The organism is Candidatus Endomicrobiellum cubanum (assembly GCF_031278955.1).
Taxonomy (GTDB): domain Bacteria; phylum Elusimicrobiota; class Endomicrobiia; order Endomicrobiales; family Endomicrobiaceae; genus Endomicrobiellum; species Endomicrobiellum cubanum.
This window is the reverse complement of record NZ_JAITJM010000048.1, coordinates 1-57,671: the sequence shown is the minus strand read 5'-3', so window position 1 is coordinate 57,671 and position 57,671 is coordinate 1. Positions and strand designations below refer to the sequence as shown.

The 57,671-nt window shown below is 31.8% G+C and carries 62 protein-coding genes and 1 pseudogene (1 of these 63 running past the window's edge); all 63 read right to left on the bottom strand.

Features of this window, described 5'->3' with window-relative positions; translation table 11 throughout:
- Positions 1 to 854, bottom strand: partial view of a helix-turn-helix domain-containing protein gene (locus LBD57_RS04525; protein WP_373470142.1) — the 5' end (the start) only. It extends 1,885 nt beyond the left edge of the window; 854 of the gene's 2,739 nt are visible here — the first part of the coding sequence; its start codon is at positions 852 to 854; its stop codon lies beyond the left edge, outside the window.
- Positions 855 to 862: 8 nt separating this feature from the next.
- Positions 863 to 1,435, bottom strand: coding sequence for a DUF2800 domain-containing protein (locus LBD57_RS04520; RefSeq protein WP_373470141.1), 573 nt, complete (start codon positions 1,433 to 1,435; stop codon positions 863 to 865).
- An 89-nt stretch (positions 1,436 to 1,524) separates the two neighbouring features.
- Positions 1,525 to 1,752, bottom strand: a complete 228-nt coding sequence (locus LBD57_RS04515) for a hypothetical protein (protein WP_373470140.1) — start codon at positions 1,750 to 1,752, stop codon at positions 1,525 to 1,527.
- 229 nt (positions 1,753 to 1,981) lie between these two features.
- Entirely contained in the window at positions 1,982 to 2,275 is a 294-nt protein-coding gene (locus LBD57_RS04510; RefSeq protein ID WP_373470139.1) for a hypothetical protein, read from the bottom strand.
- A gap of 450 nt (positions 2,276 to 2,725) precedes the next feature.
- On the bottom strand, positions 2,726 to 3,910 hold the full coding sequence (locus LBD57_RS04505; protein WP_373470138.1) for a hypothetical protein: 1,185 nt from the start codon (positions 3,908 to 3,910) through the stop codon (positions 2,726 to 2,728).
- Between the two features lie 153 nt (positions 3,911 to 4,063).
- The gene (locus LBD57_RS04500; RefSeq protein WP_373470137.1) at positions 4,064 to 4,402 is read right to left on the bottom strand and encodes a hypothetical protein; all 339 of its coding nucleotides are present in this window, start codon (positions 4,400 to 4,402) and stop codon (positions 4,064 to 4,066) included.
- Positions 4,403 to 4,474: 72 nt separating this feature from the next.
- The gene (locus LBD57_RS04495) at positions 4,475 to 4,912 is read right to left on the bottom strand and encodes a hypothetical protein (RefSeq protein WP_373470136.1); all 438 of its coding nucleotides are present in this window, start codon (positions 4,910 to 4,912) and stop codon (positions 4,475 to 4,477) included.
- A gap of 51 nt (positions 4,913 to 4,963) precedes the next feature.
- Complete coding sequence (locus LBD57_RS04490; RefSeq protein ID WP_373470135.1) at positions 4,964 to 5,509, bottom strand: hypothetical protein; 546 nt, start codon at positions 5,507 to 5,509, stop codon at positions 4,964 to 4,966.
- 273 nt (positions 5,510 to 5,782) lie between these two features.
- Positions 5,783 to 9,595 (bottom strand): DUF5906 domain-containing protein, encoded by a 3,813-nt coding sequence (locus LBD57_RS04485; RefSeq protein WP_373470134.1) that lies wholly within the window; start codon positions 9,593 to 9,595, stop codon positions 5,783 to 5,785.
- 501 nt (positions 9,596 to 10,096) lie between these two features.
- Positions 10,097 to 10,768: a hypothetical protein gene (locus LBD57_RS04480; protein WP_373470133.1), complete on the bottom strand. Its 672-nt coding sequence runs from the start codon at positions 10,766 to 10,768 to the stop codon at positions 10,097 to 10,099.
- 200 nt (positions 10,769 to 10,968) lie between these two features.
- Positions 10,969 to 12,516 (bottom strand): hypothetical protein, encoded by a 1,548-nt coding sequence (locus LBD57_RS04475; RefSeq protein ID WP_373470132.1) that lies wholly within the window; start codon positions 12,514 to 12,516, stop codon positions 10,969 to 10,971.
- 117 nt (positions 12,517 to 12,633) lie between these two features.
- Positions 12,634 to 12,930: a hypothetical protein gene (locus LBD57_RS04470; RefSeq protein ID WP_373470131.1), complete on the bottom strand. Its 297-nt coding sequence runs from the start codon at positions 12,928 to 12,930 to the stop codon at positions 12,634 to 12,636.
- Positions 12,920 to 14,107, bottom strand: a complete 1,188-nt coding sequence (locus tag LBD57_RS04465) for a hypothetical protein (protein ID WP_373470130.1) — start codon at positions 14,105 to 14,107, stop codon at positions 12,920 to 12,922. Before LBD57_RS04465 ends, LBD57_RS04470 begins: the two co-directional genes overlap by 11 nt.
- 287 nt (positions 14,108 to 14,394) lie before the next feature.
- Positions 14,395 to 14,667: a hypothetical protein gene (locus LBD57_RS04460; protein ID WP_373470129.1), complete on the bottom strand. Its 273-nt coding sequence runs from the start codon at positions 14,665 to 14,667 to the stop codon at positions 14,395 to 14,397.
- Between the two features lie 20 nt (positions 14,668 to 14,687).
- Positions 14,688 to 15,620 (bottom strand): DUF6353 family protein, encoded by a 933-nt coding sequence (locus LBD57_RS04455; protein ID WP_373470128.1) that lies wholly within the window; start codon positions 15,618 to 15,620, stop codon positions 14,688 to 14,690.
- Positions 15,613 to 15,924 (bottom strand): hypothetical protein, encoded by a 312-nt coding sequence (locus LBD57_RS04450; protein ID WP_373470127.1) that lies wholly within the window; start codon positions 15,922 to 15,924, stop codon positions 15,613 to 15,615. The genes LBD57_RS04455 and LBD57_RS04450 overlap by 8 nt, the downstream gene beginning before the upstream one ends.
- A gap of 15 nt (positions 15,925 to 15,939) precedes the next feature.
- Positions 15,940 to 16,320, bottom strand: coding sequence for a hypothetical protein (locus LBD57_RS04445; protein WP_373470126.1), 381 nt, complete (start codon positions 16,318 to 16,320; stop codon positions 15,940 to 15,942).
- A 14-nt stretch (positions 16,321 to 16,334) separates the two neighbouring features.
- Complete coding sequence (locus LBD57_RS04440; RefSeq protein ID WP_373470125.1) at positions 16,335 to 16,793, bottom strand: hypothetical protein; 459 nt, start codon at positions 16,791 to 16,793, stop codon at positions 16,335 to 16,337.
- Between the two features lie 13 nt (positions 16,794 to 16,806).
- Positions 16,807 to 17,526 (bottom strand): hypothetical protein, encoded by a 720-nt coding sequence (locus tag LBD57_RS04435; protein WP_373470124.1) that lies wholly within the window; start codon positions 17,524 to 17,526, stop codon positions 16,807 to 16,809.
- 13 nt (positions 17,527 to 17,539) lie between these two features.
- Complete coding sequence (locus tag LBD57_RS04430; RefSeq protein ID WP_373470123.1) at positions 17,540 to 17,677, bottom strand: hypothetical protein; 138 nt, start codon at positions 17,675 to 17,677, stop codon at positions 17,540 to 17,542.
- Positions 17,678 to 18,009: 332 nt separating this feature from the next.
- A complete protein-coding gene (locus LBD57_RS04425) occupies positions 18,010 to 18,237 on the bottom strand; it encodes a hypothetical protein (protein WP_373470122.1) in 228 nt (75 codons plus the stop codon).
- 11 nt (positions 18,238 to 18,248) lie between these two features.
- The gene (locus LBD57_RS04420; RefSeq protein ID WP_373470121.1) at positions 18,249 to 18,908 is read right to left on the bottom strand and encodes a hypothetical protein; all 660 of its coding nucleotides are present in this window, start codon (positions 18,906 to 18,908) and stop codon (positions 18,249 to 18,251) included.
- 20 nt (positions 18,909 to 18,928) lie between these two features.
- Positions 18,929 to 19,777, bottom strand: coding sequence for a hypothetical protein (locus LBD57_RS04415; protein WP_373470120.1), 849 nt, complete (start codon positions 19,775 to 19,777; stop codon positions 18,929 to 18,931).
- A gap of 76 nt (positions 19,778 to 19,853) precedes the next feature.
- Complete coding sequence (locus LBD57_RS04410) at positions 19,854 to 20,285, bottom strand: hypothetical protein (protein ID WP_373470119.1); 432 nt, start codon at positions 20,283 to 20,285, stop codon at positions 19,854 to 19,856.
- 17 nt (positions 20,286 to 20,302) lie between these two features.
- Positions 20,303 to 20,800, bottom strand: a complete 498-nt coding sequence (locus LBD57_RS04405) for a hypothetical protein (RefSeq protein ID WP_373470118.1) — start codon at positions 20,798 to 20,800, stop codon at positions 20,303 to 20,305.
- Positions 20,784 to 21,227, bottom strand: a complete 444-nt coding sequence (locus LBD57_RS04400; protein WP_373470117.1) for a dATP/dGTP diphosphohydrolase domain-containing protein — start codon at positions 21,225 to 21,227, stop codon at positions 20,784 to 20,786. Before LBD57_RS04400 ends, LBD57_RS04405 begins: the two co-directional genes overlap by 17 nt.
- Before the next feature lie 92 nt (positions 21,228 to 21,319).
- On the bottom strand, positions 21,320 to 22,267 hold the full coding sequence (locus LBD57_RS04395) for a hypothetical protein (RefSeq protein ID WP_373470116.1): 948 nt from the start codon (positions 22,265 to 22,267) through the stop codon (positions 21,320 to 21,322).
- 74 nt (positions 22,268 to 22,341) lie between these two features.
- Positions 22,342 to 22,524 carry a hypothetical protein gene (locus tag LBD57_RS04390; RefSeq protein ID WP_373470115.1) on the bottom strand — a complete coding sequence of 61 codons (183 nt, stop codon included), beginning with the start codon at positions 22,522 to 22,524 and terminating at the stop codon, positions 22,342 to 22,344.
- A 136-nt stretch (positions 22,525 to 22,660) separates the two neighbouring features.
- Complete coding sequence (locus tag LBD57_RS04385; RefSeq protein WP_373470114.1) at positions 22,661 to 22,837, bottom strand: hypothetical protein; 177 nt, start codon at positions 22,835 to 22,837, stop codon at positions 22,661 to 22,663.
- 101 nt (positions 22,838 to 22,938) lie between these two features.
- Positions 22,939 to 23,226: a hypothetical protein gene (locus LBD57_RS04380; RefSeq protein WP_373470113.1), complete on the bottom strand. Its 288-nt coding sequence runs from the start codon at positions 23,224 to 23,226 to the stop codon at positions 22,939 to 22,941.
- Positions 23,227 to 23,279: 53 nt separating this feature from the next.
- Positions 23,280 to 24,191: an FAD-dependent thymidylate synthase gene (gene thyX / locus LBD57_RS04375; protein ID WP_373470112.1), complete on the bottom strand. Its 912-nt coding sequence runs from the start codon at positions 24,189 to 24,191 to the stop codon at positions 23,280 to 23,282.
- A 13-nt stretch (positions 24,192 to 24,204) separates the two neighbouring features.
- Positions 24,205 to 24,966, bottom strand: a complete 762-nt coding sequence (locus tag LBD57_RS04370) for a DUF6353 family protein (protein WP_373470111.1) — start codon at positions 24,964 to 24,966, stop codon at positions 24,205 to 24,207.
- A 1-nt stretch (position 24,967) separates the two neighbouring features.
- Positions 24,968 to 25,186, bottom strand: a complete 219-nt coding sequence (locus tag LBD57_RS04365) for a hypothetical protein (protein ID WP_373470110.1) — start codon at positions 25,184 to 25,186, stop codon at positions 24,968 to 24,970.
- Positions 25,187 to 25,287: 101 nt separating this feature from the next.
- Positions 25,288 to 25,509, bottom strand: a complete 222-nt coding sequence (locus tag LBD57_RS04360; RefSeq protein WP_373470109.1) for a hypothetical protein — start codon at positions 25,507 to 25,509, stop codon at positions 25,288 to 25,290.
- A gap of 129 nt (positions 25,510 to 25,638) precedes the next feature.
- Positions 25,639 to 25,851 (bottom strand): hypothetical protein, encoded by a 213-nt coding sequence (locus LBD57_RS04355; protein ID WP_373470108.1) that lies wholly within the window; start codon positions 25,849 to 25,851, stop codon positions 25,639 to 25,641.
- Between the two features lie 125 nt (positions 25,852 to 25,976).
- Positions 25,977 to 26,177 (bottom strand): hypothetical protein, encoded by a 201-nt coding sequence (locus tag LBD57_RS04350; RefSeq protein WP_373470107.1) that lies wholly within the window; start codon positions 26,175 to 26,177, stop codon positions 25,977 to 25,979.
- A 49-nt stretch (positions 26,178 to 26,226) separates the two neighbouring features.
- A complete protein-coding gene (locus LBD57_RS04345; protein WP_373470106.1) occupies positions 26,227 to 26,469 on the bottom strand; it encodes a hypothetical protein in 243 nt (80 codons plus the stop codon).
- An 81-nt stretch (positions 26,470 to 26,550) separates the two neighbouring features.
- The gene (locus LBD57_RS04340; RefSeq protein WP_373470105.1) at positions 26,551 to 26,718 is read right to left on the bottom strand and encodes a hypothetical protein; all 168 of its coding nucleotides are present in this window, start codon (positions 26,716 to 26,718) and stop codon (positions 26,551 to 26,553) included.
- 114 nt (positions 26,719 to 26,832) lie between these two features.
- On the bottom strand, positions 26,833 to 27,045 hold the full coding sequence (locus tag LBD57_RS04335; RefSeq protein WP_373470104.1) for a hypothetical protein: 213 nt from the start codon (positions 27,043 to 27,045) through the stop codon (positions 26,833 to 26,835).
- 166 nt (positions 27,046 to 27,211) lie between these two features.
- The gene (locus LBD57_RS04330) at positions 27,212 to 27,484 is read right to left on the bottom strand and encodes a hypothetical protein (protein WP_373470103.1); all 273 of its coding nucleotides are present in this window, start codon (positions 27,482 to 27,484) and stop codon (positions 27,212 to 27,214) included.
- Positions 27,477 to 30,341 carry a hypothetical protein gene (locus tag LBD57_RS04325; RefSeq protein ID WP_373470102.1) on the bottom strand — a complete coding sequence of 955 codons (2,865 nt, stop codon included), beginning with the start codon at positions 30,339 to 30,341 and terminating at the stop codon, positions 27,477 to 27,479. Before LBD57_RS04325 ends, LBD57_RS04330 begins: the two co-directional genes overlap by 8 nt.
- A 23-nt stretch (positions 30,342 to 30,364) precedes the next feature.
- On the bottom strand, positions 30,365 to 31,000 hold the full coding sequence (locus LBD57_RS04320) for a hypothetical protein (protein ID WP_373470101.1): 636 nt from the start codon (positions 30,998 to 31,000) through the stop codon (positions 30,365 to 30,367).
- A 65-nt stretch (positions 31,001 to 31,065) separates the two neighbouring features.
- On the bottom strand, positions 31,066 to 39,504 hold the full coding sequence (locus tag LBD57_RS04315; RefSeq protein WP_373470100.1) for a tape measure protein: 8,439 nt from the start codon (positions 39,502 to 39,504) through the stop codon (positions 31,066 to 31,068).
- A 20-nt stretch (positions 39,505 to 39,524) separates the two neighbouring features.
- Complete coding sequence (locus LBD57_RS04310; RefSeq protein ID WP_373470099.1) at positions 39,525 to 39,890, bottom strand: HK97 gp10 family phage protein; 366 nt, start codon at positions 39,888 to 39,890, stop codon at positions 39,525 to 39,527.
- Between the two features lie 44 nt (positions 39,891 to 39,934).
- A complete protein-coding gene (locus LBD57_RS04305) occupies positions 39,935 to 40,087 on the bottom strand; it encodes a hypothetical protein (protein WP_373470098.1) in 153 nt (50 codons plus the stop codon).
- A gap of 21 nt (positions 40,088 to 40,108) precedes the next feature.
- The gene (locus LBD57_RS04300; RefSeq protein ID WP_373470097.1) at positions 40,109 to 40,651 is read right to left on the bottom strand and encodes a hypothetical protein; all 543 of its coding nucleotides are present in this window, start codon (positions 40,649 to 40,651) and stop codon (positions 40,109 to 40,111) included.
- A gap of 20 nt (positions 40,652 to 40,671) precedes the next feature.
- Entirely contained in the window at positions 40,672 to 41,088 is a 417-nt protein-coding gene (locus LBD57_RS04295; RefSeq protein WP_373470096.1) for a hypothetical protein, read from the bottom strand.
- Between the two features lie 124 nt (positions 41,089 to 41,212).
- Complete coding sequence (locus tag LBD57_RS04290) at positions 41,213 to 41,869, bottom strand: hypothetical protein (RefSeq protein ID WP_373470095.1); 657 nt, start codon at positions 41,867 to 41,869, stop codon at positions 41,213 to 41,215.
- Positions 41,870 to 42,173: 304 nt separating this feature from the next.
- Positions 42,174 to 42,500, bottom strand: a complete 327-nt coding sequence (locus tag LBD57_RS04285) for a hypothetical protein (RefSeq protein WP_373470094.1) — start codon at positions 42,498 to 42,500, stop codon at positions 42,174 to 42,176.
- A 24-nt stretch (positions 42,501 to 42,524) separates the two neighbouring features.
- Complete coding sequence (locus tag LBD57_RS04280; protein ID WP_373470093.1) at positions 42,525 to 44,600, bottom strand: phage major capsid protein; 2,076 nt, start codon at positions 44,598 to 44,600, stop codon at positions 42,525 to 42,527.
- Between the two features lie 123 nt (positions 44,601 to 44,723).
- The gene (locus tag LBD57_RS04275) at positions 44,724 to 46,088 is read right to left on the bottom strand and encodes a phage portal protein (protein ID WP_373470092.1); all 1,365 of its coding nucleotides are present in this window, start codon (positions 46,086 to 46,088) and stop codon (positions 44,724 to 44,726) included.
- 117 nt (positions 46,089 to 46,205) lie between these two features.
- Complete coding sequence (locus LBD57_RS04270; protein ID WP_373470091.1) at positions 46,206 to 46,649, bottom strand: hypothetical protein; 444 nt, start codon at positions 46,647 to 46,649, stop codon at positions 46,206 to 46,208.
- Between the two features lie 28 nt (positions 46,650 to 46,677).
- A complete protein-coding gene (locus LBD57_RS04265; protein ID WP_373470090.1) occupies positions 46,678 to 48,411 on the bottom strand; it encodes a terminase TerL endonuclease subunit in 1,734 nt (577 codons plus the stop codon).
- Positions 48,412 to 48,430: 19 nt separating this feature from the next.
- On the bottom strand, positions 48,431 to 48,850 hold the full coding sequence (locus LBD57_RS04260; RefSeq protein WP_373470089.1) for a hypothetical protein: 420 nt from the start codon (positions 48,848 to 48,850) through the stop codon (positions 48,431 to 48,433).
- A gap of 10 nt (positions 48,851 to 48,860) precedes the next feature.
- A complete protein-coding gene (locus LBD57_RS04255) occupies positions 48,861 to 49,196 on the bottom strand; it encodes a hypothetical protein (RefSeq protein WP_373470088.1) in 336 nt (111 codons plus the stop codon).
- 20 nt (positions 49,197 to 49,216) lie between these two features.
- Complete coding sequence (locus LBD57_RS04250; protein WP_373470087.1) at positions 49,217 to 52,102, bottom strand: hypothetical protein; 2,886 nt, start codon at positions 52,100 to 52,102, stop codon at positions 49,217 to 49,219.
- Positions 52,103 to 52,108: 6 nt separating this feature from the next.
- Positions 52,109 to 52,453 carry a hypothetical protein gene (locus LBD57_RS04245; protein WP_373470086.1) on the bottom strand — a complete coding sequence of 115 codons (345 nt, stop codon included), beginning with the start codon at positions 52,451 to 52,453 and terminating at the stop codon, positions 52,109 to 52,111.
- A gap of 117 nt (positions 52,454 to 52,570) precedes the next feature.
- Entirely contained in the window at positions 52,571 to 53,785 is a 1,215-nt protein-coding gene (locus LBD57_RS04240; RefSeq protein ID WP_373470085.1) for a leucine-rich repeat protein, read from the bottom strand.
- A gap of 18 nt (positions 53,786 to 53,803) precedes the next feature.
- Complete coding sequence (locus LBD57_RS04235) at positions 53,804 to 54,913, bottom strand: hypothetical protein (RefSeq protein WP_373470084.1); 1,110 nt, start codon at positions 54,911 to 54,913, stop codon at positions 53,804 to 53,806.
- 5 nt (positions 54,914 to 54,918) lie between these two features.
- Positions 54,919 to 55,329, bottom strand: coding sequence for a hypothetical protein (locus LBD57_RS04230; protein ID WP_373470083.1), 411 nt, complete (start codon positions 55,327 to 55,329; stop codon positions 54,919 to 54,921).
- Between the two features lies 1 nt (position 55,330).
- Positions 55,331 to 56,119: a hypothetical protein gene (locus LBD57_RS04225; protein WP_373470082.1), complete on the bottom strand. Its 789-nt coding sequence runs from the start codon at positions 56,117 to 56,119 to the stop codon at positions 55,331 to 55,333.
- Entirely contained in the window at positions 56,085 to 56,240 is a 156-nt protein-coding gene (locus tag LBD57_RS04220) for a hypothetical protein (protein ID WP_373470081.1), read from the bottom strand. Before LBD57_RS04220 ends, LBD57_RS04225 begins: the two co-directional genes overlap by 35 nt.
- A 12-nt stretch (positions 56,241 to 56,252) precedes the next feature.
- Positions 56,253 to 57,671, bottom strand: a pseudogene (locus LBD57_RS04215) (hypothetical protein); the annotation flags it as partial.

Below are 57,671 nucleotides of genomic sequence, written 5' to 3'. Positions count from 1 at the left end.
AGATCATTAGCATACATTGCCATTCCTTTTAAATACTTATCACCTTCAACAGCTATACGAACTTGAGCTTGTATCTTATTACCAAGATCTAAATCAGGAACACCGCGACGAAGTTCTATAACACCATCTTTATTTGTTCCACCATCTTCTTTATAGTTGACGGCTATTCGATCAGGATTAACAAGCTCAACATCTCTAAGATAGCTCCAAGTTTCTCCACCATCGCTGGTATGTATTTCTATAATTGGTTTTATCTCAGCACGATTATTATAAATTTCTTTGTATGTTGTTCCTGGTTTTGCAAGAACTAAAATTGGTGTTTGTTTACCAGGATTACCGAGTTGATCTTCATATATTGGTCTAACAACATAACCTTCTTGTTTGAGCTGTTCTAAATAATGTTTCATTTTAGTGCGTGATACACCAATTTGTTGTTCTGAACCAGTACCAACATCGGTCATACCTCGATTATCAACAACACTTTTTAAAACATCAAGAGCAGCAGTTGAAGCTTTAAGTTTAACTAATGTTTCTGGTTTCAAATAATTATTAACAGTCTTTTCAGACAATCGTAATCTATTAGCAATTGCTTTATCAGAGTAACCTTTATCTTTAAGTTTTTGAACTTGTGCTATTGTATCAAGCTTTATTATCGTATTTTCAGAAGATAGTCGAGCTCTATATGTACTTGTTGTCAGACCTAAAGCTCTTGCTATATCTGTTTCTGTCATTCCTTTTTCTCTAAGTTTATTAACATATGTTTTAAAATTTTTACTTCTTTGTGGATTATCTCCTGAACCCCAAGGATAACGACCGGAATGACGTTTAGTACCATAATGTATTAAATATGTCATTAGTCATCTCACAACTCCTCACACTTGATTTCATCAATACGCTTATCAAATAAAATAATTTTTTCCATAACAGTTTCAATAGTTTCAGGAAGTTCAGGATCAATTTCGTAATTATTTACAATAATATTATTTGATTGATAGAGACGCAATTCTGTTTTTATATCTTTTGGTTTATAATGATACTCTAAACAAAATAAAGCTGCATAAATCTCAAGTTGTGTAATAGAAGCCGTTGTATTACCTGTTTTAAGATCATGAATTCTTAATAAATCTTTACGAAAATCAATAGCATCTGCCGTGCCAAAACAGTTTTCCGAATAATAGAGCACTTGCTCCGTCTTCATTCTAAAACCAATTGCGTCGTTGACATATTGGTTTAAAGTTTGTTTAGTATTTGGTAATTTAATACCTAAACGGATAGCAGTACAGGCAAATTCATGAAGTCTAATACCTCGTATCTGTGACTGCCATTTACCAAACACTAAATCTAGCTTTTCAATATCATAATTTACCCAATGATATTTGCTAGGACTTAGAAACGCGTGTTGATTATCAAGATTTGTATGCTGTTTAAATTGCATATAATCAACTCCTATTATTTTGTATAAACACAATTTAAGTCAAAACTTAATAGACCATGTTTTGGCCTATTAAGCAATCTATTGCTAGTTTATAGAAATTTAGAAATATTCATCGATTCTCTTATCACAGTTCCTAAACATCCATGATCAAAGTTCCAAACCACCGTGCCATCTTTACCTAATTCCAACACTGCTTCTAATTCAAGCGTGTAGTTGTAAATAGGTTCTTCTGGCTTTGTTTTGTTTGCGTATTTTCGTATCATTTCCGCTTCAATTGCATCTTTGAGCTTATTAAATAAATCTTTTATTTCATCCATACAAACCACTCCTTTTAAATAGATTTCTCTATAATAAGAAGTGTTTTATACAATCATAAAACCTAAGGATATGTGTTATACACATACCCCTAGGTTAAAATACATTTTAATCAGCTCCTTACTATAAGATACGTGAAATTGTTCACGTTAAATAAAATTCATTAAAAATTTACATATCTCATAGTACTCACCACCTTTCAAATAGATTTCTCTATAATAAGATGTGTTTTTATGTCTTGAACTTTTTATGAATTTCTTCCAAAATCTCTTCTTTGTTTTCAGGATAAATAAATGCAGCATAAGACATCTTATTTAATTGATTAACGTAATGCTGTTGATTCGGCTGACGATGCTCTTTCTCTGAACGTTTACATTCTAAAGCAATCCATTTATTTTTATATAATACAATTAAATCAGGAATTCCTTGAAAATGACTAGAATCATTCTTTAAAACAACACAACCTTTAAATTTTTGTCGAAGATCTCTTTTAACCTCTTTTTGAAACTCAGCTTCAGAATGCACAAAATTCACCTCTTTTTGAAACTCAGCTTCAGAATGTACAAAATTCACCTCTTTTATAAAAAAATTGAAAAAATATTTTTTAAGATCAAAAAATGAGAGAAAGTGTTCTAATTTTTAAAAAAATCAGCTCGTCAATTTATGACGATCCTCTCCCTCTATTAGATAGTGTGTTTTTTTTACTGTTTATCGATGCTGTAAACGCTGTAATACCAAGGTTTTAAAAGATCATTTAAAAATTACTTCCAAAACTATAAAAACACACAAAAATAGAGAAGCTCTGGTTTCGTTTTGCTCGCGCATTTACTATGCCCTGTAAACATCGTTTAGCTTGTCCTACGGGAGTATCCACCAAATACAAATTTATATAATTTTATAAACTAGTTTATAAAAATATACTCTTTTTACTTCTCTATTATATTATATGTTTTTTATATGTTTAATATTTCTTTATTAAAACCTGAAATACTTTTGTTCATTAAAATTTTTCTTTAATGAAAGAGCTTTTGTTATTGCTAAATCTATTAGTGAATGTGATATAAGATGATAATAATACAAATCATTAAATGGAGTATTTAACCTATCTATTCTACCAGCCGCTTGTACCATTGTTTTATAAGAATAATTTTGAGAATAAAACACCATAGCATTCGTTTCAATACAATTCCAACCTTCACCTCCAGCCGCATATTGTATTAAATACATCCAACGTATTTCTTTTGGAATTAATTCGTGGCGATGACCATTCCATTGAGCATATGGAATTTTATGTTCTTCACAAAATTTAACCAATAAATCTAACTCATAATTAAAATTGTAAAATATTATTAATCTTGTATTTCTATTATAAATATCTAATAATGCCTCCAATCTGCTTGGATCAGTATTTGCTAAACGGCGAAGTGTAAAACATAATTCACTAATATCAGTAATTGGCCGATTTTCATATATATTCCATCTTCTTTTCAAAATTATATCTTGCTGAATCTTATCAAAATTAACCAATATCTTTTGCCGATGAGATTTTGTTTGTCTAATAAAATGCATTATAACTAAAATCTCATTTTTTAATCTTAACAATCTACTTAATTCAATATATTTTTCAACTTTTGGATATCTTGAATAATTACTATAAACCACATGTCGTTGAATAAACTCTGTTCGATTTTTATAAAAACCATTTGCTATAAACACAGGAATATAATCTAACCAAGTATCTCCCGGTGTTGCTGTAAGTAAAATCCATCGATTATTTTGTGTTATTCTTAAAAAACTCTTAACCCAAACTCCGCTACCAATAACGCGCTGCTCATCAAAAATAAAAAACGCATCTTTTACTGCTCGATACTTATTTATATTATTCCACGAATCAATTATAACACTACTTGGTCGAATAGCGATATTAGAACATTCTTTTTCCCATTCTAATGTATCCCTTTTACGAGCTGTTGTTATAATGTAAAGCGGCACATAATCTTGCATTAAAATAGGATTTTTAGAAATCTTACCGCCACACTCCTTTTCAAAATAATAGAAAAGCGCTGTTATAGATTTGCCAGATCCAACATCACCACAAAGTATTGAACCATTCTTTAATTTATTTACTGCTTCTCGTTGATATTTCTTTAACCTTATCACAAAAATCACCCCTATCAATTAAATATAAACTATAACTATTATACCCCTGAGACGCGCGTAGAAGGCCCTAGGAGCGTCGACTTTAGTTTAAGGCATGAACTATGCCTAGTTTTTTTGAAAAAATACTTAAAATATCTTCTACACGTGTAAAAATTAAAGATTTCCTATTAAAACATCATCTTCTAAATATTCCTTACAAATATCATATATAATCCTATATCTGAAAAATGCCTTCCAATTTTTACCAAAATATACAACACACGGCGCGTTATTAAATATACTTTCTAATTCTTCTATTATTTTACTCAAACTAAACGAATTATTTTTAACTTTTTTATTATTAAATAGATCATGAATTATTATATCATTACCAAACATTGAAATAATACTAGATTTTAACTTTTTAATTTCCTTTTTTATATCACTTTCCGTTTTATCTTCTCTTGGTATAACAAGCACTATATTCAATTTATTAGAATCCAACGTAGTCATTTTCTTAACCTCCAAATTATATTTATGCTTTCTAAGATAAATATTATTAAATATCTTAGAAAGCATACATACTCATTTTATTGGAATATCACCGTATTTAGAATCAAACTCATCTTCAACAAGTGTTATATACATTGATCTAACATATGCTTTAATGCCACTTCTTCCAGCAGCTTCATAATTATAAGGTCTTATTATAAGATCTACATTCTCAAACTCAGCCCAATCTAACATATTTACCATATTCTCATCGACAGGTGTTTTACCATTACTAGATATAAGAAATATCTTTGGTGGATAGTAATTATAACTCACCGATACTTGTAAGTATGGTGTTGGAAGATCATCTTCTTCCCTTGGTTGAAGAAACTTAATGTTCCAACCATCGTTTTTTAATATATCCACCATTTCATCATTAATTACAACACAAAAATTACGTCTTCCAGCAGGATTAAACTTTGATTCAACCCCACTAAAATTTCTAAATAATATTCTCGCATGTTCAATCACAACATTATTTGCCATAATTTATAACCTCGCTTTATTTGATAGAATAAAATGCTAGTCAATAGCAACGCCATCTATAAATTTTTCTTTAATAGGTTCTATTTCATCATTGTCATTAATTACTGGTTTTTTATCAGCATCGGTTACAACAGTTCCAATATTAGAATTTGCTGAAATAAATAAATCCCTAATTTCAAGCGACTTTAAATATGCTATAATATTTGCTGGTACATTATCCTTTAGCCCTTTGTCATATGTATAAGACCTAATAATAAGCTTCGAGTTTTTAATTTCAACTTTGTCAAGTATACCTATGTTATCTTCATTGAGAATAGTTTTTCCATCTGAAGATAACACAATTATCTCGGGTTTATTGATATAATTATAATTAATAGATACCTTCAAATATGGTATCAAACCATCCTCTTTATAATTCTTTAAGTATTTAATATGCCACCCATCTTTACTAATAGCGTCAACGGTTTCTTGATTAAGTATAACACAAAAATTGCGCATACCCTTAACATTGTGTTGAGTAACTTTTCCGCTGAAATTCTTATAAATAAATTTCGGGTTTTCAAGTACAATATTTGCTATCATAACCATTCTCCTTTAAAATACTATAATGTGTAAAGAAATACAACAATATTATTTTTTATCTATTTTTACCACCAATCAATAAAAATACACATGAGGCCGCTATAAATTACCTTACAAATTTTCACTTTTAACACCTCATTTCTAATAATTTAAATATACCCAATAAAACCCTCGTTTATATGCCCTGAGACGCGCGTAGAAGGCCCTAGGAGCGTCGACTTTAGTTTAAGGCATGAACTATGCCTAGTTTTTTGAAAAATACTCAAAAAGTATCTAAACAGATAAAAATTCCTCTACATTACCAAATTTAGATATAGTATTACGTACATTCTCGGTTAGTGTGTAAAAAAAGTCCATATTTATTTGATCGTGTAAACCATCTCTATCAACGACCTCTCGTTCTTTCCATCGCCAATCTTTCGTTTTTGTTACATGTTGATATTTCCCATTAGTTTCTCGATATAATTTACCACCTCCACACCCATCAATTACTGGATAAAACAAACCAACTTTTCCTACAAACACATATTTATGCTCTCCTTCTGGTAAATCTTCATTCATATCTAAATATAAACTTGTTTTAACAGAACGAGCCTCACTTAAATCGTCAAGTGTTACTTCTTCTTTTGAGAAAAGAGTTTTAAAAGTGTACGGATGAATTAATTCTGTTCCAACAGCTATCCAATGATCCGGCTTCTTATCTTTTCCCTCAACATAAGCCACATAAACAGCGTCATTAAACAAACACATCTTTTTATACTTTGCCTCATATTCAAACGTATAACCATATTTCTTTCCAAACTCTACTACAAATTCTATTATTTCGTCTGTTGCATCTGGAATCTTAATTGAATCGGTCTTAATATGAATAACCTTAAAACCTTTATCTTGAACAGCCCGTTTTAAATCAATCATAAATAACGACCCGCGTTTTGCTACAATATTATCTTTATTTCTAAAATCTTTAAACCTCGTGTTATAAATTGAACTTGTCAAACCATAAACAATATTTATTACAATTTTTAACGAATAGGCTAATGCATCAGCATCTTCATCCGTCCCTAAATATTTTTCTAATTTCCCTCCTAACATAGATTTTACTGCATTATAATCTTTATGTTTTATCGCCAATCTTGCATCTAATAATTGTTTATAATTTTCTGTATATGGTCCAAACATATTCATAGATATAAGACTTGTTGGATGCATTGATGCAATATCTAGTAATGCAACGTTATAATAAATACCAGGCTCTGAATAAACATAACCTCCTTCTCCTGGATATTCACCTTGATAAATGCTTTTCCCATTATCAAATGTATATCCTTTGAATTGCTCTCGTAAGTCTGTATATTGAAACATTTCTTGAGGATAACGATCGTCCCCAAATATAATTTGCTCGGTGTGTTGTCTTGTTGTGTCATTTACAGTTAACCCGCTTAAATCAGCGAGAATTTGTCTTGCTACAAAATCTTGTTTCCTTGCATGAAATACTGCTTCTGTTGCAACAACATCATTTTTACAATACTCAACTACTTTGTCCCAATTTTCCTCTGGTATTTCCTCATCCCATTTATAACCCAACTCCTGATGATGAATTCCTAATTCTATTTCAAATCTCTTTAAACTTTGTTTCTTTGATGAAAAATCATATATATCTGTGTAAGAAATATTATATGCTTCATTAAACGTTCCATTTTTGGTATCTTTTATTATCTTTTGACTTAAATTAAATAAATCTTGAAGAGAATAACCCAACGTTCTTGCATAAAGAATATGATTATCATATTGTCGATTATTAAAACCAATCAACTTATAATCAAATAATTTTTCAATCTCTTCTCCTGTTGGATTTATCATTGCTATTGCATCTTTTCCTTCTTTCTTCCATACCACAACAAATAAATTTGGAAACACCTCACAATCAAAGAACACCAACTCATCTTTATTATATTGTTCTATATTTTCACTTATTTCATCGGACTTAAACGGCATCTTATTTACCATTCCCACACAATATTCAGCGTGATGCGTTGAGTTATTTGCAAAAGCTAGTATAGCGGGCCTCATTGTAGTAAGATCATAATGCAAACCACTATTATAAGCATCTGTTAATAACTTATATATAAAATCAATAGATGGTTTAGTTCCATTATGAAATTCTTTAAGTAAATTACGATTAATAAGTTCATACAATTTTTTCTCCGATTTAATAACATTAGTGTTTATCATGGCTCCTCCTTTTTTTAAAGGTAAACCACTTGATATATGTGCTATTTGCTTATCATTGCACAACGTTAATTTACGACGAAGAGCACTATTCCCAGTAAACACCTTAATTTCAATACCATTAGAATCATATATTCCACTGAGTTCAGTAGGATCACCATCATAAATATAATGCAAGTGGATACCTTTTCCTGACTTACTTACCTCTGCATATGTTGGCGGCCAATCGTTTGCTTTAGCAAGATTTGTCTCTAATGATTTTTCTCCTTTTGTATCTTTTATATCAAAATCAATTACAATATGATGCTCATCTAATAATACATAATGTAACTTACTTGTGTCTATATCTTTTAATGTAGTCTTTACATCACTCCATTTCTGTTTTGGTGTTTCTGTTTTTGTTGCATATTGAGCTAAAATATTTTCACAAACAGTATCAACAACACTGGGCTGTTCTTTTAATTCAATTACATATGCATCTTGTACATTATCATCAGAATTCTTTTTTGACATCTCTTCTTCAATAGATTGTAGTAAATAGATGTCAAACTTATCTTTTTTAAATCCCGTACAAACATGACGTAGTTGTACACCATTAATTCTTGACCTATCATGAACTGTTGTAAAATAATTATCAAACTCCTCATAAAACTTAAGTCTTCTTGGTATATATGTTGGTTCATATTCTTTACAATAATTTTTAAATTCTTTATAAGCTTTTTCTCCAGAAACAGCACTTGTAAATAAAAAATCTTCAATATTATCTTTAATAAAATTATAAACTATATCTGATTTTAATATTAACCTTTTAGGTCTATGTTTATCATAATAATACTTTCCTAATTTTGTATATACTTGCATACAATGATTTGCTATATCACCAAGTTCAAAATCAATTTGATAAACTAATTGATCGTATCTTTCTGGAGAAACTTTATTACCACTTGGAAAAACATCAATAATTCTTCTTAATAAACCAGATTTAGATTCTACAAATTTTACTATTTTGTTTGTTCCCATAAATAAAAAACATTTTGGAGTAATTAAATAACGAGGTTTATTTTTCTCATTTATAAATATAGGTTCATGAGATATTATACTATTTAATTTTATATTATTTTCAATACGAGATAAATCTCCATCGTGTTCAATTGCTACTAAAGCTGCTTTGGCAAAAGGAGCCGTTGAAAATTGATCACTATTTGAACCTGTGGCGGCAGCATCAAAATGAATATAATAACCAGCAAAAAGTTTTTGTAAAATATTTAAAAATGTACTTTTTCCAGTTCCCGTATCACCATAAAGAACTATAAATTTTTGAATATTTATAGAATCTCCACAAAATATAGAACCTACTGCCCATTCTAATTTCTCTCGTTCGACTTCAGAAAATAATACAGACATTAATTCATCATATGCTTGTGGAAAATTGTACGACAAATCGTACGGAAGACATTGACTTGAATAATCTTCTCGAACTCTTTTATCAGCTTCGCTTTTAAAAAACAATTTTGTATTTAACTCAATAGATGTACTTCCAAAAAATTGTAAACTTAATTTATAATCTGTTAATAATCTTGAAGATATAATCCCAAAATCTTTAACTTTAATTCTTTTATTAGGATTTTTATTTCTAATGTCGTTTAAATTTTCATATATGTCATCTTTTATTAATAAAAAAGCTTCTTGCTCATTTAAAATCCAACACCGTCGTTTTTCACTCCACAACGCATAAAAAGAATTACCTTTTACTAATAAATCTTTTGTTCCAACACAATCAATTTCAACAACTAATTCGTGATCATAATCGTGTTCATCTTTTTTAACTTTTTTAATACTATATTTTAAAAAATCCATCAAAAAACCTCCTAAAATACATTTTTATTGAAAATACCAAAAAACACCAAAAAAGAACAAAAAATACAAAAAACACCAAAAAAGAACAAAAATACTAAAAAAGTGTGTGACGCTGTGACAAAAGCGTTTTTTTGTCACGATGCTGTAAACCGTTGGTATCACTGAGTTTTTAACACTTTTTGTGACATTTTTAACAAAACCGGGTGAAAATACTTATTCTGTATATATACGTATATATATATATATATATATATAATAATAATAATAATAATATAATAATATAATGTCACTTTGTCACAAATATAGTATTTTCAACGGTTTACAGCATTTTGTAACTGTCTTACAAGCGTCACATCCATCTCACATTTTTTAAACCTTTTACAATTTTATTTAAAATCTCTTACAAACCTAGTAATACCAACGATTTACAGCATTTTTAAGAATTTTAAACAAAATTTAACCCAAAACTTCTTTTAATATAATTTCTCATCAATATTTTTTTTAAATTTCTCGTCTTCTAACAATATTATCTTCTACAATTTCATCCTCAAAATAAAAATTCTCATTAAGATAAGCATGCATTTGATACCAAATTTCAACTTCTCTTTGATCCTCTTTAGGCCGATTCAATGGAAACAATCCTCCAGTCCCATCAAACTCGTACGTACGATTCAAAAAAGTATTTAAAATCACTTTTATCTCAAACTCAACACCAGCCAAACGCCTCTCCGAAGTAATCCCACCGATCCACTGGTCACTAAAGCAATCCAAACCAAGGTTACACAAGAATAAAAAGACACATTCGCGGCTATTCGAAACTAGTTTATTAATCCCAAACAAATTATATTCCATTCGTCTACTCAAAGCAATAAACATCTCTAAAAGGTTACAGGTTTTCTCACTAATATCAATACTCTCAGGATTCTTAGCAATTGTATTTCTATAATCCTTTCTAAGTTGCCAACCGTCAACCAAACGATTCCTATCCATAAGATGAATAAAGAAAAAAGACGTATCAAACAATATCTTAGCAATAACAACATAAGTATAAACACAATTCCTTCCATTCAAATCAGTATTCTCACACACAAGCCAATTAAAATAATTACTATCAAAACAAGACTCCTCATGGTTCCTTCTTTTTCTCCTCATCAAAACATCACCTCTTTTCATTTTGGCCTTTATCTTTCCTCAAATCTTCCAAAATAATCTAAAAGGGCCTAAGTATCTACTTAAGCCCTTCATCTTTTAATCAACCAACAACCTCATATCCACCCAGCAATCAACCAACAAACTATTAACCAAACCCAATCCATAAAATCACCGCCAAGATCTTCGTCCTCTCTTTTCATCAAAATACCTCCCAACTTCTTCTACTTCTCATTCTTCCTCTTTACAAACCGTTCAAATCGAGTATCATCTTCAATAATTGATTTATATTTTCCAACAGAAGGGGTTTGAATATTCTCATCAATACTTGAATCATCCTCACCCCTATCAATCTTCATCTGCCTTTCTCGACGCATTCTTGCCCTTTCAATAGATTTTTGACGGTTTGCATCTGACTCTCGTTCCATCTTCTCATCAAGCACTTTCTGTCTTTCTAACATATTCTCTTTAAAAGCTCGTTTTTGCTCAGCATCAAGTTCTTCTGGTTCATTATAACTATAAGCATAACAAGTTATTTCATACACTATTTCCTGACTATGAGATATTACTATATAAAAGCCATCATGCGATGTAAGATATTCAAGAACCTCATCATCAAAGCGTTCTCTGCCATTAAAAAACTCTTCTTCCTCACAAATCCAAACATCGTTCCCATTAAAATATTTAACCAAATGAGTATCATAACCACAAATCTGTAAACGCTCATCCTCAAGATCTAAGATCAACTCACTACAAGGCATACCACCAGATTTCATACGCCTTAAATGTTCTACTCGTTCTCTAAAATCGCTTTCTATCTTATCCGGATCAACATCATACTCAGCGTTTACGGCCGTAATATGATATACAACATCGTCTATGTGATTCCACACAGTAAGAAGACCCTCACGCTTCCTAATAAACTCAGCTATAATATTCCCAACGTAATCTTGAATAACAAGATAATCGCCGCCTTCGCTCAAACAGATGCCGTTTACCATATAATACGTAAGATAAACTTCCGTACAATCACCAACCTCTACATCCTCCCCCTCAAATATAACCTGGTACCTATGAGACAACTTATCCTCTATAATTATTTCTTTGGGTGTTCTAAGCTTATTAAAATACGAATCCGCCACCGACTCCACCTCAAGAAATATCTGCATTTTATGATTCATAACATAAACCATCCCGGGATTCTTCTTCACAAGTTCATATGCTTCCTCCCCAATTATCTCAACAATATCATCAAACGTCTCGTCGTGATCATCACACAAGATATCATCATTCATATAATACATAATGCTATCTTCATCATAACCATCATCCAACGGCGTATCATAAGTCACAATCTCATGTGTTCTATTCATTAAAGCTTTTTTTCTGTCTTCGTTCTCTATCTCCCGTACAAGCGCGTCAAGCGGTGGCTTTACTTGATGGTAATTAATATTCTTATGATCCTGCCTTTTCAAAATATTATGTTGTCTTCTAGCTTCTTCTTCATTTATTTTTTTAAGAAAATTCTCTTCGGCTCGAGCTTTAATATTTGCTCGTCTATTTTTATCTATTTGTGCCTTTAATTCCTTTCGGTCTTCGACCGCTTTATTTTTCAGTTCTTTTATTTCCTCAAGTTCTTTCTCAACCCTCTTATCCAATATCTGCTCTGCCTTAATATAGCGCCGCCTAAAGTATAAAAAGCTACCTACGCCACAAACAACTCCTCCAAAAACAAAACCTGTTGCAAACATCAAAAAAGAATTCTTTTTCATTACAAACACACCTTTCTTTTTAGTTTGATTATTGACATTAAAACACCCTGAAATTTGCCCGCTAAGGCCTCTAGAACGCGTCCATTCGACGTACTTTGTATTAAGGGTACATCTACCCTACCTTTTTGTAAAAAGTGCTATTTTTGAACTTGTTTTGGCCTTTTTTGTCCTTTCAATCAATTTTTCCTTACATTCCTTACATTCCTTACATTCCTTACTTTTCTTACATTCCTTACTTTTCTTACTTTCCTTACATTCCTTACTTTTCTTACTTTTCTTACTTTTCTTACTTTCCTTACATTCCTTACTTTTCTTACTTTTCTTACTTTCCTTACATTCCTTACTTTTCTTACATTCCTTACATTCCTTACTTTTCTTACTTTTCTTACATTCCTTACACCTCTCAATCCTCACAATCAAATCCATCCCTACAAGCCTTACCAGGCCAATACTGCCGGTCATCCCAATACTCATGAGCAAAAATCTTTCTAGGGTTGCCATTAAAATTAAGCTTAATATATTCAAGATTATCATTCACGGCGTCGAACACAAGCCCATTATACTTACAAAACTCTATAGCCTGAGTAAGAACACCTTCTTCTCTACAAGTCCATAATATAATTTTTGCTCCAGCGCCTTGTTCCTCCAATACAGCATCAAACACTTCTCTATTAATTTCTCCTATATCTGGGTATTTGTTTTCTACAAGAGTTCCATCAAAATCCACAGCAATTATTTTGTCCATCATATCGTCCACTCCTAATAGTTTTTTAAATTCGTTTAACACGCCATCAACAAGTTCTTCACCATAATGTCTTGTAAACATCTTTTTTATAACTCTATATTGCTGGTTATTGCATGTCTTTTTACTTAAATAATCTCTAAATAATTTTCTTGGTACGCCAGCTTCAAGTGTTATAAGTCTTAATGCATGTCTAAATTTTCTTCTTTCATCATAACTAAGACAACTTAATAATTCACCAACAGTCTTACAACTCGTTATAAGTGATTTTGCTTTAACGGGTCCAATTCCTTCAACCCCTTCAACTGAGTCTGACTTATCTCCAATTAAAGCCTTATATATTGGATACTTATCAATACCAAATCCATGCTCGTTAATAAATCTTTGTTCTGTATATATGGTTCTGCTTGTGTTAGGAATTACAACAACAACTTTATCTCTATAAAGAAGTTGTCTAAGGTCTTTGTCCATTGTCATAATATAGATTTGACAATTACCAGACACACGACAAAGAGAAGCTATTACATCATCTCCTTCATATCCTGGATAATGGACAATTTCATAACCCATAGTTTTCAACATGTTACTTAAAACGCCGCTAAATATCATAAAATCCTTATCTTCGGGCTTTTTACGTTCACATTTATATGTTTTATCGAATTTGGTTCTTCTCAACATTGTAAATGATTCGCCACAAAGAACTAAGTTATTACATTTAGTCTCTCTCATTGATACAAATAAGGATTGTACGAATCTAAATATTGCAAGACCAGGAGACATAGAACCCTTAACGGACCAATAACATCGATATAATAAATTTGCGTAATCAACAGCTAATATTTTATACAAGTCATCACCTTCTTATTTTTAAGTTGTTTTTTTCGACTTTTTTAAAAAACCATAGGTAGTTATAGCCTAACAACAAAGTCGACGCTCCTAGGGCCTTCTACGCGCGTCTCAGGGCATATAAATGAGGGGTTTTCAGACCCTATTATATAATTGCTTAAATACTATTTTTAATAGCTTATAATATATTTTATAAATAAACAAAAACTGAGAGTCTGTGTTTCCACAAACTCTCGAAATTTGTCTTTTAGTTTATTATAAAATATAATTAAATATAAGCTGTTTAATTTTTATTTGTCGTCCTTAATAACAAGAAATACATTAATATTGCCGGGGAGCATTTCTACAGCCAAACCAACACCGTCTTTACTAGCGTTTCTCCAAATATCATAAAGAAACTTATTGTTAAGATATGCGCGGAGTTCTTTCTGTATAAGGTAGACGGCCGCAAACACACCAGCATCTATTACAATACCAGAATGGTTATTAAGAAACGTCTCTACTTTCTTAAAACTATCCTTATAATGGGTTTTTACTTTCTCCTGCATTTGCTTTAATCTCATAGTAATTCAATCCTCTCAAATTAGATTTCAACATCGATGGCGTTTAACACCGGCCCATCAACATTAAATTCAATTAAAATTGGTCTTGCTTTGCGCCGTATTTCACTACCAGGATAATCAATAAAGTGCATATTAAAGTCTATAATTCCATCGCCATTTCCTTTTGTGGTCCAACCAACAGTTTGACCGGCTTTTGTAGTAGGAAATCCGAGTTCCTTATAAACATCATTAAGAAATACAACTTTATCTTTCATCAAGTTGAAGTTGAAAAGCTCTTCTTTGGCCTTCAAAAACATCCAATTGTAATCGTCCTGACTACTCCAATTTAATATTCTCTCATCAAATATCCGACTATACACCTCTCCAGTCAACTCTTGACTATCAAGAGTTTGCTTTACAACCTCAACCTTTTTCTTTTTACCATCCTCGTCAACCGTTGTCTCAACTATCTTGTCCAACTTAGTACCATAACGAAAATGATAGTCCATATCTGATCCAAGTTCATCAGTAACTCTTTTACGGTACATTTCAAATCCTTTAGCCAAGACATTATATGCAGCAATCAAAGCTATATTACGATTATGAAGGATGTTTCTCGATTTAATAACGAAAGCAATACCAATCAAGCTCATCCCAAACGCTGGACCAAATAACTTAATATATTCTCTTACTAACAATCCATAACTAATCGCAATATCTTTCTTTTTCATATCATCAGTATAATGATAATCAGGATCAGACGGATTATCTTTTGCCAATAGCTCAGCATCATTAATTGTGATAAGACGGTCTTTATGTTTCTTCACAACAACTTGAGATTTTAGTGTTGCCTTACAAGCTAATACAGTCGACCCAATAAACGATCCTATACCCAAAGTAAGAAATATCTCTGGCGACTTTTCCTGCACTTTCAACCATGCTCTACGACTAGCTGTCTTAACAATCTCAAACATTATCTTCATCCTCCTCAATTTTGTTTATTTTATCTTGTATAATGTTCTCTTCAATTTCTACTATTACTTTATCTTCTACAATATCATTTTCTTCCTCTTCTGTTACAACCACATCATCACAAAGTAATAACGAAGTTGTGTCTTTATATTGACCCATCGCAAATAAACAAAGATCTTTTAAAATATCTTCTTTACTTCGATGCTTCTTGACTATAGCTGATGCCAACAATTCTTGCTTGCCAATTATAATATAACTAATTGTTAAAACAACTCCAGATATAAACATTAACTTAAGCCATCGCAAGATTTATCATCTCCTTTAAAATAACAACATTGGTTCTGGCAAATCAATCTTATATTCATCAGCATCTAACTGAATAACCTCAACCCCTTCAAAACTAATCCAACCATGTTTGTGGTCAAGATATTCACAACCAGCTCGAACTAATGTAAAAAAATCAGCTACTGTTGCGGTCTTACAATCTTTAAGAATTACATTAAGAGCTTCTAATACTTCTTCTGCATCTTTCTTATCACTAAATACTACACAATTATTTAATTTGTAATTCTTTTCGTCCACCCGGGCCTTAAAGTGATATTTAAAATATTCTTTTATCTCTTTGTACAAAATATAACTAACACAGCAAAGACCAAATTCTACAATTGGGTTTTTAAAAACTTTATATATAACTCTTTTCACCTTCGTCATCTCCTTTATAACAAACTAATAGCTATATTAATGCTCTTTATACCTTTAATTTGTTCTATTTGATTACTTGTAATAATATTGTGGTCAATCAAAAGATAAGCTAAAGAAGTAAGAACTTTATCAGCTTCATCTTGAGTTTGTAACACAATATTATTTTGCTTTGATACATCCAAAAATACTGGAGTTGGTAAACTTAATAAATATCCATCAAATACCTTTGTAACGCATGCTTCTGTTAAATCGTGCCATCCAAGATTATAGTCACTAAAAGAGCTGTTTATCCCAACCAAAGCATTAAAATCAGTCACACACACCTCACGATAATGTTTAATAAACTTTCTGAGATGCTCTAAGACTTTTTCTGCTTCTTCGCGAGACTCTAATATCACCTCTCTTTTAATAATATTAGTTGATTTGAAATTTTCATTTGTTTGGTCACCATAACTAATTACAATATTTTTCAATTAAAGATCACCTCTAATCAAGTAATATAGGTCTTGGTAAATCCAACAAATATCCATTTGACACCCGTACAACTGCTGCCCCTCGTAAGTCAGCCCACCCATATTTATTATCGGTGTATTCGCCATTTATGCCAGCTAAAGCGTATAAGTCAGCAACACTTGCTGTCCCATAATCTACAATAAGATCAACAAGATGTGAGAGAACTTCTTCTGCTTCGCCTCGAGTCTCCAACACAATATCATCAAAATTCTGTCTTGTTCTGTTTACAATGCTCTCAGCTCTTAGCCTCCTATTTCTTATACTATCATATCCAGGAGAATATTGGGCATTATAACTAACATAAGATTTCTGACCATCTCGACGCATGTTAGATCTTCTACCGGCTTTTCTATCACCAAAAAATAACATTTCAAATCCATCGCCAATACCATTACTAACAGTATATATTACCTCAACAATAGTATTTTTTATTGCAGGTACAAAAATATCTTGTACAACATACTCAGCAACCGTCTTACCATCACTTCCTAAGAAGAAATTCGCAAACCGTTTCTTAAAAGAAGGTTTTTTCGTTGTAACAGTACCACAAACAACTTTTTCAACTTTGGTTTTTGCTCCACTTCCTTCTGCTTCATTTTCTAACACGGGTCCTGCTCTATTAACTCGTCTTGTTTGTATAATACTATTTGTTGGATATTCTTGCTCAATACTTTTCTCTGTTGATTCATCCATACAACCCACCCCTTTACTTGGAATTTGTATTTGGTGTTCCAGAATATGCTACAAGCATTTTTATTATTTTTATATCTTCTTCACTTACCCCCATTTCTTCAAGACTTGGAAACTCCTCAATTTTTGGACAAAACTCATCTGCAAAACGCATTTATAACCCTCCTCATTTGTGTTAATTTATTTTAAAAAAAGAAGAGAGCGCCATAAAGAGCAACCCTCTTCTCTACAATCCTTATTTTTTTTTAGTTTCTTTAGTTGCTTTACGTTCTTTACTTTCTTTAGTTTCCTTACGTTCTTTACTTTCTTTACGTTCTTTACTTTCTTTAGTTTCCTTACGTTCTTTACTTTCTTTACTTTCTTTACTTTCTTTAGTTTCCTTACGTTCCTTACTTTCTTTACTTTCTTTAGTTTCTTTAGTTTCTTTACGTTCTTTACTTTCCTTACGTTCTTTACTTTCTTTAGTTTCTTTACAACCTGCTTTTCTTATCTAATACTATTTAAAACATCAAATCCGTTTACATCAATAAACCCTCCCGTCTTAGTTTGTCGTTTTTCACCACGTTTTCTTTTGGTGTTAATTAACAATACAACAGACTCGTTATCATATAATCCAATTTCTATTTTACCTTTAATATATTTTGTATTTTCGCCCAATAAATCAACTATTTTTTGAAAAGCGACAATTGATTCAATTTCTTTGGTTATAATCATACGCAACCCCTTTACTCTTGTAATTTTGACAATCGTGATATATAATTTTTATATGATTTAGGATATATAGATTTAAACTGATTAATCGTTAATTTCTCAGGTTGCGTGGGAGGATCGTATGGAAAATCTATTAATAATTGTACGTACGAGTCTTCAACATCTGTAAGTATAACTGCGTCCTGATCGTAAGCGTATGTATCGTTTTTAAATACAGAGAAACATCTCTTATTTTGATATAAATCTTCGCTTACTTTCTCCCATTCATCGTCTTCACTAATTAAAGCTAGTATTGGTTTATAATTTACAAGTCGATTAAACAAACTTAAAGTATACATTGCGGAATAACCACTATGACCTTCATTAGAAAAGATTCGTAATAATTCTAAAATATGCGAACAAATAGCTTCTTGTATACTCATGTTAAAGATTTTTATTTCTGTTTCGTCACCCTCTTCAAATATACAATTTTCATCCATCCACCCAACTTGTCTAAATTCATCTAACGCATATTGAATAAGACGTGATGATAATTGATTATATTCTTTAACTCTTTTAACGTTACGACATTCATCAGGTAAAAGTATTTTAAGGTCTCCGTCTGGTGCAATTAATAGTTCTTCTAAATTTTCTGGTTCTTCAATTGCATCGCCCCATTTTACATCTTCGCTCATAACAATACTCCTCCTTAAATTTAGTTACAAGATTCAATTTCATTTAACTTATTAAAAATATTATTCTTTGACTCAATAGTTGACTGTTTATACGATATTTCTCCAAAATATGCTTCTATCATCATAGTTATTAACTCAATTAAATCTTTAAGATTAGCTGCTGTTTGTTGTCCTGTTAATTTGGATAACTCAATTTCAAATTTCTTTTGCAACATATCATTAATAGATACTACAATTAATGTGTTAGCTATTAGCTCCTCAATATCACTAAAATAGTTCCAAAGTTCACAATATAATACATAACCCTCATTAGTTCTAAATAAATCTTTTTTATTAATCCACAAAGTAGAAGACTCCGCCCAACAACCTTGGAAAAATAAGATATTTATGTATTTTCTAATTAAGTGATTAAATATCTTATCTTCCTTACAATTTGTTTTAGACGTTAAATCTAAATTTATTAAAAAATCCTTAAGTCTAACAATTTCATCAACAATATCTTTTCTCTGTACTTTTAACGGTTTATATTTCTCTTTAAGAACTAATAACATTAACGTTACAAATACATAAACTTTAACCAAATAATTATCTATTCTTGGAATTTTTGAAAATATCTGATAAAACTCGTTTTTTATCTCTTTGTTAAATAACAGAATAACCGAATTTATATTCTCTGCTGTAACAACAAGAATCTCATTAACAATAGCATGATTTGTATTTATAGTATAAAATATCTCTTCAAATAAAATGAGATATTGTACTTGATCTGATTCTTTAAGATTATCAAACCAAGCTGTTTGTTTTAACCAATGTGTGATAGTCTTTAAATATAATAACTCATTAATATTTATTATTTTATCAGAATCCATAAATTATCATCTCCTAGATATTTATATCATCTCCAAATCTTTTATACACTTATATATTTATATATTATTGCAATAATTACGATTGAAATGGCAAACCAGCAGAATCTGTTTCGTCGGTATTTGAATCAAAAATAGACGGTATTTCATTGAAAGTACAATCAATAAAATAATTTACAATACTGCCTTCTGTATTTACTATTTTAGTACCCGCAACCTCGTTTACACTCATCTGTTCTGTATTTAAGTTATCGGTATTTGATTCATTACTTGTAGCATTTAAATTATCGGTATTTGATTCATTACTTGTAGCATCTACTTTATTGTTTATTGAGTTATCAAAATTTTCACTAAAAGTCTTTTTAAGAAGCAAACGCTCTAAAAGGTGTTCGGCGGCTTGAGATAAGATCTGTCCTGCCTCTTCAATTAATATCTTTTCTACATTCAAAGAATAACAATTAGATTTTTTATCTTTATTTGCAATAACTTCTTTCCATGAAATCGAGTTCAATACAATCATCTCCTTTATTATCTTGTTTTATTTATTGTGCCATTGCCATTAAAATATAAATGATGCTTTGGTATTACTTGTATTGATGGATCATGCAAATCATAACTTGTACACCATTCAGATATAATATTCCATGTTTTTACACTCGGCCAAGCTTTTAAATTTCTTGGAAAGACACTAAACTGCTTTTTTGCAAGAAGAATATCTTTTATTTTATTTGGGAATTTAGGACTTCTTTGTCTATTCATCACAATGCAAAGAACTTTATATACTTCATTTTTATTAATTTCCCATTTATAATCAATATCATATTCACCATCTCCATCTTTTCTATAATCGCCACTTAACATTTGAGATAACAACGTCTTTTCTTCAAGTGTAAAACCATATTGAAGTTCCTCTGCATTTGCAATGGTAGAACATAAACCAAAAAATCCAAACATAAATAACAGTAAGAACCCAATAACAAATATAACTAATATTATTAGCGAAGTTGTGTCATCTTTTAACTTCATTTTTAGTATTTTCTGTTTTATTAGATGGTTCTTCTTGGGCTTCGCTTTTTAAACCCGTAAGGACCAACTCTGGTATATGCGGACCTATATCAACTAAATTTGGATGTTTTTCTTCAGTCCACATTGCACAAATAAGATTCCATGCTGCTGCGCATAAATGATCTTCGTCTAATTGTCCGTCCATATATTTGAAAATATGTCGCAAAGACGAATCAATAAAAGAATGCAGTGGTATTCCTTTTTCCCAATTTCTATCTGAGTATTTTTTAGCGCCTGCTTCAAAATGTTTTGCAAGACGTAAAAGGGCTACGGCTGGAAGAAGATCGCATCTTCCTTTATTTCCTCCAATGTCTCGTACAGCTCCGGTTCCAAATTCTGTTCTATTTCCTGAATCTTTTAAACCAATACCAAATATTTTATTAGACAATTAAATCATCCTTTCTAAATATCTTATATAGATAACTTTTATGAGTCTATATAATTACCACTTTAAATAAATTCTCTATAATAAAATATATTTTACAGAGAACTTAATCCTTCTTTGCGAGTAAAATGATGTATCAAAGTTGTAGTATTACCATTCACAAATTGCTTAAATATAGGCATCGATAAACACGTTTCGCCTTTAGCATTTTTAGATATACCAAACGCTTCTATCTCTACCTCTTCGCCAAGAAGTTCTTTTCTATATTCTGCTATATAATATCTTTCTTCATCTGTAAAACCCGATCCAACTCGTACGGGAGATGTGCAAGCATCTACCTTACAAACTATTGCTCTAGCACCTCCAACAATCTTTGTTGTTGGTAATGCCATTTCTATATCTATTATTTTACCAATAAATTCCTCCTTTCTTTTAACTTTAATAAGGTTTTTGCTTTTGCCTTGTATATAAGGCATGTCACAATCTTGTAACATTAACCCCTCTCCGCCTCTTGCAAATACAATTTTTGCAAGATTATTTATTAATAAAGTATTTTCTCCATGTACATTTCCAAATATAGGAATCATTATTACAGGGTCTTCTAATGCAAAATATGTAAAAATATTCTGTAATTTGACTGTTCTTTTTGATGTTATATCCATACAATCTGGTTGAAAATAATCAAATATGACGGCCATAAGATCTCTTTTATTTGTCTCATATTCTTGTGATACTTTACTATTTGTTATCATTCGTAATTCAAAGCTATCCACACCGCCATAATATGATTTTCTATCTACTATTTCACAATCATAATATGTATTGAGTGGAAATCTGTTATTTTCAAAAAATAAACAAATATGATCTAAATAAGGATCTGGTTTGTAAGTTCTGGAATATGCTCGAACTTCTCCTTTACTATTTTTATAAAATATCTTCCGTACACCGTCAATCTTCTCACTAACTCGATACAAATGCCCAATTAAATCAACCCGATTCATATCTTCAATATTTATTCCACTTTGAGGTGCTATTGGTTTCAAAATATTCCCTCCTTTCAACTAAACTCAAAAAATAAGATCCTATGATTTCTCATAAGACCCTATCTCTTAAAAAACTAATTCTCACTAGGTTTTTCTATCAACTTATCAATCTTCTTTTGGATCATGTCGTCTATTTTTTGATCCTTTGATCCTTCATTTTCAGCTTTAAATATCAAGCCCGCTAATGAAGATGCCAAAGCAGCAAATAATGTTGCAACAATCCCCATTTTATGAATCTTAAAAAAGTTTACAAACATATAAATCACCTCCTTTAAATTTTGTTTCTCTATTATATTATATGTTTTTTCAAAAAAGACAAAAGATAAGATCCTATGATTTCTCATAAGACCTTATCTCTTAAAAACTAATTTTCGCAGAAATTTTGCTGTTGATTTATTCTTCGGAATTTTGACTTATTATTTCGGGTTCTTCAATATTAATCTTTTCCGTATCGCCCGCTAGTTTTTGATTCACTTTTCCTTCTAGCCATGCGCCACCGCAAAGTCCTACTATTGTTCCTGTAATAATACAAATAGTCCTTAGTAAATTACGAGTCAACCAACATTTCATACAAATACCTCCTTTAAATTTTGTTTCTCTATTATGTTACGTGTTTTTAATTCAAAAACTTAAAGAGCTAGTCTTCCGACCAACTCTTAAGTTATTTTTAATTATAGCTTCGGTTTTGCTAAAAACCAAAACAATTTTGTAGTGATAACGTCTATTTTTTCATGTTTCATCACAAGTAAAGCTATGGCTAAGTTTCCACTTATAACCATTAGTGTTGGCGCTATCTTTTGAAGCGTTTCCATATTAATTCGCTTCAAATTAGATATTTTTTCCAATTCTACTAATATCTTATTATGTTCTACACTGCCAGGCTCTAACTCTTGTAATGCTAATAAAACCCTACGTTCCTCCTCTTTTAAAAGTTTGTTATTTGATTTTTTTCTTAACATTCTTTACACCTCCTTAAAAATCTCTATTATATAGCATGTTTACTACATTTTTATTACTTTAATTCGGTTTTTGGTATATGAAGTTTTTTAGCATTTGGTAACTTGATTCGAACTTGTTCGTCGGGTTCATATTCTTCAAGATTATAATACTCATTAAGAGAAAGATTATCCCAACCATAATCAAAAGATTGATAATAAAAATGAGGATATTTCTGTGCTATATTATAATCTATCATTTTTATACAATCTTGAAAAGTAACAAATCTCTTTTGTATAGATATAAGTTGTAAAGCATCTACAAATCTATACGCCATTTCTTTTGATGAAAATTCTAAATTATCAGTTATAGCATCTCTTGCTACATCATTAAATATAATTGGAATATCTTTAACAAATGCCCACATTAATGTGCCAGCAAGCTTTCTAAACTTAGGATGACTAAAATAATTAGTTCTTAGTTTAAAAAAATGCCTCCACTCTCTTAGATTTGCCGTCATTATTAGCTCGGTTTTTGTCAAGCCAAGAGGAAGAACATCTCTTGCAAATTGAGGTGTGGTGCCAATTTCTACAAGATTATTATATACACTTTTTGCTATCTTAGCAACGTCAAGCATCAAATTAAAGGCCTGTTCTGAAATATCATATGCTAAGCCAGAAGCTATTATTTCATCACAATCCTTATAATTACAATATCTTGTAGATTCTTGAGAATATGATGCTATTCTATGTCTAACAATTTCGTTTGCTATTGCTCTGTCTGTAATAAATTTTACTGTTATATTTACATGTTCTAATACGCTTTCGTGTCCGAGTTCTATTAGCTTTTCAACGAATTGTTCGGTGGTAGTTAAAGATGCTTTATGTTCACTCTTATAACAAACCCTTCCACAAAGTTCTATTTTTTGAAGAATTTTTTGTCCATCAATTTCATCAATAATCTCTACCCGTGGTTGTATTATATTCATATAGCATCCTCCTTTAATTAAATGTGGATTTTGGTTGAACGGTGTATGTTAACACAATACAAGGCACGCCTTTATCAGACAGCATCGTATCATATTTTATATCAATTAATCCTTGATCTATATACCAACCCAATTCATCGCCGTGTTTTACTAGTGGCAATTCAAGTTCATAATATAAATCATTCAACTCAATAAACATTTCGTTTATAAGTCTTTGATTTAGATCGTTAATTATTTTTCTTATCTTTTCATATTCACTGTAAAAATATCTTCCTGTTTGAGAATCATAACAAAGTACACTACCATCTGTAATATAAATATTATTCTTTTCTTGTGGTGGATTATTATTTACTTTTTCTTGGTTAATTTCCGATTTTATCTTCTTTTCTGCTTTATCTCCTATCGTCTCAACTACCTTTGCTTGATACGTTTGTAAAGCTTCTTTTGAAATAGAATATAATCCTGCTAAAGCAGCTGCTCTCTTTGTACTAATATGTTGTGACATAATGATGCAAGTAATTGTTGCTATACCACTAACAAACGTTGGTAAATATATCTTTCCAATTTCTTTAGCAACTTCAATTTTCTCTTCTCGATTAGCTTTTTTAAATATAATTTTCTCAGATGTTAAAAATTCTTGAGCTTTTAATGTTGCTTTAGCCCCAAATATAACCGTTGATACAACACCCGCACACGCCAGTCCACTTAGAAGCTGTGGAGTATTTTGATATATCATACTAGTAATATACCTACGCGTTTCTTTGAAACTTTTCATATTATTTATCCTCCTCTGTTGTTGGGTCTGGAAATACAAGTTGCAGCTTTAATTTCTCTCCACTTAATATTACTTTTGTTTCTGTTGTCTCTAACTCATTAATTGTGAGCATCACCTCATTTCCAAATTGTAAGGATATTGTTTTAACATGATCGAAAAATATCATGTTGTTTTCTAAAATCTTGTAAATTGTCTTTACATTCTTTATTGCATTTAACAATTTAATTATCTCCTCTATTAACAATTTGTGATTTTTTTCTTCCAGGAAATTTTTCCTCCAAAAAACTTAAAGCTCTATGTTTCCATAGAGCTTTTAAATACCTATTTTACTATGAATTCAACATCTACAATGTTTGAATTTAGTTTTACAAACTTTTCCTTTTTGCAAGATATTGATATCTGTTTAACCACAGCTACTAATAGTTTTACCACAACTATTGTCGTTACACTTATTAGGGTAACCATTAGTAAACTTGGTATACCATATACCAACAACCCGCCAAATAAAATTATTTTAATAATACTTTTCAAACCATTCAGCATTTTTAAATCCTCCTTAAATTTAGGCTATCTCTATTAAGGAGTGTGTTATTTTTACCACTTTACAATCTTACAATCAAAAACTAAATGTAAAGTCCTATGTTTCCATAAGACTTTACATCTTTTAACTTTTTAAAAGTTTTTATTTTCCGTCTTTTTTATTATACATGTCGTATAAAATTCTTTTATCTGCCGACCAAAATGAAGCACGGTTACTAATATGGCTACTATCAAAAATAAATTACTTTGCCATCCTAACAATCCACATGCTTCCAATTTTGTCAACATCGGAAAAGAACACGCTATTACCAACATCGTCAATAAATACATCACGTCTTTTGTCATTTCTAACTCCTCCTTTTAAAGTTAATTTCTCTATAATATTCTATGTTTTTTTTACCGTGTTTTACAAAACATAAAGTCCTATGTTTCCATAAGACTTTATATTTAAGATTATTAGAAATATAATATTAATCCTTTCTTATTTTTTGGTTGCTACCGAACACGCCATTAACCAATTTTACTATTAGCCATATCATCGCAATAAATGGGAGTATTAAAAAACTTACAACTCCACAAATTAAAATCGATCCTAAAGCCCAATACAATACCACTGGAAAACACGCTATTACAAGCAAGCATACTACAAATATAACTCCTGGTTTTAACATTTACATCAACTCCTTTTTTTAAATTTAATCTCTATAATATTATATGTTTTTAATAATTATAATATAAAATGCTATTTACATGATGTTTCAATTTCTCTTCTGACAAATTATTTATAGTCTCTTCTAGATTGTTAATATGAATTTCTAATGTCAAAATTAAAGAGTCGTCTTTTATTTGTACGTTTGTATCAATAAGGTTTTTCTCAAGTTTAAGAATTCCACGATGTCTTCTATAATATTCGTTTAACCTGTTTGATATTTCTTTATTTAAGAAATCAAGTTTTTCTTTCATTCTAATATCTCCTTTCAAAAAAATAAAGCTCTATGTTTTTAACACAGAGCTTTTTAAATAAATTTAACTCTTAAATGATTTTTAATCCAAACCGCTCTTTCCCTTTACAACTCGAATGATGCTCTGATCAATCGTGTAAGATCCTGGCGTATAGACTAACGTATTTAAATCTTTAGTTGCCTTATACGCTGAGATCTCAAGAATGATAAAATCTGCCATTTTTGTTACTTTGTCGATTGTGTCCTTCATTACAATCTCCTCCTTTAAGTTAATTACTCTATTATATGCTATGTTTTTAAGAGAAAAAATTAAAGCTCTATGTTTTTAACACAGAGCTTTTTAAATTAACTTTTTAAAGTTATTTTAAATTAACGTTCGTTTAATCTCAAGTTCGCTTTTCTGATCCGTTGAGAATTTCCAAACCGTCGCTACATCATCACCTTTGTTAACCATTTTCAATTCTATCGTTACTGGTTCAACAGAGATTGAAATGCATGTCGCGTCTGGATATTCCTCTAACAATTTCAGTGCTACCGACTCATAAATCCCATTCAATTCTTCGTTTACTTTTATCATTTCTAACTCCTCCTTTAAGTTAATTACTCTATTATATGCTATGTTTTTAAGAGAAAAAATTAAAGCTCTATGTTTTTAGTAACCGTAAAAGATGTAAGGGCGGCCCGCTCAAAACCACCCTTACAGTAGTACACGCTGTTAAAACGGACACGAGGTTAATTAAATATCACATTGGTTTATCTCCTTTATCAAGAGAATCAGTTAATAATTGTGTTATAACATATAAAATGAATAACACAAGCAGGCATAAGAAAATAACAATAGAATTCATCAATAAATAAGAAACTAATGTATTATCTTTAAACGATAACTTATAAAGAACTTTATAACTAAAGAATTTATCTATTAGTAAAACTAAAAATACAAATCCATATAGACCTAAAATATAAAGAAATATCTCTTTTTTTGTAGCAATAAAATTTCCTTCTTGATTATTCATCTTCAAGCGTTACCTCTTGTGATGGATCATATACAAATATTAAAGTATCATTTGCTAAAGGCAAGACCTCTTTCTTTGTTGGTTTATGATCCATTATTATAATATTTACAAAATCGTTTGGTATAAACGTTATAATATCACTATTTGCATCTTTTTCAACACCAAGTAAATTTGTTTTATTATTTACTTTATTGCTAAGATCCATGTTAAATTTTAAATCTTCACTAAATTCTGGAGTTTTATTTTTATTAAATTGTCTAAATGTAACAAGTCTTTTATTTATAGGATCTGAGTCCTCGCTTAATTGCCTTACAACAATTGGAAATTCAAATCCTGCTTGATGTATAGACTCTGGTTCTGGAGGCGGCTCTTCTCCCACTGGCGTAGGAGACATAAAAGGACTAGCATAAACCTTTAAACCAGCACCTCCACCCATATTGCCAGGTTGAGCTAAACCCACCTCAATTGGAAGCCAACCCTCAGGTACTAACGTGGGCTCAATTTCTGCCACAACACCAGAAATTATATTTTTTATATTAAGAGATATTCTTGCACCTGATGTCTGACCAGTTACTGTTATAGAAGAACCAGCAGTATATCCCGTTCCTCCAGATTGTGGTGAAATTACAACGGTTGAATTATCATTTATAGCTCTTACAATTCCAATAAATCCTTGTCCACTAGATGAATCGCTTTGATATACATACTCTGATAATATAAAATTACTATTTTTACTATTTTGAGTGGCTACATATGCGGCAATCATATTTGTACTAATAGTTTTAATAGTAACGGTAGCTTGCGTACCAGATAAAAGCCCTTTTACTGTTATTTGATTTCCAACTTCATATCCAGCGCCACCATACGCAAGAGTAAAATATTTAGCGCTCTCTGTTTTAATCGTGGTTGGTTCTGTTGACAAAATTTCATTTGGTGTAATAATTATATCATTTGTTGAATCTGTAAGCTTAGCTAATGGACTTTCTATATATGATGACACTAATTTACTTGTTACAACTTGAACCGAATTGGTTTGTGTAGCTAAGAAATTATTCGCTATTAACGGATCTAATGTATCGTTTACACTAACAAGATTTCCATCTTGATCTAACGCATTTCCATATCCATCAGAATTAGCTCCTCCACCGCCTGAACCACCCGAACCATCTCCTAATCCTAACGAACTAGGATCAAGTTGATTAGAATTATTAGAATTATCAGAAGAAATTCCTTGAAGAGCTTTTTCTCCAATTATAAATTTAAATAAATCTTGTATTGTATTTGATAAGTTTTTATAAACTAATGTGTCACTAACTTGAATATTTACATCTAAAAAATCATATGGATTATATTCTAAAGATACAACACGAAGCGTTTTATCATCCATAATATCGTTTTTTTTAATTGTAATTGTATCAGAAAGATAAAAATTGTATAAAGTACCTTTAATATATTGTAAAGGGAAAAACCCAGGAGTAATATTAAACGTCGTTGTTCCTAATTCATTATTTAAATTTCTTGCGGTATAATCCACATTAATTTCAAGATTTTTACAATCATCAGCATCTATATTTAATACTACGTCACCAATAGTAACTATACCAAAAGTATTATCTTCATCATTAAAAACAAGAAAATCACGTGCTGTAATAAATTTATCGTGTAAAAAAACTATAAATTCTTGCAATATTTGAAGAACTCTAGTTGCTGAACTAGTAAATGTTATTTTAGCATTCGGATTGTCAAGGTCCCCAAATTCTCCAAGAGGATAACAAGTACCTGATTCAAGATTTCCTCTAAATATATCCTTAAAAATTTGTTCTATTGTACCTGTAAAATTATAATTTAAACTATTATCATCTTTTATATCTTTAATATCTTCAGCAGGTATACTTGCACCATCTGATATGTTACTAATTCCACCAACAGCAGAAGGTAAAAAAGATGATAATATTGAAGAGGAATATGTTGAATATCCCACAAATATTACTGTCGTAGAAGCTAATAAACTTAATTCTTCATCAAGATCGTTTATTTTTCCAAAAATAATTGTATCTCCAACTTTATAATTAGTTCCTCTTGCTACTATAAGTCCTTTTGGATTACTTCCACTAGCTCCTGCTGTTGTTACATAATTACCGTCATCGTTTTGAACAGCTACAACTTTTATTCTAAAACCATTGCCCTTACCATCTGTGTACTCTTGACTATATTCTGTTCCAACCTTCCATTCTTTTTTCTTTACTCCTATTTTACCATTAGGTTGTTCTATACTATATATACTTCCATTAGAAACAAGAGATACTTTAAATTTACTCGTTGCGCCGCTTTCAACACCATGAAATTCAACAATATCATCTTTATCATAACCCGTTCCACCATAAACAATTTCAATTGTTGGTAAATTTTTACTACTTACCTCCGTAATATATCCTTCAAATCCATGTCCATTAGTATCTCCGCCAGAAATTTGTTCTATTTTTTCATCTATAAAAAATATTTTATTTCGATTTGCTACTGGTTTTTTATTATTATTTTTGAACCATTCAACTTGAATATAGGGTATTTTATTTAATTTATATATAATATGATCACAAGCAACAGCTATAGTAGTAATACCATCCGCATCAATTTTTTTGTTAATTGTTCGGACCATAAACTTATAACCATCATATATAATATTTGCATCTTTTGTTATTGATTTTAAATTATTATCTAATATTGTTTCAAAATCTAAAGTATGTTCGCCACTAATATTATGCACAAATTTACAACTTATAACATTTATAATATAAAAATTGTCACATTTAATTTTTCTATTTAAATTTAATTTTTGTGGAAGATCATAACTTGACATTATCTTATACCTATTCTATCCTTTCAACCAACGTTTAAATCGCCGTAACCAGCATTAGAATTTGTTATTGGAGAACCATCTCCCGATTCGTTTATCCATGATATTGTTATTGGAATGGTACTATAAGATCCGGGTGTGCTATAACTATCAAACGGTTGACATACAAAATTTATATTTGTGTTTGCTATAGGAAATTCCCCTTGCATTGGATATTCTACATTTATAGCGCCATCAAGTTTTGCATAATAGGTTACAGTTGGATCTTCTATAAAAGACAACGGACACCATCTTGGTTGACTAAGCCACGCTGCTATTTTATGACCTCTTTCGTACAATTCTGCAATTGCTAAATTATCAGTAGTATAAACATTATCTTCTATAGTATTTACAAAAGGTTTGCTAAGATCTGTATATCCTCCAATCCATTGTACGGATATCGTAATTTGTCCAAGCTCAAATCTATTTTTAAAATTACTCACTTTATCTGCATCAAGATCATAAGACCCAGAATAACCAGCCAACTCAACTCTTCTAAATTTGACGGCTGGTATAAGAGGCCGAGTTACAGACTTACAAATTAAACCATAATCATCAATTGACCGTTTGCCATTAAATCTAAATCCTCCCGCTAAAAATGGATATTTCAATTTAGTAGCCATATTCTTTTATCCTTTCTATCAAAGATTAAAGGAGTTAGAGAATATCCCTAACTCCTTTATATAACTTAAAGAGAATAACCCCTTCCATAACCATAATTCTTTAATACATTATTAAGATTCGTAGTAATCTTACGAATATCACTTTCATCTCGAACATTATTTGTTATTGTCAAATTCAAAGGTACAGGCTGCCTAATTTCTGGTTGCTGGGGTTGTGGTTGAGAAGCAACAAGTTGATTTGCTTGCATCCTATTAAATCCATTAGCCGCCGCAACAGAATTAGCATTGATAGAATCGAATTTTAGTTGCTTATTTGCAAATATAGAATCAATCATACCAGAAGCAGATTGAATATTAGTTAAATCTATTACTGGTTTTATTATAGGCTCAGTATTAAGATTTAATGCTAAAGAACTTGCTAATTGATCAGCTATAGTAGTTGATACAGGATTTATATTATTTTTGAAAGACATCGTTTTTTGTATTAATTCACCAATTTGGTTTGTATAATGTTCTATAGTAGAAGCGCCAGAATTTATACCAGCAGCAAGAGTATTTACAATATTTTGCCCACTAGAATAAAATCCACCGCCAATGTTTTGAATAGAACTTATAATTTCTTTCGTCAATATATCAACGCCGTTTTCTACAAGATTTATAGAATTTATAAATCCGTTTGCTAAACCTTCAACACAATATCTTCCAATTTCCATAAATTTCTCGGATGGCGAAGATACTTTAAGCTCGGTTTCAGTAGCGGTCTTAGCTGCTTGAGCAAGAGTTTTTGCTGCTGTAACAACATCTATTTCACCAGATTTAATACCATCAGCAAGACCAGCTGCTATATTTTTGCCAATTATTTTAAATTCATCAACATGTTTTGATGCTTCTGTAGCAGCAGAACCAAGAGTTGCGTTAATTGCTTCTCCAACTTTAGCTCCTCCATCATTAGTAATTGTTTCAGCTGTTTTTGACATAGAAGAACTTACAGCCTTTGCTACAATAGGACTAAGAGTAGCAGATCCACTCTCAAGCACCGTTCCTGTTTGTTTAATAAAGTTTTTAGTTGCTTCAACACTTTCTGTTGTTTTCTCCTGTATTTTAGCAGGAACGTCATCAACCGGGGTTGTTACGGTCGTGGGTTTAGGTTCTTCTACAACTTCTTCTGGCTTTTCTTTAGGAGCCTCTTTTTTAACTTCTGGTTCTTCTTCGTCTTCAACAACTTGTTCGTCTGTTTTTGCTATTTTTTCTGCTGTTTGTACTGCTTGTTCTTCTTTTGCCTTCATTTCGTCGGCCCATTTTTGTTGCCGAACTCGCGCAGCTGCTTCTTCATCTTTAAGATATGTAGCTCTTAATTGATCGTTAAGTTTCTTATCAAGCATCCCATTAACAGCTGTTCCTTTAAACTTAGCTTCTTCAAGAGATTCTTGATATGCTCTAAAATATTGTTGTTGTTTATCTTGTTCTTCAAGTCTAGCTTTAACTGACGCGGCATTTACGTCACTTATAGCTCTTCTAGCATAAGCTGCTTCTAAACGCTTTAATTTACTTATTTCTTTTCTTGCCTTGATTCGTTCGTCAAATGACATGTCCATGCTATTTGCTTCATATTCAATTTCTTTTTCAGCAATTTGCTCTTGAATAGATTTACGTTTTTCTAAAATACTATTATATCGTTCTAATTGTTTTAACATCATTTCACGACGTCCAATAAGAACTTTATCGTATATTGCCGCTACAGCATCGCTAGTAAGCCATTCTTTTGTAAGATCTTTAACGCCCTCACTTAGACCTTCTATAAATGATTCTCCTGTTTTTTTACCTTGTTCTTCTCCTTCAGCACTTGCATCTAAAGATTCAGTAATTTCATCTTTTTTATCTTTTACAATTTGTTCGCCAAGAGGATCTAATCCAAAGAAACCTAATAGTTTATTATAAATATTTCTACCTTGTAAACCGGTTGTACTATCCGGGTTCTTCACTGATTCGTATATATTTTTAACTAGGTTAATAGCTTTTTTGCTATTAACATCTATTTTATCTACTGGTATAATAAGACCAAACTTCTCTTCTGCCCAGTTGGCTATTTCTATAAGCATTTTGTTTGTAGATTTTTCTGTTTCTTCATTAGTCTTGGTTGCGGTTTCTCCTAATTTATTAATCTCTTCTCGAGCTTGTTTCATTTTATTTTTAGCTGGATTAAATACATCAGGCACGCCACTGCTTTGTTTTTGTTGGTTTATTAATTTAGCTTGCTCTTCTGTTAAAACACTCATTTCAACGCCGGTTTGTTTTATTTCTTTATTTTGTTTACTTAATAAATCGTTCATTACTAACTGAGAAGCGTTTTGTTTTATTTGTTCTTCGCCCATTCGTAATAGTGCTCTTTTACGTTCTTGATCTTGTTTGATAAGATAATTATTATATTTTTCTTGAGCTCTTGCAAGAAACTTTTCCGATTCAATTGAATCGGCTAAAGCTAAATTTGCATATTGTATAGCCTTATAATGTTCTACTAACGCATTAATAGTTATGTTATTTAATCCTAAAACAAAACCTGTTACTAAACGAGTACTAAAAGATTCACTATCTAACGACATACCCAAAGCGCTTAACAAAACAGTTCGTAAATTTTTACCAACTTTTTCTAACTGAGGTTTAGTAGCATCAAGATTTCCTGCTAAATTTAAGCCCATTAGTGTACCGATGCCACCGCTAGCTTGAACGGCGTTAATTAACGGACTTTTAGCAGCTTTAGCAAGTTTTTCACTTGCGTCTCCAACGTCAACCTTAGAATTTAATATGTTTTTAGCATATTCTGTTCCTGATAAATCACCAATATCTTTTACATCTTTAACTGATCTTTCTAACGGTTCTATTTCCGCTTTTACTAATGCATTACTCGCCGAAGTCACAGCCGGCAACGCTTTAAGTTGGCCATTAGCAAAAGCAGCAGGAATTTGTTCACTTGCTTCTTCAGCATATGCTACGGTTGCAGCAAATGGATTTATATAAGATAAATAACTAAGAGCCTTTTGAAATGCTCCAACAGCCTTTCCACCATTAGTAGCAATAGCATTTTCAAGCTTTTTTGTTTTGCCTGATAAGCCGTTAGCAAGTCCCTCTTCAATATAATTACCAAGACGCTCCATTTTCTTGGAAGGACTGTTAGCTTCCCACCAAGTTAAGAATCTTGCCCAAAGTCCAGAGAAACCACGTTCAACCCTAGGCCAAACAACTTGATCTATATTTGCTAGACCCTCAGATAAACCATCTATTATAGAACGCGCAATAACTTTAAAGTTATTTCCTATTTTATTTGCATTCATTGTTTCAAGCATCCGTACAAACTCCATAATGCTTGATAATGTCTTTTGAACAACTATTAACTGCCCTTCTGACTTCATAATGGTACTTAATACTTTAAAAAGCTGCTTAAATATAGTAATAACTTCCTCTGCCGATACAGAAGATGCTGCTAATATTTCTGTATTACGATCTAATCCATTTGCAAATTTAAGAATAGCTTCTACAAGAGTTAATAAAACAGTTGGAGGTGTAAGGCTTAAATTATGTAATGCTATTGCTATATTATTAAACGCATTAGCAACAGTATTTATAATTTCCGTCATATTATCCATTGCAGACGAACTTACTATGATATCTCCTATACTATTCATAAGAATATCATAAAAATATCGTAATCCATCAGCAGCGGATGTAGCATATTCACTAATTTTTTCTAAGCCCATACCATATTGATTAACTCCAGCGCCAAACACATACATAGCAGCTGACATAATCAATACAGCACCAGCAAATGCTAATAATATAATTGTTACTTGTGGTATTGCGGCAACAGCGGTTGCTCCTATTGCTAATATTCCAAACAAAGCTCCTATTGCGACAACTCCCGCTATTATATTTTCAAATGGTATAAATATAAGCGGCGTCATAGCAAGAAGCATTGCTCCAAAACCAAGAGCCATTATAAATAGACCCTCTGTTATACCTTTAATATTATATTTTTTATTAATAGATGCTAATAAACTAATAGCGATGGCAATAGCCGTTACTGCCGCAACAAGACCTGTAAATGCAGCTGTAATACTCTCCCATTTAAAATATGCTAACGGTGCTAAAGAAACCATTAATAATGCAAATCCGCCAGCCATTTTTGCTATAACACCCGCTATATATCGTACATCCCATTTATCGTTAGCTTGAGCTACCAGTTTTAAGCATTGACCTAAAGCTAATACTAATGCTGAAAGACCACCCAAAATTACTCCTAATTTTAATGTCTCAAAATTCTTAAATAAATATGTAATACCTAATAATAAAGATAAGCCTAAAAATAAATTTCTTAAAGATTTTGCAATAGCATTAATATCAGCGCCAGCTTTGGCTGCTTCAGCCATTACAACAAGACCTTTAGTTATAGCAAGGAAAAATGTACCAATTCCTAATATAGCCCATCCAAAATTTGGAAAACGCCCAATTAAAGCTATAGCAGCTGTCAAAATTAATAAAGATACTGCTAGTTGTTTAAATATTTTAGATATACCTTCAAATTTTGTCCAATTAAAAGCTCCTAATATATAAAGAGGAACTCCCAAAGCAGCTAGTGAACCAACCACACCAAGTAATCCCTTACCAAGAGTTGGCCAATCTACTTGAGAAAACGATTTTACTGATCCAAGTAAAAGTTTTAAAGCTATTGCTAATCCAAAAAACATTGTGCCAAATCCAGTAAAACTCTTACCTTTTGCCACTCTTGACATAATAACCATAAGAATTGTTAATTCTAAAATAGCACCTGTAACGCCAGCAATTCCTTGCCAAAAGTTTTCTTCTGGAATAACAGCAAAAGCTTTTGCTGCTCTTGCTATTAAATATGCTGCTACACCTAAACCCGCTATAACATAACTAAAAGATTTTATAGATTTAACTTTTGTTGGATCGCTAAAACGATTTATTGTAAGAATAATTCCCGTTAGAAGAATAAGAGTAGAACCTATAGAAATTAAAGCGGCTGTAAAACCTTTAGGATTTGTTCCCGCTATTTTAGATATTCCATATAAAGCAGCAGTAAATAAAGCTATAAAAACACCAAATGATTTTATAGCATCTCCTGCTTTTCCAATCTTGTCAACCTTTTTGCCAAGAGTATACAACGCTGCTGTTATTAAGGTCACAAACACGCCTAATCCAATAGCAGCAGCAAGTAATTTCGTTTGATCTAAGAATGTTAATACAGTTAAAGAAGCTGCTAACACCCCAATTAAAACAGCAAAAGCTTTTATCTTTTCTCCAAGACCTTCTTTTCCTACTCTATCAAATGCTTTTGATGCACTATCTAATACATTTCCAACGCCAGCAAATAATAGTCCAAGACCTTTAATAAATCTTGCTATTCCAAGCGTTAAAAGTACAAGCACTCTACCAATTATAAACGCAATAACAATACCAATTGCCATTATTATTTTTGATCCATTTATATTTGATATAAAATTTAATATAAAATCACCAATAGAGCCCGTCATTTTTTGAAATGTAGATTTAGCTTCTTCTTCTGTTTTTTCTATTTTCTTAACTTCTTTATTTATAGTTCCACTTGTTGTCTCTAATTCGCCACCATACGCGGGCGTTGCGGCAAATGGATTTGGAATTTTACTAAACATATTTGATATAGCGGTTCCTATTTTGCTAAGAACACCACTTTGTTTTTTTATAATATCTTTTTCATCAATCGAGGTACTACTTAAAGCTGTAGTTAATGCTTCACCTGTTTTAGCTATTTCTTCTTTATTTACTTTGGCACCACCAAACAAGTTGTCCCAGAAAGAAGTTACATTTTTTTTGGCATCACTAGCCGATTCACTAACAGAATCTATTGCTTTCGTAGCATTTGTTGCCATATTATTTTTAAAATTAACTACTGTTTTTTTAACTTTTTCAAATATACCATCTATATTCATTATTCCACGAGATACTGCTCCAAGAAGCTCTGTAACAACTCGTAGAATAAATTTAACCCAAACAAGCATTGATTGTGGAATAGATAATAGGATTTGTATACCCGCCGACTGAGTTTTAGAAAACTTCTTTAGTTTAAATGATAAATCATCAAAATACTGATAAATTGAATAAAATATTAATCGAACATCTTGAATAACACCAACTATAAAGTTTCTTATAGATGTTAAAACACCACCGAACGTACCTTCAAACTTTTTTAAATTTTCAATAGTATTACTAAAGACTTTACTTACTCCACCTTCAGAGAATGCAGCAAAAACATCAATTATCTTTTTTTTAAATGATGTTAACGTTCCTCCTAAGTCAGAGATAATATCATATAATTTGTTAAATCCTCTATAAAAACCAGTAACCATTACTTTTAAAATATTTGCTAACCTGGGCGACGTTTTCTCAAGTTCTAACAGCCCAACGTGAGCTGCTATAACGCCTCTTGTAACGCCAAGCCATATTTGAGGACCTAAATTTGAAGCTAATGTTGAACCATATTTAGCAAGGTTACTGATAAATATTTTTAATTTAGTTTTAAAACCTTCCATTTTTTCTCCAAGAGCTTCCATACCACCAGAAACTCCGCGTTCTTGGAAAGATTTATAAATATTATTTATACTATTTACAAAAACGTTTGTGTGTTTTCTAATTTTTTCAACAACATCAGCAAAATGAGAACCTAATTCACCAAATTTATCTCTTATTTTATTTAAAAACTCTTGAACGTTGGCTGATTCTTTGAAGGTTTTTATAAATTCTCTAATATTTAATGTAATTTGCCCAATAAATGTAAATAATTTTTGCATATTAATATAAGCTTTTGTAAGAAAATCAATTATAACATTACCTGTTATTTGAAATTCTCCTCCAAGAGCTTGTATTTCTTTAGCTCTTCTTGGAATTTCTGCAATCTTACTAAAAAATTCACCAAGATATCTTCCAACAACAGAAAAAACTTCTTTGGATATAGTAAAAGCAACGTTTAAAGCTTCTACGGCTGCCGTAAAAGCTTCTACTAAAGCTATATTTATTAAATCTAAAACACCACTTAATGATTTTGCTATAATAGATAATAAATTTATTAATTTAGATAATGATTGACCCACAATTTTAGCTAAAATTTTAGCAATCCCACCAAATAATGTCTTTCCTATTTTTAATACTTGAAATAGACCAGCCATTATATTAGTAAGTTGTTCGGCTTTTTCATCACTTAAAATAAATAAACTTGTAAAAGAAGAAAAAGCTTTAGATATAGCAGCTAACTTACTTACTTCTTTATTTTTAGGAAATATAGCAGCCCAGCCATCTTTAACAGAATTCATTACTTTACGAAGAGCAATAAGAACGTTCGCCATACCAGATATTATAGCATCTCGCCCGCCCTGATCTTTCCAAAACTGTAACATTGCTATTCTTGCTTTAGCCGAGTCATCTGTTACTGTATTTATTATTTTTCCAAGAGTTGTCCATAGATCGCTTGCTTCATTATAATCACCAAGCACCGTTTCAACACTTTGCGCCCAACCAGATTGAATTCCTTCCTTTACAGTATCTACAAGTTTAGAAAATGTAGTTATTCTTTGAGCCGCCTCACTAGCTCTTTTTCCTATTTCTGTCTCAGAATCAGCATAATCATTAAGTGTTTTTGTAAGAACTTCGGTTGTTAACCATTGTGATTTAAGACCATCACTAAACATCTGTACAGCATTTAATGTGTCAGAAATATTTCCTTGCTTATCGGTCGTTATACTTTGATAATATCCTGGAGCTACTTTCTTTACCGTTCCCATTGCAACAGCAACATCAAGAAGATATTCTTTAAATTCAACAGTACCCATATTTGCTAGTTCAATTGATTTCCAGTCTATTAATTTTACAGATCCTGTAGATATTGCTTGAGCAAAGTTATACATAGCTCTACTAGCTTCATTACTATTAGCTCCAGCAAGAGCCGCCGCGTTCGCAATACCCTTTATTGCTCCAACAGCATCTGGTAATTTTACGCCAGCATTAGTAAATTTACCTATATTTGATGTCATATCAGAAAAAGAATATATCGTTTTATCTGAATATTCGTTAAGTTCATTAAGATATTTATTTACTATTTCAAGTTTTTCTCCTGTTCCTGCCATAATTGTTTGAACAGAATTCATCTTAAGTTCGTATTCATTAAAACCATCAGTCATTGCCGGAGGCATTACTAAATGTTTTATTAAAGCCGCACCGGCATCTATTGCTCCGTGCGTTATACGTTGTAAGGCTGCAAATGCTATTTGACCACTAATTGTAAAATGTTGTCCTATAGCATCAATTGACTGAGTTAGTTTTGCAAAAGCTTCTCCTGAAGAAGCTTGGTCCAATGATTTATTTAAATTTTCAAGCGTCTGTATACTTTGGCCCACGCCTTTTTCAAAGTTTTTATTATTAAATGCTAATTCAACAATTTTAGAGTCTACTGTCTTGCTCAAGATATGTCACCCCAATCTTATTACATTCTATTTAAATATGTAGTTATTTCTTTGAATATGGGTTGTAAGGCAGGATTAATATAATCAACACCATCAACAAAACTACCATTCATTGTAACGTGGCCATATTGTATAAATATAGCAACAGGAGTTCCTTTTGATATATTATCATTATGCCAATCTATAATGGTTCCTGTAGCATCTTCACGTATTTCATATCTCCAACTTTTAGCTGTTAATCCAGTATCTTTCGGAGTTGCTTTTTCCAAAGCTTGTACGCCAGCAGTAGCCCATTTTTTAAGCTTCATACGAAACTCTATTTTTGCTATAATTCCAAGCGATTGTTTTAAATTCTTATAACTTCCACTTACGGACACCTTTATCATTAATATTAGCCTCCTAAATAAAAATATTTTTTAAGAGACCGTGTTTATTCTTCTATAGCATCGTTGCTTGTAACTTCTACATCCGTACAATTTTTCTTCTTTTCCGATTCTGCAATCATCAATTTCAATTTATCTTTTATATGATCTGGCGTTATTACATTAAGTCCTTGTAAAAGACGTCCTTCTAATATTTTCATTTTATTTTCATCTCCTTCTTTCTAACCTGTTGTACCAAGAGCCTTTCTACGAGCAGCATTAAGTGAAGAATTTCTTGAGTAAAGGGCATTTCTAGACATTTTCTTTTGTGGCGTATTATTAGCATTGCAAACTCTTATCAAAGTAAGAAGTCTATTTAAATGCCATTTCTGACATTCAAATGGTATTTGCAAGGAGACCATCCAATAATATATTACTTCAGACGTTATAATTTGTCTTGATGGTGGTCCGCCGCGATCGTTTATTGTTGTAGCCGTCATAGAATCTTCAATATAAGCAGCTATTTCTTTATGATTAACAACTGTTAAAAATTTGAAAGCTGTTTCTGGTATTGTGTTTGCGTTAATACACATACATCTTATATAATCTAGAGTTTCTTCTATTGTCTTTTCTTCTTTACTAAGAAATGCTTTATGCCATTTAGACTCCCATTTTGAAATAGATAAAAGAGAATGCTCTAATTGCAATGCCCAAGGACCAGCAGTAAAGAATTCTTGAAGTTCTTCGTTAAAGTAGTCGCTTTTTTGTATTGTAATATAAAGCATTCTCTTAATCTCCTTTTATATTAGCTTGTCTTATTTGTTATAAAATTTGCCGTTTCTCGTTTATTTACTTCGTCCATTAAACCAGCAGGAAGAAGGCTGTTTACAAACAAAGCTCCTTTATCAGCATCGGTTGTTATCTCCATAAACAATTCTGAATAAGCTTCGGTCTGAAGGAACTCATCAGAAAGAGCTTTAGATTTAATAAATCTTCTTCCATCAGGAGACTTTTCACCGTATGCCTTTGTAACAATCTCTTTAAATATAGCCATGATCTCTTTACCATCTTGCGCGGCTATTATCTTTTTAAGTTTTTTCTCAAGTCCACCAGGGACGTTCATTTCTATTTCAATAAGTTCAGCCTTACTCAGATTAAAGTAAAAATCTTCTTCTCTTTCGTTCCCATCGTAGTCCACATATTTTATTGTCTTTTTTAGCATAATACTCTCCTCCTATTTTTTAAAAAACTTATTTTAAGCTTTTCTATAACTCTTTTAAATATAAAAAGAGAAGCCAGCCAAACTGAATACTTCTCTTTTATAATAATTAATTTTAAATTATATCCTAACTACCAGCAAGAATTGCCTTAATATCATCGGGAAGAAGCAGCTCAGCATCACTACTAGTAGCGCCAAAAAGCTTAGCTTCAATTGAAGCAAGCTTTGTTGCATCAGCCTTAACTGAGTCAATAACAAGAGAGGCCGTCGGACGGAAACCTGTTGCGTTAATAGCCGTCGTTGTTATTTCCCAGCTGAATGTAATAGCTTCGGGACTATCATTAACCGTCTGATAAGCCTTCTCAGAAGGAGACGCCGTCGCATTGTAGATGATGTGAATCTTGTATCCAAGGCTATCGCCAACAACATCGTTGCCAAGTCGTGTCCTATAAACAAGCCCAAAGTTCCTACGAGCTTGCTGTCCAATATAGACACCCGTTCCAAGAGTAGCTGACCCATCACAAAGCATAAACTCATCAGGATAAGTATATGCCTCAACCGTAGCACCAAATTCTTCCGTGCTTATGATATTCAAATATTTGATGTTATCAGCATAAACGGCATTTGCCTCAGCACCAGAAGGAGACTCTGATACACTGACAAGACCGTTCCAAGCTACACCTTCACCATACGTACCATCTGTGTTCATTACATAAAGTACACCATGATCTACACCAGTTTCGTAGAATCGTTCACCTGTAGTATCCCACACTAAAGCAGCCATTTGCTCTACCTCCTAATAATATAACGTTAATACACTGTGATGCAGGTTCTCGGCTGTAAAATGCCGATCGTACGTACAATACGGAAACGCATCTAACATATCCTCTGGTATATTACTATCTGGATTTGCGTCAATGATTGTTACCGTATATCGTCTACAATTTGCATACGTCCGGTTGTCAGCATATTGCGAATTAATATCACTTATATTATACACGATACAAGGATACTTCATCTTTAATGTAGCTGGCGGTTGAAAATATACATTTGTAGATCCTAATAACGAGACCAACTCGTCATTCAAGTCAAGCCGTTGGCCCATTATACACCTCTCCTAAATGTAAGATAAGTCTTGGCTGTTTAACTTCAACATTGTTTACTTTCCAAACAGCTTCTAACCATCTTACATAACGAATTTCAAAGAAGTGATTTATGGCAAACGGATCTGATATAATAGAGATAGCATTTGTTAAGGTAATGTTATCATTTACTGTGTCAGCATCTGATGAAGCCCTCTTTGTTAGAGTCTGTACATCACCATAATATGGTCTCTCTATTGGTGTATCTGTCCAAACACCATCAACAGTCTCTGATGTCTGTCCAAAGCCTATCATTCCATAAAACTTTGCCATAAAATCACTTCCATTTTGAATAGTTTAATACCAGGGACTCGAGGGCCCTGAATAACTAGAATCAGTGATTTGATCAAATATAATAGCAGCCTTCGGGCGTACCAAGCAACCACTAATACGCGTCTCGATCAAGTATTTCAGCTTGTTATAATCGATATCAAAGTCATCAAAGAACGACACCTGACCGCCAGCATTAGAACCAATCGTGTAATCACGAGGATTAAAGAGAATCGCTTTAAGATCCAGCTTGTTAGTACCATCAACACGGAAGACGCCCTCCATGATCGGTACTTCAACAATCGAGCTTACACGCAGGCCAGAGGCGAGCTCTGCTTCCGTGCTAAATATCCTACGACCTGTAGTATCCTTAACAAGAAGCATGTCGGTCACAATATCAGTAGTTGCAAAGAGAATAGGAGTACCACTTCCACGATAATCTTTACGAGCACGAATAATACTATCGATAAGGTCCATAACAGGCAGACCCAAATCCAAAGTATAGCGAGTTGTAAAGGGCGACACGTCTTTATAGATTGGACGGATGCAGTCAGTATTGATCTTATCATCTGTACCAAGTGGACGGCCGTCGCCAGTAAGAATAGCCCGAGCAATTTCCTCATTAAGACGCTCACGCATCTCGTTCTTGATAAACGCAACTATATCAAAATCCGTAATATCTAGTACGTCATCGCGATCAAGTTTCTGAGTTTTATAGATAGTTGTAGGATTGGTTGTCCTCTTAAGAACCGAAATAATTTCTTCAGCTTTCTGATTTCCTTTGATATAACCTTTGGCTCTTGCTTCATCTGCCGTAAGATCAGCAGCATAACTCTTAATATGAGCAAAAGGAACGTGCTTTGTAGAACCCATTATAACAGGCACCCAAGCATCATCCCTTTTAATAACCTCGGGCATACCACCAACAGATTTAGCATCAGGGAAAAGAACCTCTATGTTGGTTATAGAGTGAGCAAGGCAAGCTTCTTTCATTGATCCGAGACGTTTAGCATCTTCAAATATAGTTTTTATCTCTTCTGCGGAATGCCGAACAACTTCGTTGTTATCTTCCACGCTATTATCAAACACATTCTTTTTCATTTTACGACCCCCAATATTATTGTGTGTGGCTGTTGTTTCATCGTCTTTATCGTCTTCGTTATCTTCATCTTCGTTTTCATTATCTTCATCTTCGTCTTTGTTATCTTCATTATCACTATGAGATATAGAACTAATATTTTCAGCAAGAATATAAACCGCGTTCTTTTGTTCGTCAGTCATTGAGTTAAAAATTTCATCAAGACTGGCCCCGTCTTCTTCGTCGGCATTAATATCAGCGGTATCATCAGCTAAAGTAGCAAGCTCGTCAAATACATCCTCGCCATAAGCTTCGTGCAATAAATAAATGTAAACAAAATTCTTTTGTTCGTCAGTCATTGAGTCAATAACTTCTTTAACTGTTTTACCTTCTTTAACTGTTTTACTTTCATCGGTTTCATCAGCGTGTTTAACAATTTTTTCAAGTGCTTCGAGCTTATCTTGAGAATTTTTAATAGCCGTTAAAATCGTGTCTAATTTTTTATCATCCTCAAGTTTATCTCTAAGAGCAGCTCCATCTGACATATGAACAATACCTTCTTTTTCAACGTCAAATCCAAGTCCACTATATATAATAGCTTCTTCTTCATCAGTAGATATACTGCCATCAGAATGTTCTATAGCAACGTTTTCTATCATAGCGCCTGGATTAGCACCTGTTAAAACAAGACTTACCTCACGAATAATACCATGAACTACATCTTTACCTTTTTGTATAAGAGAGTTTGCATAAATACTAAGAGCGGTAATATCACCGTGTTCTACAAGAGCCTTAGCATTTTTTCCTGTCGGAGTATCATTAAACTTACAATATGCATAAACGCCATCTTCACGATTCTCAAGTATAGCATGGCCTAATATATTGGTAGGATCATTATGCATATGTTGCCATACAAGAGGTACTGTTGCCCCATCGTTTTCTTTAAACGCATCTTTTAATATTACTCGACCATCAGAACATTTGAGATTTACTTTAGTAGCATATCCCTTAAAGTCATATTTCATACTTTATACCTCCATTTTGAATTACTTAATTCCTTCTATTCTTCAATAGTGAATTATAATATTGGCGTCTTGTAACTTACTACTATGAAAAATATAATATATAGATAACACCTACTATTAGTATTAAGTTGGATACTTCGCAAGAAGCTCTTCTATCTCAACCTTTTCTTCATCTGTAAAATTATCAAAAGAATTAGTTTCTTCATATTTTGCTATTAGCTCATTTAATCTGGCCATATCAGGATCGTTTAAATTACTGTTTAAAACGCCAAGACCTTCTGCTTCTGAGTTTGGATTAGCTGGTTGAGAAAGATTCTTATTACGTAACTCATCTGCCTTAGGATCATCAGCAGGATACATACCAATAATAGCTCTAAACTCGTTAGAAGTAAGAATCTCATTACGAGTAAATTTGTCTGCCATATCTGCAAGATTGTTTGTTTGTATCATCTTAAATGGATCCTTCACAAATATAATCTTTTGTCCTTGTGTTCTTGCTGTTTTTGTCAAAAACTTTCTATTAAACTCATCTACAATAGCCGATAACACGGGTTCAATTGTTCTGTTATGATAATTAAGCATTATTTGCTCGTTTGCCGTACCATTAAATACTTCTGGTGTTAAGCCAAGTTGAGCATACAATAAATTTGTTAAATATTCAACTTGAGATTGAAAATTATTTTCTACTGGTCTGTTAAGTTGGGTTATACGTTCTGTTCCATCTGTATAAGCTATTCCATATTTAGATCCACTTAACTGTTCTTCAATCTCAGATTTACGTTTATCTGCTTGTTGTTTGCGAGCCTCTGTTTTAATAACATAAGGTAGTTGTATTATTAGATCAAGTTTGCCAGAACCAATAACTTCATCAAAATTATCAAGTAAACTAAGTTTTCTTATAAGTCGTTTTAACGTTGAGTTAACTTCGTTCATAACAGCATATAAAGGATTTTCAATAATAGCCGTAAAACTTTTAGGGATTGTTATTTCTTGCTTACGTCCAAGCTTTTCATGATATAAATCTACACGAACGTGTTCTGGATACCACTGGATAACTTTACCAACTCTTAATGTTTTGATATTATATCCACCGGTTTCTCCTGGATTTATATCAGTATCAACTGGTACGACAGCTATACATCCTTCATCAAATAACGACATAATAGCATCTTGTATAAAAGCTCGTCCTGTTTGATCTAAATTTGGTGATAACGATAAAGCATAATTCAAATCTGAATTTATAACAGATATAAAACGTCCGTTTCTATCAACTTTAACGTGTTTAAGTATATTTGCAGCAGCGTCTATTGCTATACGAGTATATATAGAAGCAAGAATAGAATGTTCAACACCAGTAATATATCTTGTTCTATCGGGTCTAGTAAAATCACCAGGTCCTAAGGCTGTATATCCATAAAATTCGTTTATTCGTCCCGTAAATACATTCCAAGCATGTTTTAATCGCGACACAAAGGATTCATTTATCATGCATCTAGAATCCTCCTTTCTATTACAAAAAATCTTAGTTAATAAATTAATTTATCATTAAAATATACCAATCCTTTTACTTCATTTTTAATAACTTTTATGCATTTTTAATAACTTTTATGCATTTCTAATTAGCTTAGCGTATGCTTTAAGTTTTTTCCCAATACGTTTAAACTTATCTGTAAAACTAGTTACGTATGCATCAACATTATCTTTAGCACGCTTTGATATAGTAGCAGTTGCGGTTACCTTATCATTAACAGCTGCAATTCGTTTTGATATATCATTTTTAATGTTTTGAGCCGTTTCTTTTACTTTTCTTTTTGCTGTATCACCAGCAACCTCAGCATAAGTATTTACATTTTTAGGTATATTTGAAAGCTTAGTTCTTTTTAAAGAACTAGCCATTTCTTTAACTTTTTCACCGAGAGGTTTATATTCTTCAACATAGTCGTGATCTTTCCATTTCATACCTTTTTTCCCATAATGCTTAAATTCATCTGAAGACGATGTAAATTGTTGCCTGTTATCAAAATGTACTAATGCTTTAATTTTATTCATTTATAACCCTCTTTTCTATATTGTATTACTATTCAAATAAATCTTTGTGATGCTTATAAGCAATATATGCGTCTAACATAGCTGACACAGAGTCAATCTTTTGATCATATCTTTTCTTAAGTAATTTTCTATTTCCATTAGTATCTTGTAATGTAATACAATTACCCATTGCAAACATCATAAGTTCTTGATCAAATATAAGTTGACGTTCTTCTGAATATGTTTTAAGTTCACCAAGAGGAACCGATTCTGTTTTAGCACCTTGAATAACTTTTTCTAAACCATAAGGACCATTCTCTGCTTGCCATCTTTCGACAAATTCTTTTGCATTATATGGATCAAAACCAAACGTTCGTATATCGTATTGATTTTCTTCAATATATTTTTCAAGGTCATCATATACAGACATCATATCAAGTACCGTACAATCTAACACCATTAAAGATCCTTCATTCATAAACGTATCATATTTTATTCTCATAGCACCAGGCAAACGCATAAGGGTTAAAGAAGAAATATAGCACCTTGTTTTAATGCCAAAAGATTTATCATTTAAAGGAAATAAAAATGTAAATGCACAAAAGTCATCACCTTGTGATAGATCAGCCCCAAGAGCACAAGGCATAGACCAAAAATTTTGATGTCTGTGGGGTATAGTTTCTTCATATGAAAAGAAATATGTATATCCTTCCATTGGAATACCAAAACGTTTAGCTAAAATATCATTACGAGCAGCAGGTACTTGTTCTGCTCTTTCAACATCAAGCTGATATGTCTCATAAGTAACAGTCTTACCAATATTTGGATTTGCTTTAATCCACATAGCAGGATCTGCTACTTCTTTAACATCATCTAATCTGTAATACCAAATAGAAACATGTGGATTATAATATTCACCTTTTAGTATGTTTAATAGTTCCATTTTGATTGTATCTCCACTACTATTACGTATTGTACCTTCTGATGTAATAGCAACAATAAGATAATCATCAATTTTACTTGCTCCTTGTTCTAAGGCGCCAACAACATCTTCTCTGATATCTCCAGATAGCCATTCATCAACTGTTACAATCTTAGGTCGTAAACCCTGAAGCTTATCAATAGACATGGGTCTTATCTCAACTAAAGATCCAGTAAGATAATTTTCAATACCTCTTTTTGTAGAAGAAAGTTTTACGCGATCTGACTTAAGACCAGTTGTGTTTTGTAAAGAACCATCTGTGAGAAATTTAAAAAGAGGCCCTCTGGCCCTTATAATAGAAGTTTTTATCGGAGACATAACTTCGTCTGCTTGCTTCATTGTTGGAGCAGTTGTTATTTGATGTGTTGTTGTCGTATCAACATTAAGAAAGAAATTTTGTATACAAGAAGCGTACATTGACTTTGCTGCTCCTCTTGCTACTATAAGATATTGCTTATTAATTAAACGTTTTTTAATAAGCTTATTAACATATTTTTTAAGATTAGGATCATAAATACTTCGTTCAATAAAATAATACCAACAAAATATCTGTTCTGACCAAAGTTTAAATGTATCAAGTAACATAAGATCAGATCCATCGGTTAATGTAAGCTCTTGTTCACAATATAAGATAAATCCATCAACGGCTTCTTTATCATAATAAATTGATAAATTTTCAATTAAAGCATCAATACGGTTCATTTCCATTGAAATTTCTTTATTTACTGGTATTTCACCTGCTAAAACAGCGTCTCTAAATAATCCATAATAATATGGAACCGCTGTATTTGACAGTTCCATCGTTATCTACTCCTTTAAATTATTTCAAAAATTGTTGTTTAAACACTCTCAAAAACTCATCCACATCTTCTCGTGCTTGTTTTGATTTTTCTGAAGTATCAGATTCGGCTTTAGCTTTATTTTTCTTTATAAGTTTATTTAATAAAACAGAAGCACTTGCTTTGGCGACTGGTTTAACCAGCTGCTTTCCGATAGAAGTCATACTACGTTTAAATATACTTGGTGGTTTTTGAGTCAACGCCGTTACTTGACGTTCTGAAGAAATACGTCTTATTATATCTGATAATTCTTGATCAGTCATTTCTGATGGTTTTTTTGATAAAATACTATCGACCCGTTTTCTATCAGAAGATCTTTTATCTATCTTTGTTATAACACCCCACTTCATACCAAGAATACCATAATGCTTAAATTCTTCTTGATTCAACGTTATCAACACCTTTGTTTTTTTAAATAGTAACTTTTTCTTTAATGTTTAAACGCCATTCAAGTTCTGAAATTTGTTTTTCAAAAGAATTAACAAGAAATGAATTCTGTGGAGGATCAAATAATAATCTTACTTTTAAATAAATATAACTTTTAAGCATATCATAACTTACGTCAGTCTCATAATCTTTCCATTTAGTTGTTTTGTCTTTTATACTAAAACCACCAATAGGTCCAATACCTATTTGTTCTAAAACCGAAAATATCCCATTAATTTGCATTATTATATCTACATCAAAATGTGTATAATTTTCTTCAATACCAAGAAGTTTTTTAATTGATGTTAATATACTGTCCATATTTTATTTACCACCACACATTATATAAAATTTGTCAAAAATGATTTTATTGGTAACTCAATATCTTTTCCCTGATCTGGATAGAACATAGTCCAACGTCCAACACAAAACCCACCATTCGGTAATGGCGCAGGATGTGATCTTGCAATCGATCCTATATAATCTTTAATATCGTGTTCTATGATTTCTTGTGTATCTATATTATACTCCATAATAGCCGACGGAACTTGAAAAGCACTTCCACTAACCGTGAATGTACTTCTTGTTATATCTCTACCAACCCACATAAGATTACCATTTGGCAATAAATTTATTTGATGAATTGTTTTAGAAGGAACTGGAATAGCTCTTACTAACGTTCTGTTAATAATATCAATTTCTATTAAGAACATAATAAACATAATACTCGACGAACTATTTACATCAAAGCTAGCTCCAACATATACACTTGTAAAAACATTATCATTTTTTCCAACATGTAAATATTCACCAACACCAAGATTATATCTTTTTATTTGATTAATATAAGATTGTTTATCTGAATCTGATACGTTTGCATATACATGCGACGCATCATTAAAAAAATCATTTACGGTATATATTATAGGAACATCTATTGTTCCAATTTCATCATATACTTGAGCATACCAATCTAATTCCATAATAGTCAACGTGTAGGCAGCAGGTATTGTTGTATAAACCTTATTATCTCTAACATTATATAAAAAATATAATTTTCCATTTGGGCCAAGAATACACTTTGGGCGACTTGTAATATTTTCTGGAAATATAAGATAATAATTCTTTTCAAATTGTGTTGGATTTAATAAATTATAAATAGTAAAACCCAAATCATTATATAAAATTATCATACCTTCTGGTGTTACAAACGAACTACATTCAATTGTAAAAAATATATTTAAATTAAATCCTTTAACAACATATCTATCTATAACTTTTTTAGGTGTTTTATATGTTTCCTTTTCTGGATCAGCACCTTCGTGTTCTTTTAATTCATCTCTTGTTAATGCTATATGATTTGGTAATTCCATACTAAAAACATGATCGTCTTTTTTATATAAAATATCTACAATATTAAATAATTGTTTTAATAAAACTTCGTGTTCAACACCTTTTTCATCACATTCTACCAATATCTTTCCAGGAGATTCAATATATTGCCCCGTTTCTTTATCTGTAATGTATCTAGGACTTGAAAAAAAGATTGTATTAAATGGATTGAGACCTTTAAAATAACAATTTTGCCAAAAATTTTCTTTTAACATCCGTATTGGCATATTAAATAAATCTAGCATCGTTTCATTCTCTTCTGAACCAATGCTGATATTTGATTCTAGAGAGCTTAATTCCCAACCATTTGTACCAATATATAAATCGCCATTAACAAAAGCATAATCAGAAGCTGATCCACCAGAGTATTCTGTTCTAAGTTCTTCGACAGTATTATATATTCCTTTAAAATCACTATTAATATATTCTCCATATCTAGTATTAGGCGCTTGTACTATAGTCCATTTTTTAGTTGTTGCATTATATGTAGCACGCGCCGATCCTCCAATATGAAAAACATAATCTCCATCATTTAATTGATCTGGCTCAAATAGTTCATAATCATTCTCTGTTTTAAGCCATAAAGTACTACTATACTTCGTACCATTATATACAAACATTAACGCCGTATTGTGAGTTCTAAATTTAGTTTTATCATTTAAATCTATTTTTTTAAATACTATTTTTCCAATAGCCCACGAAACACCATTAGTATCAGTCATTGTGCTCGGTGTAGTATTTGTAGTAATAAGATCGCCAAGATAATTATATATTTCTAAAGAATATAAACCATTTGCAACCGTGGTATATTGATTAGTAAATAAATAAATAGAATTATAATTAAATAAAGTTATTCCATCAGGCATAAAGTAAGGAGAAACGTTTTTCCAATATACAGTTAAGGATTCTGTTTTACCAGTACTTGGAAAATAAAACTCAGAACTTCCAATACTTTGTGATTCATATGTATCATCGTACTGATTATAAGTTAAATTTATTCCAGTATAAGAAAAACTTGCGCTCACATCATCATCAAACACAGCTTTAATATAATTAAAATCTCTTAAAATATAACTACCATTACTTAAACCGCTTACACCATGACTTATAAAATAATGACCTTTACATTTTCCACTAGTATCTAAAACAAATTTAGGATTTATTATTGCACGAGTAATACCGCCGTAACTTTGTGCTGTTTTATAATTTGATAATGGAAAAACAACATATCCGTTAGGCATTATTACACCTTCACCATCATTATTTAGACTATACTCTGAACCATTTAAATAATCATTTAACATTTCGTCAATATAAACATAAGTATTATGAGTAGAAGTGCTACTCCAATAATATAATGGATATGAAACAGATTGATTAGCTTCTGCTATTCTATTATAAGTTAAATGACTATTATCACTCATCATTTGTTTAAATTCTTCCCATTTAAAATAAGATGAATAATTCTCATAAACAGAAACAGGAACTTTCGTTACTACAGGATTTGGTGAACCCGGTTTAATAGTAAAAAATATTGGATTACCCATAAAATATTTATTACCAATTGTAACATAAAATTTATCACAATAAAATGGATGATCTATATAACTCTCACCCTCTTTAAGTTTATTACGAACGTCAAATATAAATTCTTTATTAACCTCTAATTCTGTAAATGTAGCATTGCCATCTTCATCTGTTTGAGTTGCAGCAACTACTATTATATTATTGTTTTCATCTATTTCTAATATAAATGCATATAGCTCGGATATAGGAGTATCATCTTTTAAATGCACCATTTGAAAAACAACGTCTCTAACTTCTTCGTCCGGCATAAGTAGTTACCTCCAAGGTATAGTATCATTAGGTGTACGTTCAATTATCTTCCATTTTGAAGTAATATCAGCACCGGTACGAGAACCAAAGTGAATTGCATTATGTGTATCAAAACTAACACATATAAGGTATTCTTCATTAGCAACATACTCGTGACGATCGTTTATCATGTCCATTGTTATGGGATTCATATGATGAACGGTAATATTACCATAAAGATCATAACCCTTAATCCCAAGATCGCACGCTCCATCTCTTAAAATAACATTATTTCGTATTCTTTTCCAATATGAAGAACAATATAAAGCTTGATTGAGGTAACGGTCATAACCAAAAGTTGCTTCGCCCACTACCCCAACCAACTTAAGATAATCAAATCGTTCTTCAAAAGTTTTTAATAATACTAATTCTGTATAACAGCGTCTTTTAGAATGATAAGATTTTAACATTTAACACCACCCACAAATTTAATTACCCCAATAATATTGAGTATTTATACTCGGCGTCCCAGTAATAGCTCCACCAGTATTAAGCAACATATCATCCAAACTTCCTTGACCCATTGTACCATCCTCAGTAGAATATGGTATTCTCCATGGTACTCTTATAAAATCGGGACCTTTTTGTGTTGTCTGAACTTTAATATTAGTACATCCAGCAAGCATCTCAGCATAACAATAATCAGTTAAAGTTAAAGCAGGTAATATTGGTGGACCCGCTGTACTTGTGCATCCACTAAACATCTCACGATAACAACTATTCCCTAACGTTGTCGCTGGTAGCATCGTAGCAGAATTTATTTCTAAACTTGTACAACCCATAAACATACCATAATAACAATTATCAGTAGCGACGAGAGCTGGTAAGTCTGGAGTATTAAGTAAACTTTCACAGTTTTCAAACATCATATAGTAACAATTATCTTGCAATATAGTAGCTGGTAGAGTCGGAACTTCTTCAAGACTTATACAATTTCCAAACATATTTAAATAACAGCCAACGCCCAAACTAGTAGCCGGTAAAGCTGGTGGTTTTTTAAGGCTTGTGCAATATGAAAACATTCCAGCATAACAATTTTCACCTATAGTAGTAGCTGGTAAAATTGGAGCTTTTTTTAGATTTGTACAACTTGTAAACATATATCCATATGTATTATCGCCCAATGTTGTAGCTGGAAGTTCTGGAGGAATAGTAAGATTTGAACAATCAAGAAACATATTAGAAAAACAATCATCTTCTAATGTTGTTATATCATTCTCATAATCTAATAACCTATTAAGACTACCATATATTTCAACTCGACTCGTATTAAAAAACTTCCACATATTACTAGAAACTCCACTAGTAAATAATGCTGCCGAATCCATCTTGCCACGCATATAAATGATTTTACCAGTAGGAGTTTCATTACCACTTTGTATAGTTGTCCAAGTGGTGGTATCAAAAGAATATTCCAAACTTCCAGTATTTGAATAACGGGGTTTTATATAAAAATTACTATTATCTCCTACAAATCTAACATAAGGTAAATGAGCATAAGAAACAGGAGCACTTAAAAATAACCTATAATATATTTGTTTATAATAACATGCAGAAATCGGAGCGACCTCTTTCATAAGTCCCGTTATTAATTGATCTTTATATTTAATATTATTACCATTCGATATACTTCCAATTCCCATTATTTATCACCCACAAACTCAGTAATAATATGTTGTATGTAAATTAATATTGGTAACTTCTCCACCAGTGTTTGTAAACATACCTAGAATAGCATCAGTTGGAATGTTATTAATAATTCCAGTTAATGGCAACCGCCAAGGACGATTGTGTTCGGATGTTGATGTTTCATAAAGTTTAATGTTTATACAATATCTAAACATAAACGTACAAGAGCCAATAGCTAATGTTGTTATTGCTAAACTTGAAGGTTCTTTAAGCCCATAACAACCTTGAAACATAAATGCATAACATTCCTCAGCCAAAATAATAGCTGGTAATATAGGCACTTCTTTAAGATTTCTACAATTATTAAACATACTCCTATAACAACCTTCAGCTAAAGTAGTAGCTGATAATACGGGTGGCTCTTTAAGGCTTGTACAATTATTAAACATACTCGTATAACAACCTTCAGCTAAAGTAGTAGCTGGTAATACGGGTGGCTCTTTAAGGCTTGTACAACCAGAAAACATACTCCTATAACAACCTTCAGTTAAAGTAGTAGCTGGTAATACGGGTGGCTCTTTAAGGCTTGTACAACCAGAAAATGTACTCTCATAACAACTAACACCCAAACCAGTAGCTGGTAAAGCAGGTGCTTTTATAAGATTTGTACATTCCTGAAACATCGAAAAATAACAAGAATCTAATACTGTTGTCGGTGGATTTTCATAATCTAACAGAACATTAATATTACCATATATTCTTACTTCTGTTACATTTAACAATTTCCAAGGATCATAACTATAATATAAATATAATCTATTTGTATTCATCTTTCCACGCATATAAATTGTAGAAACACTTCCAGTTGATGTTGTGGATCTAGATGGTATTTGCGTCCAATTAATAGTATCCGTTGAATATTCTAAAACCCCAGAATTGATATGAATTGGAGTTATTTCAAAAGAAGCATCATTACCAACAAAAGTAAGATAAGGTAAAGTTAAATCATCAAACTTAATTACATTAACAAAATTATATATTTTATTATTTTTACCAAGATCGGAAATAGATTGATTTTCTTTAATTAAAGAAGTAATTTCTTTATCTTTATATTTAACTATACTCCTATCTAAGATGCCCATTGTTTTTACCCAAACAACGCCCTTACAATAAAAGCGTCACTACTTGTTGGCGCTGTAAAAAATATTATTTTTAAAGTATTAGCATCTGTTTCTGTCCAAGAATATAGCGTTGGATCAACGCTTATAGACGTTACATTATTTATTAAACTAACACTCATTACATCGGCGTTTTTATTATGAACTATAACAAACTCTGTTACACTACCAGTACCAAAAATAGTCACTTTATGAGTAGTATTTATTAAATTTGCATTTGTACCAACGGTTGCCCATTTTAAAGCTCCATTAGCAGTAGATGATTTTGTAAGAACTGTATTGGCTGCTCCACCACTAGGCACAAGTTTACCATCAGCCGTAAGATCAAGAACAAAATTTTCTAAAGATGCCACCACAAATTCAGAAGATGCTATTGGCATATTAAATAGCTCCCTTCATAATCATATTAAATCTATTACTAGCTTTCCATCTATTTCCCGAATATCCAATATCTTCTAATGAAGCAATCGTTAATAATGATAAAAATACATCAACAATTTCATTAGTTGAACCTTGTAATTCTAATCCAGCGGTCATAAGTTCAAACTTAAAATCACGATTTCGATAATCAGAATAATCAATATTACTTTGATCCCAATGAGAATATATTGAACCCTCGCCACCTTCGTTTTCTATAGGAACAAAAGTATCTTCCTCATGACCAGGAATACCACTTCTCCACATTGCTAAAGCATTTCTTCCTATAAATTTTGTTCGATCTGTTGTATCAAGAACTTTATTAGCATATTCAAGAGCAGCATATTGAGGATAGTTTAACACAAGATATGTATAAAAATCAGAAAATAAAGTTAAATCAATATTCCATAACGTACCAAATCCTAACACATGCGCCATTTCATGATATACTACAGGAAAAAACGTTGAATAATATGAATTTGATGTATCAAGAGTATAACTATCAGAATTAAAAGTCATATGTCCTGTTTCTGGTATAGCATAGATAGCTAAAAAAGGACTAGAACTTAAATTCATAGAAAAAGTATCTGGGGTAGCTTGTCCTAATACATTACTCGCGAGTTTTTCAAATGAAAAATCAATAGTAATATCATCTGAATTAGGAAGTGCTATATTCCATAAGGCAGTTGCTTTATCTATTTGTGGTTTATATAATTCTTCATATGCTGGGGTTTTTAATGTGGTTGTGATCATCGAAAGCATCCTTATCTATAGGATAAGCAAGTTTTTTAGCATATTCTTTAATTTCTTCTTTCATTTTTTCTGAAAGAATAAGCTTACGCTTCTTAACTTCATTAATATTATCATCGTTCATAATATTAACCTCCTAGTAAATAACTTCTTCCCAAACATACGTCCAAGCACTAGTAGCACTATCATATACTGCTAAAGCCATATATTTTTTAGATGTATTAGTAGGATCTGTAGAAGGAGCTTTTCCACCAGTTCCACTACTAGATATTGTAAGCCAAGCAACATCTTGATCTGTAGCAGATGCTTTTCCAAGTACCTGGCCAGTACTTCCGCCAACAGGTATTCCATTTGGTATAGTCATCCATTTAACAGCGCCGTTTGTATTTGACGATTTTGCAAGCACTTGATCGGTTGTTCCACCAGTCGGTATTTCTTCTGGTATGCTCATCCATTCTACATCGCCATCCGTACTTGATGCTTTTGCAAGTACTTGACCAGTTGTTCCGCCAGTAGGCCATTCAACAGTACCAGATCCACCAGAAGGTTCAACAGGTGCAACTAAGCCCGCACTATTAATACCTAATATTTTTCCTGAATTTGTGCTTCCTTGATTTTCTAATACATAATTTGGTAAATCATCTGTTATAAGATATAACTTTGTTGGATCTTCTTTCTCACTTTGAGTTAGCGCCCAATACTCAGCGCTTGTAAGATCAATATGATCAACTCCAGTAAAACTAGAAGGACTAACCCATTCTACATCTCCTGTGGTATTTGTTTTCTTAGCAAGTAATTGTCCTTTAGTTCCAGCAGAAGGCAACTCAATAGGAACATTAACCCAGGCAACCGCTCCGTCAACAGTAGAAGTCTTAGTAAGGACTTGCCCCGTGAGACCCGCGTTAGGTATGCCGCCCCCACTTGTACTAGGAGGATCAACCCAGGTAACGTCTTTATCTGTAGCAGATGCTTTTCCAAGTAATTGACCGGCGTTACCACCTGTTGGAACTTCTTCTGGTATATTATTCCAATTAGCATCGCCATCAACAGAAGAAGCTTTTATAAGCATTTGGCCAGTTGTACCACCATTTGGTAAACCGTTCGTTCCTGCTGTAGGACTAACCCAGGTAACATCTTTGTCTGTAGCAGATGCTTTAGCTAAAACTTGACCTGTAGTACCTCCAGAAGGAAGCTCGTCAACCCCACTACCCATTTTTGGTATAACATTACCTTCATCGTTTACCGTTAATACATATCCAGCATATGTTATTCCTTGATTAACTGTAATATAATTTTCGCCACCATCTAATATAAGATATATTTTAGTTGGGTCTTCTTTCTCGGCTTGAGATAACGCATCATAATTACTCTTTGTTATTTCCACATGCTCAATAGAATCGCCACTACTAGTTGGAGGATCAACCCAGGTAACGTCTTTATCTGTAGCAGATGCTTTTGCTAACACTTGACCCGTAGTACCACCATCAGGAACTTCTTCTGGTATATTAGTCCAAGCAATAGCACCATCAGCATTAGATGTCTTAGTAAGAACTTG

What these genes read in the sequence shown, in the direction of transcription:
- LBD57_RS04255 (WP_373470088.1), bottom strand. Translation starts at nt 49,196, where the DNA reads ATGGACAGTATATTAACATCAATTAAAAAACTTCTTGGTATTGAAGAA.
- LBD57_RS04420 (WP_373470121.1), bottom strand. Translation starts at nt 18,908, where the DNA reads ATGAGCGAAGATGTAAAATGGGGCGATGCAATTGAAGAACCAGAAAAT.
- LBD57_RS04385 (WP_373470114.1), bottom strand. Translation starts at nt 22,837, where the DNA reads ATGAAATGTTGGTTGACTCGTAATTTACTAAGGACTATTTGTATTATT.
- LBD57_RS04355 (WP_373470108.1), bottom strand. Translation starts at nt 25,851, where the DNA reads ATGACAAAAGACGTGATGTATTTATTGACGATGTTGGTAATAGCGTGT.
- LBD57_RS04520 (WP_373470141.1), bottom strand. Translation starts at nt 1,435, where the DNA reads ATGCAATTTAAACAGCATACAAATCTTGATAATCAACACGCGTTTCTA.
- LBD57_RS04295 (WP_373470096.1), bottom strand. Translation starts at nt 41,088, where the DNA reads ATGCTAAAAAAGACAATAAAATATGTGGACTACGATGGGAACGAAAGA.
- LBD57_RS04265 (WP_373470090.1), bottom strand. Translation starts at nt 48,411, where the DNA reads ATGGAACTGTCAAATACAGCGGTTCCATATTATTATGGATTATTTAGA.
- LBD57_RS04490 (WP_373470135.1), bottom strand. Translation starts at nt 5,509, where the DNA reads ATGATAGCAAATATTGTACTTGAAAACCCGAAATTTATTTATAAGAAT.
- LBD57_RS04240 (WP_373470085.1), bottom strand. Translation starts at nt 53,785, where the DNA reads ATGGGAATTGGAAGTATATCGAATGGTAATAATATTAAATATAAAGAT.
- LBD57_RS04285 (WP_373470094.1), bottom strand. Translation starts at nt 42,500, where the DNA reads ATGGCAAAGTTTTATGGAATGATAGGCTTTGGACAGACATCAGAGACT.
- LBD57_RS04345 (WP_373470106.1), bottom strand. Translation starts at nt 26,469, where the DNA reads ATGAAAGAAAAACTTGATTTCTTAAATAAAGAAATATCAAACAGGTTA.
- LBD57_RS04235 (WP_373470084.1), bottom strand. Translation starts at nt 54,913, where the DNA reads ATGGGCATCTTAGATAGGAGTATAGTTAAATATAAAGATAAAGAAATT.
- LBD57_RS04360 (WP_373470109.1), bottom strand. Translation starts at nt 25,509, where the DNA reads ATGCTGAATGGTTTGAAAAGTATTATTAAAATAATTTTATTTGGCGGG.
- LBD57_RS04325 (WP_373470102.1), bottom strand. Translation starts at nt 30,341, where the DNA reads ATGTCAAGTTATGATCTTCCACAAAAATTAAATTTAAATAGAAAAATT.
- LBD57_RS04485 (WP_373470134.1), bottom strand. Translation starts at nt 9,595, where the DNA reads ATGGATTTTTTAAAATATAGTATTAAAAAAGTTAAAAAAGATGAACAC.
- LBD57_RS04275 (WP_373470092.1), bottom strand. Translation starts at nt 46,088, where the DNA reads ATGATAAATGAATCCTTTGTGTCGCGATTAAAACATGCTTGGAATGTA.
- LBD57_RS04455 (WP_373470128.1), bottom strand. Translation starts at nt 15,620, where the DNA reads ATGTTTGAGATTGTTAAGACAGCTAGTCGTAGAGCATGGTTGAAAGTG.
- LBD57_RS04380 (WP_373470113.1), bottom strand. Translation starts at nt 23,226, where the DNA reads ATGTTAAGAAAAAAATCAAATAACAAACTTTTAAAAGAGGAGGAACGT.
- LBD57_RS04480 (WP_373470133.1), bottom strand. Translation starts at nt 10,768, where the DNA reads ATGAAAAGAGGTGATGTTTTGATGAGGAGAAAAAGAAGGAACCATGAG.
- LBD57_RS04340 (WP_373470105.1), bottom strand. Translation starts at nt 26,718, where the DNA reads ATGAAGGACACAATCGACAAAGTAACAAAAATGGCAGATTTTATCATT.
- LBD57_RS04415 (WP_373470120.1), bottom strand. Translation starts at nt 19,777, where the DNA reads ATGGATTCTGATAAAATAATAAATATTAATGAGTTATTATATTTAAAG.
- LBD57_RS04270 (WP_373470091.1), bottom strand. Translation starts at nt 46,649, where the DNA reads ATGAATAAAATTAAAGCATTAGTACATTTTGATAACAGGCAACAATTT.
- LBD57_RS04310 (WP_373470099.1), bottom strand. Translation starts at nt 39,890, where the DNA reads ATGATAAAGGTGTCCGTAAGTGGAAGTTATAAGAATTTAAAACAATCG.
- LBD57_RS04460 (WP_373470129.1), bottom strand. Translation starts at nt 14,667, where the DNA reads ATGAGATTAAAGCAAATGCAGGAGAAAGTAAAAACCCATTATAAGGAT.
- LBD57_RS04225 (WP_373470082.1), bottom strand. Translation starts at nt 56,119, where the DNA reads ATGATCACAACCACATTAAAAACCCCAGCATATGAAGAATTATATAAA.
- LBD57_RS04220 (WP_373470081.1), bottom strand. Translation starts at nt 56,240, where the DNA reads ATGAACGATGATAATATTAATGAAGTTAAGAAGCGTAAGCTTATTCTT.
- LBD57_RS04515 (WP_373470140.1), bottom strand. Translation starts at nt 1,752, where the DNA reads ATGGATGAAATAAAAGATTTATTTAATAAGCTCAAAGATGCAATTGAA.
- LBD57_RS04500 (WP_373470137.1), bottom strand. Translation starts at nt 4,402, where the DNA reads ATGACTACGTTGGATTCTAATAAATTGAATATAGTGCTTGTTATACCA.
- LBD57_RS04430 (WP_373470123.1), bottom strand. Translation starts at nt 17,677, where the DNA reads ATGCGTTTTGCAGATGAGTTTTGTCCAAAAATTGAGGAGTTTCCAAGT.
- LBD57_RS04435 (WP_373470124.1), bottom strand. Translation starts at nt 17,526, where the DNA reads ATGGATGAATCAACAGAGAAAAGTATTGAGCAAGAATATCCAACAAAT.
- LBD57_RS04230 (WP_373470083.1), bottom strand. Translation starts at nt 55,329, where the DNA reads ATGCCAATAGCATCTTCTGAATTTGTGGTGGCATCTTTAGAAAATTTT.
- LBD57_RS04405 (WP_373470118.1), bottom strand. Translation starts at nt 20,800, where the DNA reads ATGAAGTTAAAAGATGACACAACTTCGCTAATAATATTAGTTATATTT.
- LBD57_RS04320 (WP_373470101.1), bottom strand. Translation starts at nt 31,000, where the DNA reads ATGGCTACTAAATTGAAATATCCATTTTTAGCGGGAGGATTTAGATTT.
- LBD57_RS04350 (WP_373470107.1), bottom strand. Translation starts at nt 26,177, where the DNA reads ATGTTAAAACCAGGAGTTATATTTGTAGTATGCTTGCTTGTAATAGCG.
- LBD57_RS04370 (WP_373470111.1), bottom strand. Translation starts at nt 24,966, where the DNA reads ATGAAAAGTTTCAAAGAAACGCGTAGGTATATTACTAGTATGATATAT.
- LBD57_RS04475 (WP_373470132.1), bottom strand. Translation starts at nt 12,516, where the DNA reads ATGAAAAAGAATTCTTTTTTGATGTTTGCAACAGGTTTTGTTTTTGGA.
- LBD57_RS04335 (WP_373470104.1), bottom strand. Translation starts at nt 27,045, where the DNA reads ATGATAAAAGTAAACGAAGAATTGAATGGGATTTATGAGTCGGTAGCA.
- LBD57_RS04305 (WP_373470098.1), bottom strand. Translation starts at nt 40,087, where the DNA reads ATGAAAATATTAGAAGGACGTCTTTTACAAGGACTTAATGTAATAACG.
- LBD57_RS04300 (WP_373470097.1), bottom strand. Translation starts at nt 40,651, where the DNA reads ATGCTTTATATTACAATACAAAAAAGCGACTACTTTAACGAAGAACTT.
- LBD57_RS04390 (WP_373470115.1), bottom strand. Translation starts at nt 22,524, where the DNA reads ATGTTTGTAAACTTTTTTAAGATTCATAAAATGGGGATTGTTGCAACA.
- LBD57_RS04330 (WP_373470103.1), bottom strand. Translation starts at nt 27,484, where the DNA reads ATGAATAATCAAGAAGGAAATTTTATTGCTACAAAAAAAGAGATATTT.
- LBD57_RS04250 (WP_373470087.1), bottom strand. Translation starts at nt 52,102, where the DNA reads ATGCCGGACGAAGAAGTTAGAGACGTTGTTTTTCAAATGGTGCATTTA.
- thyX (WP_373470112.1), bottom strand. Translation starts at nt 24,191, where the DNA reads ATGAATATAATACAACCACGGGTAGAGATTATTGATGAAATTGATGGA.
- LBD57_RS04290 (WP_373470095.1), bottom strand. Translation starts at nt 41,869, where the DNA reads ATGGCTGCTTTAGTGTGGGATACTACAGGTGAACGATTCTACGAAACT.
- LBD57_RS04280 (WP_373470093.1), bottom strand. Translation starts at nt 44,600, where the DNA reads ATGAAATATGACTTTAAGGGATATGCTACTAAAGTAAATCTCAAATGT.
- LBD57_RS04425 (WP_373470122.1), bottom strand. Translation starts at nt 18,237, where the DNA reads ATGATTATAACCAAAGAAATTGAATCAATTGTCGCTTTTCAAAAAATA.